Source organism: Serratia sp. Ae19-1, assembly GCF_059801225.1.
This window is the reverse complement of the sequence record NZ_JBCHWD010000004.1, coordinates 287,233-344,903: the sequence shown is the minus strand read 5'-3', so window position 1 is coordinate 344,903 and position 57,671 is coordinate 287,233. Positions and strand designations below refer to the sequence as shown.

The window sequence follows — 57,671 nt, the reverse complement described above, 5'->3', positions numbered from 1 at the left end:
AAAATAAGGAGGTTTTCATGAAGCTATCATCCCTGGCGCTCTCTCTGGCTGCCGTTTTGGCACTGGCAGGTTGTGATAACAGCGCCGTCATTTCGCCAGAGCAACAAATGGGCCCGGATCCGACGTTGCCGGCGGCGCAAAACTTCCTGATCCCGCCGATGCAGGTGCCTAAGGGCGTGGGCTGGCAACAGAACCAGATGCCGAAAGTGGCCGAAGGCTTGAAAATCGAAAAGGTGGCGGACGGTTTACTGCATCCGCGCCAGTTGCTTACCCTGCCCAACGGCGATGTGTTGGTAGTGGAAGCCAACGGGCCGGGCACCGAAGCGGTAAGCACGACCAAGCAACTGATCGCCGGCCTGGTGAAAGGCCAATCCGGTAAAGGCGGCAAAGGCGGCAACCGCATCACCCTGCTGCGCCCCACTGCCGACGGCAGTTGGGAAAAGCATGTTTTCCTCGAGGGGCTCGATTCCCCATTCGGCGTCCAGCTGATTGGCAACACGCTGTACGTGGCCAACACCGGCAACATCATGCAGTACGCCTATCAACCGGGTGAGACGCGCATCAGCGATGCGGGTAAAGAGCTGGCCGACCTGCCGGACACCATCAATCACCACTGGACCAAGGCGCTGTTGGCCAGCGCGGACGGGAAGAAGCTGTATGTCGGGGTGGGTTCCAACAGCAACATCACCGAAAACGGCCTGGCCGTAGAGTACCGGCGCGCCGCCGTGCTGGAAGTCGACACCGCCTCCGGCGCCAGCCGCATTTTTGCCAGCGGCCTGCGCAACCCGACCGGGCTGCAGTGGGAGCCGCACAGCGGCAAGCTGTGGGCTATCGTCAACGAGCGTGACGAGATCGGCGCCGATCTGGTGCCGGACTACCTGACCTCGGTGCAGGACGGCGGCTTCTACGGCTGGCCTTACAGCTACTTTGGTCAGCATGTCGATCGGCGGGTGCAGCCGGCGCGGCCGGATCTTGTGGCGAAAGCCATCAAGCCGGACTACGCGCTCAGCTCGCACGTCGCGCCGCTGGGGCTGCTGTTCTACACCGCGAGCGCTTTGCCGGCCGACTATCGCGGCGGCGCCTTTATCAGCGAACACGGCAGTTGGGATCGATCGCCGCTGAACGGCTACCGGGTCAGCTATGTGGCGTTTGAACAAGGCAAGCCGGTTGGCAAGCTCAAAGCGGTGGTCACCGGCTTTGTCTCCGACGATGAGAAGGAACTCTATGGCGCCCCGGTGGGGTTGGCTGTCGATAAGACCGGCGCTTTGCTGGTTGCGGATGACGTCGGCAATACCGTTTGGCGCGTCAGCGCCAAATAAGGTTAACGGTCGGGTTCAGGCGAACCCGACCGTGACATTGTCACTCATCAACCTGCGCCAGCCACACCGTTCTCCCCCCGCAGGCGGGATCTTCCACGATATGGTCGACCACGCGGAAGCCGTTCTCCTGCAATAAGCGCCTATACTCTTCCGGCGCCAGGCTGGCGTGAAACAACGGCTGGCCTTCGAAGCTGCCGATCGCCACGCCGTCTGCAGGGCCACTGGTGAACATCAGTGCGGCATGCGGATTGGCATGCCGTCTGAACAGCGGAAACATGCGGCGCTGATCGTCGCGCGCCAGATGAAAGAAACTGTCCCAGGCCAGCAGGCCGTCGAACCTGACCGCCAAATCCAGCTGGCGCATATCCGTCTGCCGCCATTCTTGCTGCGGAAAACGTTGCCGGCAGCGCGCAATCATCGCCTGGGAGCTGTCGATGCCGGTCACCCGATACCCTTGATCGATAAAATAGGCGGCGATCGGCGTACCATTGCCGCAGCCGAGATCCAGCAGCCGCGCATTGGCCGGAGCCAGCTGCAAAAAGCGGTCGAGCCACGGCCGTTCAAACAGCGTGGTGGACCTGAGGCGTTCCCAGGCGGCAGCATGTTCGTCATAAAGCGGGATAATGGTGCTCGCCAGTTTTTCCGTCATTAATATTGTCCCCGTCACGTTATTGGCGAAAAAAAATAGCCGCTGGTCAGAATTAAAGCGCTCATTCGATAATATATTCATCAACAGACCGTTGACCAGAAATAAAAGGTTTTAACATTTCGACATAAACCAGTACAATTCCCTACCCTGTGTTAACCCTTTTTTTAGGTTGATTGTGTCGTTAATTCAGCCCCCTGCATCGCGAAATCGGGCCGCCGCCTGGTTAGGGATGTTTGCCATTCTGATGCTGTTCATTGCGCCGGTGGTCTCGCGATCCCTGGAGCATGTGCGCGCCGGAAGTGCTGGAACGACCGTCATGGCGGACTGCGGCATGGAGATGCCGATGCATCACGGGATGCACTCGCCGCCGCCTGAACCTGAAAAAGCCGCGCCGCCGCAGATGCAGCACGGCGGCGGCCACCACAACATGGCGATGATGATGGACGACAGCGCCTGCGGCTACTGCGTGCTGTTGCTGCACGCGCCGCTGCTGGACGTGAGCCACGCCCCGCTGTTCTGGTCCCAATCGCTGGCCTCGCGGCCGCCGCCGATCCACTATCTCGTTCCCCTGTTTGCCCACGTTGTTCACACCGAATTACAGCCGCGCGCGCCCCCCGTCTCTTTCCTCAGATTTTAAAATAAGCCTATTGCCGTTCTCCGTATTAGCCGTTGATCGCTTCAACGCGGCGGAATTAATTCGCCCAATGGTTATGCATCGAGACGACATTATTAGCCCGGTTATTTCCATGTTGATGGAATTAACCCCCGTATTTCCCGATGGTGATTTTCGCCAGGCCGCCCCACGCCTGAATAATCCCTCGGCCAAGCACGGAAAAGAGTTAGCTTAAGGAAAGATGATGTTTAAACCGACGTATAAAAAGAATGCCGTTACCCGCGCTATCACTACCGCCATGCCGCTGTTTCTGCTGGCCGGCCACGCGGCGCAGGCGCACCAACACCCTGCCGAGGTCCAGACTAATGATGCCGATGTGATCACCGTCAGCGCGCCGCTCTACTCACCGCTGACCATCGTCACCTCGCCGAAAACACCGCGCCAGCCGGTGCCGGCCAGCGACGGCTCGGATTACCTGAAAACCATCCCCGGCTTTTCGCAGATCCGCAACGGTGGGACCAACGGCGATCCGGTGTTCCGCGGCATGTTCGGTTCGCGGCTGAAGATCCTCACCGACGGTTCGGAAATGTTGGGCGCCTGCCCGTCGCGGATGGATGCGCCCACCTCTTATATCTCGCCGGAAAGTTTCGATCTGTTGACCATCACCAAAGGGCCGCAGACGGTGCTGTGGGGGCCGGGATCGTCGGCGGGCACGGTGCGTTTCGAGCGTGAACGCCCGCGCTTCGACAAGCCGGGCATCAAGGGCAACGCCAGCGTGCTGACCGGTTCCAACGGCCGCTGGGATGAGAATATCGACGCCAGCCTCGGCGCCGAACAAGGTTATCTGCGGGTGATGGCCAACAAATCCCGTTCCAACGACTATCAGGACGGCACCAATACGCGCGTGCCGTCGCGCTGGGACAAGTGGAACGGCGATCTGGCGCTCGGCTGGACGCCGGACAACGATACGCTGCTGGAAGTGACCATGGGCCGCGGCAACGGCGAAGCGCGCTATGCCGGCCGCAGCATGGACGGTTCGCAGTTCAAGCGCGAAAGCCTGGGCATGCGGGTGGAAAAATCCAACATCGGCGAGGTGCTGGATAAGCTTGAAGCGCAGGTCTACTACAACTACGCCAACCACGTGATGGACAACGTGACCCTGCGCTCGCCGGGCAGCGGCGGCATGGGCGGCCACGGGGGGCATGGCGGCATGAGCATGGGCGGCCACGGCGGGCATATGATGTCTTCCGGCATGACGATGCAGCTCGATCGCCGCACCGTCGGCGGCCGCGTGATGGGTACCTGGCAGTGGCAGGACGTGAAGCTTGAAAGCGGTATGGACACCCAGACCAACACCCATCGCAGCATGAGCCGCGGCAGCTGGGAAAAAGACGCCCAGTTCAACAGCTACGGCGCCTTCAGCGAACTGACCTGGTCCACCAGCGAGCAGGATAAGCTGATCGGCGGCGCGCGTCTTGACCGCACCCTGGTGGAGAACTTCCGCAATGGCAACGATGTGGAGCGTTCAGATACGCTGCCGAGCGGCTTTATGCGCCTTGAGCATACGCTGGCCGATCTGCCGCTGATGCTGTACGCCGGCGTCGGTTATACCGAACGTTTCCCGGATTACTGGGAGCTGTTCTCGCCGAAGCTGGGTCCGAACGGCAGCAAAGATCCGTTCGCCAGCGTCAAGAGCGAGAAAACCACGCAACTCGATATCGGCGCGCAGTACAACGGCAAGCGCTTCAACGGTTGGGTCTCCGCTTACCTGGGCCGGGTCGATGATTTCATCCTGTTCAAATACGATCCGCACAACGCGCGCCTCAGCCAGGCCGATAACGTCAACGCCAACATTATGGGCGGTGAAATGGGCATGGGCTACCAGCTGAGTGAACACTGGAAAGCCGACGCCAGCCTGGCCTACTCCTGGGGTAAAAACACCAGCGACGGCCGCCCGCTGCCGCAGATCCCGCCGCTGGAAGCGCGCCTGGGCCTGACCTACGAGTACGGCGACTGGAGCGGCACCGGCCTGTGGCGTCTGGTCAGCAGCCAGCACCGCGTGGCGATCAACGAAGGCAACGTGGTGGGCAAAGACTTTGCCGATAGCGCCGGCTTCGGCGTGCTGTCCGCCAACGCCGCCTACAAGCTGAATAAGAACGTCAAGCTGAGCGCCGGTCTGGATAACATCCTGAACAAGACCTACAGCGAGCACCTCAACCTGGCGGGCAACAGCGCCTTCGGCTATTCGGCCAACAGCGCGGTGAATGAACCGGGCCGCACTCTGTGGGCCAAGGTTAACGTCACCTTCTAAGCCGTTCACCGGGCGATGGGCAACCGTCGCCCGGTCAAGCGATATGCGATCCGGTTCTTAGGATATGAGTTTTAAGTTTTTCCCATCCGGTTTAGCGGCGATTACTATCACGCTTAGCCTAATCACCGATCCGGAGGGAATATGCAAAAGCTCACTCGTTTTCTGGCCCTGCTCGGCGAGCTGATGATTGAAAAAGCCGAAGATGTCGCGCCACAGGCTGCCCAGCCTGACGATCGCGACGACGCGCTGCCACCACGCCTCGAGCGCGGCGTTCCGTTGGCCGACCGCTTCCTGTTCATGTAATTTCCCGCGCTGTTTTTTGTCCCGCACGTTCCGGTATTTCATTGCCGGACGCCTGCGTCTATCTTCTTTCGATGGTTCCAGCAGATTCATTACGCCTGAAACCCCTGTGGAGGAGATAGCAACGCAATGAAGATCAGAACGATAACCCCGCAAGATGCTGAAGCGCTGACGCAGTTATTGAATGAGGTGATCAGCGCCGGTGGCACGACCGCGATAGAAACGCCCCTCACCCCAGCCGAATTCAGCGAATGGTTCATCAGCGGCATCAATGCGCTGAGTTGCCAGGTCGCGGAGGTGGATGGACTGTTGGTGGGCTTCCAGTCGCTGAGCGTTGACGATGCCCTGCCGTCCGATACCGCAGATATTGCCACCTTCTCTCGCCTGTCGCCGAAGGTGCGTGGCGTCGGCAGCGCGCTGTTTCCCGCAACGTTAGCGGCGGCGAAGTCGCACGGTTTCAAGCACATCAACGCCACCATTCGGGCGGATAACGTCGGCGGCCTCGCCTATTATCAAAAAATGGGCTTTCGCGATTACGATCGTTTGCTGCAGGTGCCGCTCAGCGATGGCACGCCGGTCGACAGAATCAAAAAGCGCTTTTCCGTTTAATCTGTCAAGCCGCTCACACGGAACGCAGGATATGATCCCGCAACCACCGGTGAGCGGGATCTCTATGCGATCGTTCGTGCCACAGCATGGTCATTTCAAAGCCTGGCACCGCCAGCGGCGGCGTGATCTGCTGCAATAGAGGCTGGTTGCGCACCAGCCGCTCCGGCAACATCGCCACCAAATCGGATTGCGTCAGTACGGAGATGACGAACAGAAAATGCGGCACCGAAAGCACCACGCGCCGCGTCAGCCCCACGTCCGCCAGCGCCCGATCGGTCATGCCGTAGAAGCCGCCGCCGTCCGGCGAGACCATCACCTGCTCCAGTTCGCAAAATTGCGCCAGCGTCAGGTTTTCATGCAGCTTGGGGTGGCCGACTCTGCCCACCAGCACATAGCGTTCACTGAACAGCGTGCGCTGACGCAGACCGGGCGGCGCGCCTTCGCGGGTGTGAAACGCCAGATCGATCTCTCCCTGTTCCGCCAGTTTGGCGAGACGTGCCGGCGCGATTTCCAGCACCGCCAGTCGGGTGCCGGGCGCCGCGGTTCGCAAACCCTGCAGCGCCGGCAGCACGATGGTGGATTCGCCATAGTCGAAGGCGGCAACGCGCCAGGTATCGTTCGCCACGGCAGGATCGAAAGGCGTGGCCGGCGTTACCGCCAACTCGAGCGCCGCCAAGGCCTGGCGTAACGGTTCCCGCAGCTGCTCCGCTCTGGCGGTCGGACGCATGCCGCGCGGGCCAGGCAGCAGCAGCGGATCGTCAAAGATCGCCCGCAGTTTGGCGAGATGCACGCTGACCGCCGGTTGGGAGAAATTGAGCCGCTGCGCCGCACGCGTCACGTTGTGCTCCGCCAGCAACGCGTCGAGCGTCACCAGCAGGTTGAGATCCAGTCGCCTTAAATTATTCATAGTTATACCTGGGATAACGGTAATTCATTTCTAATATACCTACTAACGCCCTAACCTGCAGCTCTCACACCAAGGAGAGCTGTTATGAATGTGTTGATTGTTTACGCCCACCCGGAGCCGCAGTCGCTGACTGGCTCACTGAAAAACTTCGCCGTTGAACGCCTGACGCAGGCCGGCCATCAGGTGCAGGTTTCCGATCTGTACGCCATGCGCTGGAAAGCGGCGATCGACGCCGAGGACAGCCAGGAAGGTGCTTCAGGGCCCCGTTTCGATCCTTCGCTGGATTCGAAGCGTGCGTACGCCAGCGGCGTGCAGAGCGCCGACATCGAACGGGAGCAACAAAAGCTGCGCTGGGCGGACGCGGTGCTGCTGCAGTTTCCGCTGTGGTGGTTCTCGATGCCGGCGATCCTGAAAGGTTGGGTCGATCGCGTCTATGCCTATGGTTTTGCCTACGGCGTTGGTGAGCATTCCGATACGCATTGGGGCGACCGTTACGGCGAAGGGATGTTGGCGGGCAAACGAGCCATGCTGATCGTCAGCGCCGGCGGGTGGGAATCCCATTACGCCCCGCGCGGCATCAACGGGCCGATCGACGATATCCTGTTTCCGATCCAGCACGGCATGCTGCATTACCCGGGCTTCGAGGTGTTGCCGCCGTTCGTCACCTACCGCGCCGGAAAGACCGACGAGACGCGCTTCGCCGATCTGTGCGAGCGGCTCGGGCAGCGGCTGGATAATCTGTGGAACGCCGATCCAATCCCATTTCGGCGACAGAATGCCGGGGACTATCTGATCCCGCAGCTGACGTTAAAGGACCCCCTTGCGCCGGGGCAACGCGGCTTTAGCATTCACCTGAAATAGCGCGAGCCGCGCCATTATCGCGGCGCTGACGCGGCACCGCCCCCAAGCAGGAGTTTGGCGCCCAATCCCATCATCACCACGCCCGTAAATCTCTGCTGCCACACCAACCAACGGGGATTACGGGCGAGCCATTGCCCCACAGTGCCGGCGGCCATGGCGACAGAGCCCAGCGAAAGGATCCCGGCCAGTTTCTGAATAGAGCCCAAAACGAGCAATTGCACCCAAACCGGCCCGATTTCAGGGTTAACAAACTGCGGCAGGAAAGCAAACATGAACAGCAGCGATTTAGGGTTGGTCAGGCTGTTAATCGCCCCTTCTTTCACCGCCTGCCGCCCGGTCATCGTCCGGGGTTTCAATACCGCATTGGCAGGCTGACGGCTTACCTTCAGCATTTTTATCCCCAGCCAGACCAAATAGGCGGCTCCGACCCAGCGCAATACGTCCAACGCCAGCGGATAAGTATGCAGCAGCGTGGCGAGACCGAGCACCAGCATGGAAACCTGCACCATGCCGGCGACAAAAACCATGCCGAAAACATTGAGCAGCGCGATGCGGCGGCCTTGGCCGATGCCTCTGGCCAGGGTGAGCATCATGTCCGGTCCGGGTGACAGTTCCAGGAGGGTAAGCGCAATCAGAAAAGCAATGAACGTTTCGGCCGAAGGCATGGGGTTATCACCGGCGAGTCAAAGGATCCGCTAATCATAATCCTCCCCGGACATTCGCAACAGCACTATCAGGCGCATCCGGGGAGTATCGTTAATTCAGGGCGGCGAGAAATGCCTGGTAGCCCTGTGCGCTGCTGTCCAGCTCATGCTGCTGAACCTGTTCTGTCGCCCCGTCCGAAGCCGTCTCTTTGCCGTAAAAGGCGAAGAACGAGGCATAGTCGGCCCGCACGTAACCGGCGGTTACTTCAAACGGCCGAAAGATTTCCTCCAGCGAGTAGCGATAGCGCCCTGCGCGCGCATAATCTTCTGCGCGCACGCCCGCCGTGACCGCCAGCGCCAGCTTCTTGTTTTGCATCTTGTAACCGCTGCGGGAACCGTAGGCCCAGCCGTAGGTGAGCACGTCGTCCAGCCATTTTTTCAGCAGCGGCGGGCTGCTGAACCAGTAAATCGGAAACTGCAGCACGATGTTGTCATGCGCTTCAATCAGTTGCTGTTCCCTGGCGACGTCGATCCGCCAGTCCGGATAGGCCTGATGCAGTTCGTGCACGGTATAGCGCGCCGGATAGCGCCGCAGTTCCTCCAGCCAACGCTTGTTCACCACCGAATTCGCCATATCGGGGTGGGTCACTACCACTAACGTTTTCATACTGATCTCTCCAGACAGGTGTTTCGACGCATCTTAGGGTATGCTGGCAGAATGTAAAATACGCACACTCACGACACATACTTACCCCGGAGAAAGTATAAAATGACCGCCGAATCCCGCTGCAGCCCAACGGGCATCAGCCTTGAAGACACCGGCTATGGCTACACCCTGTCGGTGATCAACGGCAAATACAAAATGATTATTCTTTATTGGCTGGCGCTGTATAAGCCGGTATTGCGCTTCAACGAACTGCAGCGCTGCATCGGCACCATTTCGTACAAAACGCTGAGTTCGACGTTGAAAGAGCTGGAAAAAGACCGCCTGGTGGTGAGAAAGGAGTACCCGCAGATCCCGCCCAAGGTGGAGTACAGCCTGTCCGAGCGCGGGCGTTCGCTGATCCCGGTGATCGACATGATGTGCCAGTGGGGAGAACGGCACCGGCCGGAACAGCCGGCGCCGTGAGGGGTTAGTTGTCCGCCGCCGCTGAGGTTGCCGCAGCGGGCTCATCGTGCTCGACCAACGCGTCCGCCGGCCGGCACTGGCGCAGCGTACGCACGCTGAAGGCCACCAGCACGCCGAGCACTGCGGCGAACGCGCCAAACGACAGCACGCTCATCAACGGAGTGAACACTCTGCCCAGTACGCCGAGCCCTAAGGCGCCGATCGAATCGCCGGTTACGTCCTGGGCGGTGCCGAGGCTGTTGACCCTGCCCAACAGATGATCCGGCGTGTTGCTCTGGATCAGCATGAACTGCAGGAGCGAAGCGATGGCATTGGCGTAGCCGTAACACACCAGTGCCAGCAGCGCCGGCGCCAGGTGGCTGAACAGCCCCAGCGAAGCGATAGCGGTAAACGCGACGATGGCGGCGACCAGAATCAGTACGCCGGGACGAGCGTATCGCCCCACCCAACCGCTGGTCAGCGCGCCCAGCATCGCCCCCAGCGGCACCGCAGAGTACATCAGGCCGATAGAGGACTCGCCGACGTGGTAAGCGTCCTGCGCCAGCGCCGGAAACAGCACCCTGACAGCGCCGACGATGCTCATCAGCATCCCCAGCAACACCACCGAACCGACCACCTTATTGCGCCAGACAAACTGGAAACCGCTGGCGAGCGCGCGCAGCGGGTGTTCCGGTTCCTGATGCTGCGGCAATAACGTCGGCAAGCGCACCAGCGGAACCAGGGTGCCCAGCGTCCCGGCCGCCGCCACGGCGAACGCCAGCCCCACGCCGCCGAACACGATGATAATCCCGCCCAGCGCCGGCGCCAGAATAGCGCCGATGCGCACCGTCACCATGCTCAAGGCCCCCGCCGCCGCCAGGTTCTCACGCCCGACCAGCAGCGGGATCACCGCCATCAGCGCCGTCATGCCGAGCGCGCCGAAGAATCCGTCCCAGGCCGCCAGCAGATAGAGCGCCCACAGCGACGGCGCCGGGGCGAAGGCGTTCAGACTCAGGGCGACAAAGCCCAGCCCGCAGGTGCCGCGTGCAAACAGGATCAGCTTGCGGCGATCGTAGCGATCGGCAAGCACGCCGCCCAGCATCAGGCCGATAAACATGCCTACGCCGTCCAGCGCCACCGCGACCCCCACCTGCAACGTGGAGCCGGTCATGGCCTGGATCTGAATCGGCACCCCCACCGCCAACATGCCGAGGGAAAACACCGACAGCATGCGGGCGCAGAAAATCGCGCGAAAATGCGCATTGCTTCTCAGCAAACTGAAATCAAGAAAAAAAGAAGGTCTGGCCATAATGTCCTGCATTTGATGTTTTAGTACGGGCCGGTACGCACGCGCCCGGCCCGGTTGCGTTATACCAACCCGTAGCGCCGCGTCAGCAACTCATGCAATAGCGGCCCGAGCGTCTCCAGCGAGGCCGGCGACAGGATGTCGGCGTGCTCGCAGCCTTGGTGATGGCAGATCAGACCATCCAGATACGGCGCCCACACGGCGTTGATATCCATCTCTGGCGGCAGCGTCCGGTCGGCGACAAACAGCGTCGCCGTACCGTGGAAACGCCGACTGCGCGCCTGAGACAGAATGCGCACCGCATCGCGGTAGTTGGCGACAATGCTGTCGAACATCGCCGCCTTCTCCGCCATCAGCGCCGGATCGCCATGATCTTCCGCCATAAACTCTGCCTGCTCCTGCGCCACCTCTTTCTGCGCCTCCTCTTCGCTGGGGCCGGTCCAATCCTGACCTTCCGGCGGATAGGTATCCAGCATGCCGAGGAACGCCACCTCTTCGCCCTGCTGCTGCAGACGCGCGGCCATCGAATGCGCCAGCGTGCCGCCAAGCGAATAGCCCAGCAGGTAATACGGCCCCTGCGGCTGCATGCGGCGCAGAGTGGCGAGATGACGATCGACCATCTGCTCGATATCCTCGCAGGTGGCGATGGCACCATCCGGCCTTGGCGACTGCAGGCCGATAATCGGATAGTTCCCCGGCAGATAACGGCTCAGCCCCGAATACTGCCAGGCGAAACCGGAAGCCGGATGCAGACAGAACAGCGCCGGGCCTTGGCCGGTCCGCAGCTGCAGACACTCGCCGACGCCGCGGCTTTCGGCCGAGTTGGCCGCCTGCGCATCATCGAGCAGGTGCGCCATCTTCTCCAGGCTGCGGGCGAACATGATCTGCCCGACGCTCAACGGTCGGGTGACGCGCCGCCGCAGCTCAGCCGCCAGGCGCATCGCCAGCAACGAATGGCCGCCCAGTGCGAAGAAGTCGTCGTCGGCATACACCGTCGCGCGCCCCAGCAGTTCCCCGAACAGCGCCGCCAGCAGGCGCTCGCTGTCGCTGTGCGGCGCGCGACCGCTCTGCGGGGTCAGCTGCGGCCGCGGCAACGCCTTGCGATCCAGCTTGCCGCTGGCGCTGAGCGGGAAACTGTCGGTCATGACATAGCTGACCGGCATCATATGCGCCGGCAAACGCGCCTCCAGCGCCTGATGCAGCACGCCGGTATCCAGCGTCACGCCCGGTTGGGCGATCAGCCAGGCGACCAACTGCCGCATATCGGCGCCGCCGAGCCCCGTCGCGCCCTCGCCCAGTTCGATGGCGTGTACCGCCGCCTGCGCGACACCCGGCTGTGCCAGCAGCGCCTGCTCGATTTCACCCAGCTCGATGCGCTGGCCGCGGATCTTCAGCTGATCGTCGCTGCGGCCCAAATACTCGACGCTGCCGTCTTCCAGCCAGCGGGCGATATCGCCGGTGCGATACATGCGGGCGCCATTGCCGGCGGGATCGGCGACAAACCGCTGCGCCGTCAGCCCCGGCCGATGCAGATAGCCATCGGCCAGCTGAATGCCGCGCAGGTAGAGATCGCCGGCGCAGCCGACGGGCACCGGCCGCAGCATGGCGTCGAGAATGCTCAGTTGAGTGTTCCAGACCGGTTTGCCGATCGGCACGCCGGCGCCGCTCACCGCCGCCAGGGCCGCACCGGACGCCGGTTGGTAAGTGACATCGACCGCCGCCTCCGTCGGACCGTACAGGTTATGCAGCGGCGCGGCGACTAACGCCTGATAGCGGGAAGCCAGTTCACACGACAGCGCCTCGCCGCTGCAGAACACGCGTTCCAGGCTGGCGGCGGCGCGTTGCGGTGCACGTTCGTTCAGCGCCTCCACCCAGATAGCCAACATGGACGGAACGAAATGCAGCGTGGTCACGCCATAGTCGTCGATCAACGTCGTCAGCGCCTGCGGATCGCGGTGCGCCTCCGGCGGCGCCATCACCAGGCGCGCGCCGACCATCAGCGGCCAGAAGAACTCCCAGACGGAAACGTCGAAGCTGCACGGCGTTTTCTGCAATACCACATCCTGCGCATCGAGCGAATACTCATGCTGCATCCAAAACAGACGGTTGACGATCGCCCGGTGGTTCACCACCACGCCTTTCGGCCGTCCGGTAGAGCCGGAGGTATACAGCACGTAGGCAGGATAATCGCCGTTCCCCGCCGGTGGGCGCGGCGCAGGTTCGCGGCCGCTGTCGTCCAGCGCATCGAACAGCAACGTCGGCGCCAGTGCGGCAAAGCGGGCGTCCAACGCGCTTTCGGTGATAATCAGCCGCGGTTTGGCGTCTTCCACCATGTAGGCCAGCCGCTCGTCCGGGTAACCGGTATCCAGCGGCAGCCAGGCGGCGCCGGTCTGCACAATCGCCGTCAGCGCCAGGCTGAGGCGCACCGATCGCGGCAACGCCACCGCGACGATATCGCCCGGCTGAATGCCGGCCGCCGTCAACCGTTCGGCCAACAGTGCGGCCTGGCGCTGCATGTCAAGGTAGCTGAGGCTGTGCCCGGCATCCTGCAGCGCGATGCGTTCCGGCGTGCGCCGCGCCTGATCGGCGATCGCCCGATGCAAGGTGGTGTCCGCCACCGCCTGACCGGTGCGGTTGACCGCGGCAATCAGCGCCTGTTCCTGCGGCGTTTGCAGTTGCCAACGCGGCAGCGGCAGATCCGGCTGCGCTATCCACTGTTGCAGCAGCGCCATCAGCCGCGCGGCGAAGCGTTCAGGCTGCGGCACCGAAGAGCGGCATTCCAGCAGCAGGCGCAAACGCTCGCCCGGCAGTACCAGCAGCGTCAGCGGATAGTGGGTGTAGCCTTTGTTGCGGATGGCGTCGCAGCGCAGCGCACCTGCGCCGCCCAGCAGTTCGTCGTTGTCCGGGTAGTTTTCCACCACCAACAGCGTATCGAACAGCGTACCCGCCCCGGCCAGGTGCTGGATCTCCCCCAGCCCCAAATCGTCGTGCTCCAGCAGTTCAATCTGCCGGTGTTGCAGCTCGATCAGTTGTTCCGTCAACGAACGATCGTGCTGCAGACACACCCGCACCGGCAGCGTATTGCTGAACAGACCGACGTGCTCTTCCACTCCATCGATCTGGCCAAAGCGGCCGGAAACCGGCGAGCCGAACACCACGTCCTGATGGCCGCAAGCGCTGGCCAGCTGCAACGCCCAGATGCCCTGCATCAGGGTATTGAGCGTCAACCCGCGTTCGCGGCACAGGGTCAGCAAACGCCTTTCCTCCGCCGGCGGCAGCGTCATTTCCAGCTCGTGCACACGATCGTCCTGCGCTTCACCGAACAACAATGTCGGCCGCACATCCTGCAGCGTTTCGCGCCAGATGCGGCGCGAGGCGTCGGCATCCCGTGCGGTAAGGCGGCGAACGATATCGGCATAGTTCGAGCGCAGCGGCGGCAGCGCCGATTCCCCCTCGCGCAATGCGAGCATCAGATCGTTGAGCACCACCGGCGTCGACCAGCCGTCGACGATCAGGTGATGCGCATTAAGGAACAGCGTGTAGCGTTCACTGTCGCCGTGTTTGACCAGCCGCGCGTGCAGCATTGCGCCCGGCTGATTAAACAGATCGCGCCGCAGTTCTTCCTGCTCCAGTTCATGCAGCGCCTGCGCCTCTTGTTCGGCGGACAGCGGCGGCAGTGCGTGACTGTATAGCGGCCAATGGGTTGCCCGTTGACTGAGCTGTGGAATCAGCTGCAACGGCTCGCCCTCGCGGTTGAATCGGGCGGCCAGCTGCGGATGGCGGCGAATCACCGCATCCAGCGCCTGCTGAAGGTGATGAGCGTCCAGTTCGCCGCAGAGGCTCAGGCGCGTCAGCGAGTTATAGCTGCCGCCCTGCTGCGCAGTCTGCGCATGGAACAGCAGGCCGTGTTGCAACGGCAACAGCGGCAGCGCGGCGGTCAACGGTCCATATTCGCGCTCCCAGGCGCGCAGCGCCTCATCGTCGACGTTCGGCTGTGCGATCTCGGCCGCCACCAACGTCGCTGCAGCCCGTTCGGGATGCAGCTCGGCAAATTCGCACAGTGCGCGCACCGCTTGCTCGATGCCGTTATGCAATTCCGCAATGTCGCTCTCGCTGAAAATCCCCTCCAGCCAGCTCCAGTTGATCGCCAGGCAGGCGCCGTCGCGCCGCTCTTCGACAAAGATATTCACTTCCAGGCCATACGACAGCGCCTGCTGCGCATCCTGCGCCACGGCGAAGGCATCGCGGAAGCGAGTCTGACTGCGTTGCGGCGTCCAGTGCCCCTCATCCTGGCTGAAGCGCCCGAGGTAGTTGAACAGGATCTCCGGCGCGTTGCGTTGCGCCAGCGCCGCCAGTTCGTCACGCTGCGGATGCAGATAGCGCAGCTGGCCGTAACCGACGCCGCGATCGGCCACCGCTCGCGTCACCCGCTTCACCGCGCGCACGGCCTCGTGGTGCTCGGCGTCATGCAGCTCGATGCACAGCGGATACTCCGCCGTCAGCCAGCCGACGGTGCGCGCCAGATCGAGGCCGTCGTCCAGTTCGGCGCGGCCGTGCGACTCCAAAGAGAAGCGCAGCGAAGCGGCCTGGAAACGACGACGGCAGGCCAGCGCCAGCGCGCACAGCATGATCTCTTCAACCTGAGCGCGGTACCCCTGCGGCAATGCGCCCAGCAGCGCAGCGGTCAACCGGCTGTCGAGCAGCGTGCGTTTTTCCGACACGTCGCCGGTGCGATCGGTCTGCGGATCCAGCGCGCGGCGCCCCAAGCGCGGTGTGCCGTCCGCCAGCATCCGCCGCCAGAACGGCAGCTCGGTTTCCCGGCGTTCAGCGTCGGCCCGTAAACGCGCGGACCATTCATAGAGCGAAGTCTCTTCCGGCGGCAGCATAATCGGCTGCCCCTGCATGGCGCCGTCGGCCACCTGCCTCAGCTCGTCGAGCAGGATGCGCCAGGAAACGCCGTCGACCACCAGGTGGTGAATCGCCAGCACCAGCCCGAGGCTCTCGCCATTCCGTTGCAACAACCTCGCCTGCATCATGGCGCCGGCCGCCGGATCGAGATGGCCAAGCGCGGCATCAAACGCCTGCTCCGCCGCTAGTTCCAGCTCACCGGATACGGTATCAACCTGCATCAGCTCACCGGCGGCGGCGGTTTCAACCACCAACTGGCCATCGCGGATCCGCGCGCCCAGCGCCGGGTGCGCCGCGCGCAGCTGTTCCAACGCATAGCGCAGCTGTTCCGGTTGCAGCTCGGCAGGCACGCGCAGGAAAACGCCGTGCGCGAAGCGGCGATGAAGCTCGCCCGTCTCGGCAAACCAGTGCAGGATCGGCAGCCCGTCGATCGGGCCTTGCTGCACGCTGCGAGGGGCCTGAGAGTCGGCGGCCAGCGGCTGCAGCGCCTGCGCCATGCGTGCCGGGGTGTGCAGCGCGAAGATTTCGCGCGGGCGCAGCAGATAGCCTTTGCGCCGCAGGGCGGTGCCGAGCCCCATCGCCGAAATGCTGTCACCGCCGAGCGCGAAGAAATCGTCGTCGGCGCCGACGCGATCCATGCCCAGCAGCTGCGCCATGGCGTGGCAAATCAGCCTTTCCTGCTCGGTGGCCGGCTCGCGGATGCTTTGCGCCAGCGTCTCCTGCGGTTTGGGTAGCGCCTGACGGTCAATCTTGCCGTTGACGTTGAGCGGCAGCTCTGGCATCACCACCAGGATCGCCGGCACCATATAATCCGGCAGCCGTTGCGCCAACTGCCCCATCAGCTCGCTTTGCAGCGCCGGCGAGGCGCGGCGCGCGTCATCCTGCACCGAACAGTAGCCGATCAGACGATAGGTGGCGCCGATCGGCTCGGCGATCACCACCGCCCGCCCCACGTCCGGCAAGGCGGCCAGTGCGCTTTCCACCTCACCCAGCTCGACGCGGAAACCGCGCACCTTGATTTGGTGATCGGTACGGCCAATGAACACCAGCTGCCCCTCCGCGCTCCAGCGCATCAGATCGCCGCTGCGGTACATCACCTCGCCGTCGACGAACGGGTTGGCGACAAAGCGCGCCGCCGTCAGATCCGGGCGCCGCAGGTAACCGCGCGCGATGCCCTTGCCGGAAATGTACAGCTCGCCCGCCGCGCCGATCGGCACCGGCTGCAGGCGGCTGTCGAGCAGCCAGACGGAGGTATTGGCGAGGGGGCGACCGATCACCGGCTGATCGGCGGCCGTGACCGGCGCGCCGAGGGTATCGACGGTGTATTCGGACGGGCCGTAATAATTGTGGATCTCCACCTCCGGATGCTGTTGCATCAGGTTCCACAGCGTCGGCGTCGCCGCCTCACCGCCAATCATCACGAACGACGGCAGCGGGAACTGCCCCTTCAGCAGACCGCAGTCCACCAACTGCGAGAAGAACGACGGCGTGATGTCCAGCAGATCGATCGGCGTCTTTTGGGTTTGTTCGAGCAGCGCCCAGGGATCGCGGCGCAGCTCCTCATCGAAGATGACCAGTTCGCTGCCCATCATCATGCAGAACAGCGGTTCCCAGGAGGAGTCGAAAGAGAACGAGGCGGTATGGCCGGCGCGCAGACGCCGCGCGTGGCGGATCTCGAATTTTTCAATCGCCGGGCCAAACAGCGAGGCCTGATGCGACAAGAACAGGTTCAGCAGCCCGCGGTGGGTGGACATCACGCCCTTGGGTTTGCCGGTCGAACCGGAGGTGTAAATCATGTAGGCGAGATGCGCTTCATTCAGCGGCGCACGCCGCTCTTCGTCCGTTATCGGCGTGGCTTCGGCGGCCGCGCAGCGCGCCAGGCACGATGCGTCGTCCAGGCACAGCACCTGCGGCAGATCCGGCATGTTTACCTGCGTGGCGCGGTGGGTCAGCAACATCACCGGCCGCGCGTCGTCGCACATCAGCGTCAGGCGTTCACGCGGATAGTCCAGATCGAGCGGCATATAGGCCGCGCCGCTGGCCAGCACGCCGAACAGCGCAACCAGCGTGTCCACCGAACGCGGAATGCCGATGGCCACCACGTCTTCGGCGCCGATGCCGCTTTCGATCAGCACACGCCCCAGTTGCATCACCCGTTCGCAGAGCTGACGGTAGCTGAGTCGCACATCGCCGCAGACCACCGCCAACGCCTCGGGCTGCCGCTCAACCTGACGCTGGAAAGCGTCCATGATCGAGATCATGCCCGCCGGCGGCGTCAGTTCAGCGCCGCGTCCCCAGGCCGCGAGTTGACGCCGTTCCCCTTCGCTGATTAACGCCAGCTGTCCGATCGGTTGCTGCGGTTGCCGCGCCAGCTGCTGCAGCCAATGGCCGATGCGCTCTGCGTGACAGTGTAATGTACGCGGCGAGTATTTGGCCGGGTTGGCCACCAACGACAGCGTCAGCACGCCGTTGCGAAAGCCGATCTCAAACTCCAGATCATCGACCGGCCCCATCGCCAGTGTATGGGTAACGGCCGCCTGACCGTCGAAGGACAAGGCGCTGTGGTAAACCTTGACGTTAATCACCGGGCCGTACAGCTCTTGATGGCCGCCGACCAGGCCGAGGTCGCGTTTGATCTGCTCCGCTTCATAGCGTTGATGGCGGCGCGCCTGTTTGATTTCCGCTGCGGTCGACTGGCAGACCTCCGCCAGCGACATCTCCGGCGTCACGTTCAGCAGCAGCGGCAGCACGTTAACCACTGGGCCGGCCGCCGCCAGCGCTTGTGAACCCATGCGGCGCATGAAAGGAAAACCGACTGAAAAGCGGGTTTCACCGCTCATGCGCGCCAGGTATATCGCCAATGCGGCCGTGACGATATCGGCAGGTTGCAGCGACTGCAGCGCGTCGATGCGCAATGCGGCGTCAAACAGCGACTCAGGCAGCACCAATGCCTGTTTAAGCGGCCGGGCGCCCGGTTCAACCTCGCGGCTTTCCGTCGATAATGACAGCGGCGACGGCAGATCGCGCAGATGCTGTCGCCAGAATTCGGCCGCCCGCTGGCGCGCCGGCGAGGTTTGCCATTGCTGAAACTCTTCCACCACCTGGCCGAACGGCGTAAATGGCGAGGCCGCCGGCGACAGCCCGTGGCGCAGCGCGCGATAGATGTCGGCGATCCGGCGCGTGATGGCCTCGAAGCTGAAGCCGTCCAGGGTCAGGTGATGAAAACGCTGGTACCAGAACCAGCGATCGGCGCTGATACGGATCAGCGCATGGCGATAGAGCGGCCGCTCGCCGTCAGCGGGCAATTCCTGAGCCAGATCGTCGTGCATCAGCGCCAGCGCCGCCTGTTCGGCGTCCGGCCGCGCGCTGAAATCGAACCACTCCGGCGCCTGCACGCGCGCGGGATCCGCACTGAGCGGTAAGCGTTGTGCCGGCTGGCCGTCCTGCGCCTCAAAGAACCGCGCCTGAACCGTATCCGCTTCCGCCAGCCCCTGACGGATCGCGCGTTCCAGCGCCGGACGATCGATATCGCCATGCAGTTCGGTGTAATGCGCCACGGCGAAGCTGTTGCGACGCAGCGCGATTTGATCGGCGATCCAGATCCCCGGTTGTGCCGCAACCAGCGGATAATCCCGGTACTCGACCTGAGTATCCGGCAATGAAAGCGTTTCTGACATGGTGTCTGTCCTTTTCCTCAAACGGAATGTAGCGATGTGGTTGCTGCGCGATTAACGCTGCGCATCCGTCGCTTTCAACGACGCCGGCCGCATGTCCTGCCAGTGCGTTTCGATGTAGTCGATGCATTCACCGCGCGCCGCCGGCCCCATCAGCACGCGCCACCCCGGCGGCGTATCGGCAAACTGCGGCCACAGCGAATACTGCTGCTGCGCATTGATCAATACGGAGAAACGGAGACTTTCGTCATCGAACGGGTTTTGTTGTTCCTGAGTCATTTGCCTTACCTGTCTGTCAACATGTGTGGGTTATTTCATCGCGCAAAGCAGTTGGCGCACGCCGTCCACCAGGCCGCCGCGCCAGCACAGCGCATCGTGGCCGCCGGAAAACACGCGATAATCGGCGCGGTGCCCCGCCGCCGTCAGCGCCTCGTGCATCTGGCGATTGACGAATTCGATGTCCGCCTCGCGATCGCCGGCTTGCTGGAGCACGGTGAGCGTGGGCGCCGCCGCGCGGCGTTGCCGAACCTGGCGTATCAGCCAGCCTTCCTCCAGCTCGTGACGCTTTTCGAACTGGGTAACGAACTGCACCGTGGGCCACCAGAAAGAGCCGGACTGGCTCAGCACGTGGCCGAAGCGTTCTGGCCAGTGCAGGCCGGCGTACAGCGCCGCCAGCCCGCCGTAGCTCTGGCCGGCGACCACGGTGCGCGTGCCCGCCTCGCTGAAGGGTTCGCGCCGCTGCGCCTGCGGCAACAGTTCGTCGATCACCGCCTGCCAGAAAGCGGCGTTGCAAGGCAGTTCGTTTTCCCGGTGTTCGCCATCGATCGCATCGATCAGCAGCCAACATGCCGGCGGCAGCTGCCCTTTTGCGGTCTCGTTCTCGATCACCGGCAACAGCGCGTGCCTCTCGATCCAGTTTTGGCCATCGAGCAGCAGCACCAGCGGACGCTCCGCTTTCACCTCGGCGTCGCCGCTGGCATACAGCCAGACGCGCCGTTGGGTGCCCAGCCGTTCGCTGCGCCACTGCAAGAGCTGCAGCCGCGTCTGTTCCAGCGGCCGATCGGCGGCCTGCCAGGCGCTTTGGTCGTCGGCATCCGGCCCCTGGGCCAGGGAAACCGGGCGCGGGCGATGCGAAGGCCCCAGCGAGAGGCGATTCAGCGGATCGGCGATCGCCAGCGGGAACAGCGAGATCCACCAGGCGCGCTGCTGGCGATCGCGCAGCGTTTCTTCGTCGCTGAATACCGGGGGAAGCTCCCGGTCGGTGATGGGGATCAGGCTGTAGCCGCCGCGCCAGCGGCGATCGATAACGGCCGCGCCGTACCAAACGTCGGTGCCGGGGAGCCGGGTCAGGCTGCTGGGAGACGTGCTGTGGTGATCGGTAATGCCGTTGATATCGGCATAGACGCGACATATCGGCGAGCGCTGCTCATCGCCGGCAGGGTCGCGCCATAGCCAGGTCATTTTGACGTGGCTGTCGTCGTGCGGCTCAACGATGGGCGTGCCGTGAGCGGCAACCTTCTGCCACCACTCGGGTTGCCCCACCGTCTCTTCACGCAGCCATTGCGCCGCCAATCCCTCATGACCGTTGTCTGGCCTCTTTTCCGGCAAAAACTCCATAGCGCCCCTTACATAACATGAGTGATTTTTACAAAACCTGACAATCGTATTGATACTCATTATCATTTTCAATACTATTTGTCGGATTTTTACCGTCGTGCAAACACGACGCTTCCGCGTTGATGAGGCAAAGCACGCTCGTCGGCATTTCGGGGTTTATCAGGGTGGCATGACACACAAAAGCAGGTATTCAGGAGAGATAATGAAGATTAAAAACAAAGGGATGGACAACAAAAATGCCGAGGCGATGTCCGCCAGGCGTTTGTTGCTGGGATCGGCGCTGGCTTTACTGCCCTTCGCGCAAAGCGCGTCGGCCGCGGCGGACGAGACGATTTTGGTGACCGCCGACGCGCAAAACAGCGTGACCGCGCCGGTCAAAGGGATCGTCGCCAAAGAGAGCGCCGCCGGCACCAAAACCGCCGTCCCGCTGCGCAAGACGCCGCAGTCCATCTCCGTGGTCACGCGCGAACAAATGAACGACCAGGAACCGGCGTCGGTCGCCGACGCGCTGAACTACACCAGCGGGGTAATCACCACCTACCGCGGCAACTCCAACCGCAATGACGAAGTGATCAGCCGTGGCTTCCGCTATGCGCCCAAGCTGCTCGACGGCCTGCACTTTGGCCTCTCGAGCCAAAACGGCGGCGCCGGGCAGATCGATCCCTGGCTGCTGGAGCGCGTGGAGATGGTGCACGGCCCGGCCGGCGTGCTGTATGGCCAGGTCAGCCCCGGCGGCGTGGTAGTGATGACCAGCAAGCGCCCTACCGCCCAGAGCATTCACGAAGTGAAATTCAGCACCGGCAACCGCCATCTGGCGGAAACGGCGTTCGATTTCGGCGGCAAGCTCAACGACGACAACACCCTGTTCTACCGCCTGAACGGCATCGCCAGAACCGAACATGAGTTCGTCAAAGACAGCAAGCAGCAACGGGTGGCCATCGCCCCGGCCTTCACCTGGCTGCCGAACGAAGACACCAGCTTTACGCTGCTGACCAGCTACCAGAACGATCCGAAAGCCGGGTCGCGCAACTTCCTGCCGCGTGCCGGCACGCTGTTCCCGACCAGCGCAGGCTACGTGCCTTATGACTTTAACGTCAGCGAGCCCAGCTTCAACAAATCGCGGCGCGAGCAGGCGTCGATCGGTTACAGCCTCGAGCATAACTTCAACGATGCGCTGTCGTTTACCCAGAACCTGCGCTTCACCCACCGCGATGAAGACTATAAATATCTGGTTTATAACGTAAACTCGAAGATCAACGACCACACCGTCACCCGCATGGCGCAGCATGAAACGCAGATGACCAACGAGTTTGGTGTGGATAACCAGCTGAAGGGCCTGTTCGATACCGGCGAGGTGAAACACACCGTGCTGGGCGGGCTGGATTATCGTTACAGCCATATCGATTCGAAGATGTATCGCGATCGCGGCAACGACTACCCGATCGACTGGGCTAACCCGACGCATAGCAGCATTGACGGCAGTGCGCTGACGCTGGCTTCCAGCGACTTGAAAACGCTGAATCAGGTCGGGGTGTATCTGCAGGACCAACTGGAGTGGAATGACTGGAACCTGCTGCTGTCCGGCCGCCAGGACTGGTCGCAGGTCAACACCCGCGATCGCACCGTCGGCGGTAAAGAGCAGACCTACAACGATGCGCAATTTACCGGCCGCGCGGGATTGCTTTACGCCTTCGATAACGGCATTTCGCCGTACGTCAGCTATAGCACCTCGTTCGATCCTAACCTGTATCCGAGCGCGCCGGGCGCCGACCCGCTCAAGCCGACCACCGGCAAGCAAACCGAGGTGGGCGTGAAGTACCAGATCCCGGGCGGCAACACGCTGTTGACCCTCTCCTGGTTCGACATTACCCAACGCAACGTGGCGTCCTATAACCGTCTCACCTCCGCCTACGAGCAGATTGGCGAGGTGAAATCCAAGGGGATCGAGGCGGAAGTGCACGCTCAGCCGACGCCGGAGATCAAGCTGACCGCCGCCTATACCTACACCGACGTGGTGACCAAAGACTCCAATTCGGCGGATGAAATCGGCCACAGCCCGGCGGGCATCCCGCGCCATGCGGCATCCGCCTGGGGCAGCTACAGCTTCCTGAGCGGTGCGCTGAACGGCCTGACCGTCGGCAGCGGCGTGCGCTACATCGGCGATGCGCCGGCCGACGCCACCGGCCAGTACGACGTGCCGCACTACACGCTGTACGACGCCATGGTGAAGTATGACCTCGGTCAGGCCTCGTCGGCGCTGCGCGGCGCGGCGCTCCAGCTCAACGTGCAGAATCTGACGGACAAGAAATACGTTTCATCGTGCAGCGGCGAGTACGCCTGCTTCTACGGCAGCGGCCGCAGCATTATCGCTTCGGTCAACTACCGCTGGTAACGACAAGGGGCGGCCATCGCCGCCCCTTTCCCGCTTTCTCGCCGCCTTTACTCCTGCTTCAATTCCCGCAGATGTTTGTACACCGTGGCGCGCCCCATCGACAGCACGTTGGCGATGTAATCCGCCGCGCTTTTAGCCTTGAACGCCCCCTGATGATAGAGATCGCTGACCAGGCGACGCTTCTGCTCGCGGCTCAGCGCGCCGAGTGCAGCGTTCTCGCGCCGCAGCCAGTCATGCAGGAAGGTGTTGATCTTCTCCTGCCAGTCGTCTTTGAACAGCTGTTGCGGCTGCGGCTGCAATCGCGTGACCGATAAAAACATATCCAGCGCGTTGCGGGCATCCTCGAACATCGCGGTGCTCAGGTTGATGCACAGCAGATAGCTCGGGTTGCCCTGCTCGTCGCGCGCGGCGATGCTCACCGAACGCATCTTTTTGCCGTCCCAGTTCAGCTTTTCATAGGGGCCGGTCACGCTGACGTCGTCGTCGAGCGTGAAGTCCTCCAGCCCGGCGTCATCGCCCGGCTTGCGTTTCGACAGGTTGTTCGCCAGATAGGCTATCTTGTTGGTGGTCAAATCGTGGATCACCACTTCCGCATTCGGGAAAAACAGCGCCGCGATGCCGTCGGCGACCGACCGCAAAAGTTCGAGTTGAGAAGAAGTGTTCGGCACGCTGGGGTGTCTCCGTATAGCCCGGTTTGGTTTGCTGTTCAGCCGCTTAGCATACCGCAGTTGCCGCCGCTTGCCGAGTGGGCCGGCGGCGGCCGCGCCTGCTTCGCCGGTTATTCCGCCTCGGCGCCGTGCTGATAAAACACGTAGCTCTCGCGCGCCAGACTGTCGCGCACCCGATAACGCCAGACCAGGCCAAGCGCGGTAAACCACAGCGGCATGCTGCACAGCGCGATCAGCGTATCGCGATCGAACACCATCAGCACCAGCGTAAAGGCGAAGAATGCCAGCGTCAGCCAGGCCATCACGACCCCGCCCGGCATTTTGAAGTGGGAAGCGGCATGCAGTTCCGGTCGTTTCTGGCGATACACCAGATAAGCGACCAAAATCATGCCCCAGCTGTAAACCACCAGGATCGCCGCCACGGTGGAGACGATGGTGAACAGCGTCATCACGTTCGGCACCAGCACCAGCAGCAAGGTGCCGGCCACCATGCAGAAGCAGGAAAACAGCAGACTGCGGATCGGAATGGCGGTGGTGCGCGACAGAATGCGGAACTGGCCGTGGGCGTGCTTTTCCATCGACAGGCTGTACAGCATGCGGGTGCTGGAATAGACCCCGCTGTTGGCCGAGGACATCGCCGAGGTCAGCACCACAAAGTTGATTATCGCGGCGGCGGCCGGCAGCCCCGCCTGATCGAACAGCATCACGAACGGGCTGCTGTCCGGTGAGATATGGCTCCACGAGGTAACGGCGATAATGGTCAGCATCGAGCACACGTAGAAGACGATGATGCGCGCCGGGATGGCGTTGATCGCCTTCGGCAGCACCTTCTCGGGGTTTTTGGTCTCCGCCGACATCGTGCCCAGCAGTTCGATGCCGGTGCAGGAGAAAATGGCGATCTGGAAACCGGCGAAGAAACCGAAGATGCCGTGCGGCATGAAAATGGCGGGATCGGTGACGTTATGCAGCGAAGCGGTCACGCCGTCCGGCGAGGTCCAGCCGCTGAACACCATCCAGGCGCCGGTGGCGATCAGCGCGACGATCGCCACCACCTTGATCATGGCGAACCAGAATTCGGCCTCGCCGAACATCTTGACCGACAGCATGTTGAACAGACACAGGAACCCCAGCGTCAACAGCGCCGGCAGCCAGGGCGAAACGTTCGGCAGCCAATATTGCACATAGCCGCCGCACACCACCACGTCGGCGATGCAGGTCACCACCCAGCTCAGCCAGTAGGACCAACCGAGAAAAAAGCTGGCGCGCGGCCCCAGGTATTCCGAGACGAAATCGGCGAACGAGCGGTAATCGAGCCGGGTGAGCAGCAGTTCCCCCATCGCTCTCATCACCATAAACATGAAAAAGCCGACGATGGCGTAAGTCAGCACGATGGAGGTGCCCGACAGCGCGATGGTCTTACCGGAGCCCATAAACAGCCCGGTGCCGATGGCGCCGCCGATCGAAATCAGTTGAATGTGGCGCGCACTCAGTCCGCGCTGCAGGGTTTGGGCACAGTGAGGCCCCTCGGCTGAACCTGGGCTCAGCCGATCGCAGTGGTTTTTTGTCATGGTGTTACCTGTCCGTCGTTAAGGCGATTAAGCAACCGATGTGCGGTTGCAGCAGGGATGAAACGCCCGAGGGCGCTCTAACCGGCAAAAAAATTCAGACCAAACGCTGCCCGCCCCGTTGTGACAGGGAGGAAATAATAATGGATGCCTGGAAAATGCTCGCGTGAGCCGTCGTATCGCCCACGTTTGGCGTACAAAGCCCGAGCGTGGTGGGTAAACTCTAAAATATCAAATGGTTATGCTTTCCCTTGTGCAACAAAAAAACGACGCCGGAGCCGTTTTAACATTAATTTAACTCTGGCGAGGGGAAATGCCATTGTCAACATGGCAGTTAAATAAAATGAAACTTTTTGATCACATTCAAGCTTCTGAAAAATAGATAAAAAGGCTTTTTATGCGTTTTATATGCATAAAGTATGCATGTTCGCGCCCACTACCGAATAAAAGTAATTAACTATTCATTTACGCTCGGCAGGCGGCGAAAAACCGTCCGCTGGCCCGATGAGCGAGGGGCTAACAACCGGCATAATTAGTGGTAAATTAAGCGTCGCAAAGTGTTATGCGCTTGCTAATCCACGGTTAAACGAAATAAATACCTCTAATATATAAAGGTTGGTTATGGAAAAGCTATCCTACGCTTCAGACAGCAGCACCACCGCTTGGGCTACATATCTGCAACAAATCGATCGCGTCGCCCCTTACCTCGGCGAGCTGTCACGCTGGGTTGATACGCTGCGTCACCCTAAGCGCGCTTTGATTGTCGATATCCCGCTGCAGATGGACGATGGCACCATCCGCCACTTCGAAGGCTTCCGCGTACAGCACAACCTGTCGCGCGGGCCGGGTAAAGGCGGTATCCGCTTCCACCCTGACGTCGATCTGAACGAAGTGATGGCCCTGTCCGCCTGGATGACCATCAAGTGTGCCGCAGTCAACCTGCCGTACGGCGGCGCCAAGGGCGGCATCCGCGTCGACCCGTTCAAACTGTCTGAAGGTGAACTGGAGCGACTGACCCGCCGCTACACCAGCGAAATCGGCTTCATCATTGGGCCACAGAAAGACATTCCTGCGCCGGACGTCGGCACCAACGCCAAAGTGATGGCCTGGATGATGGACACCTACTCCATGAACCACGGCACCACCATCACCGGCGTGGTCACCGGCAAGCCAATCCACCTTGGCGGCTCTCTGGGCCGTGAGAAAGCGACCGGCCGCGGCGTGTTCGTCACCGGCAGCGAAGTGGCCAAGCGTCTGGGCGTGCAGATCGAAGGCGCCAAAGTGGCGGTACAAGGCTTCGGTAACGTGGGCAGCGAAGCGGCGCGCCTGTTCGTCGGCGTCGGCGCTCGCGTCGTCACCATCCAGGACCACTCCGCTACCCTGTTCAACGCCAACGGCATCGACCTGACCGCGCTGACCGAATACCAGGCCAAGCACAAGCAGATCGCCGGTTTCCCTGGCGCCAGCGAGATCGAAAGCGAAGCGTTCTGGTCGGTTGACATGGACATCCTGATCCCGGCTGCGTTGGAAGGCCAAATCACCCGCCAGCGCGCCGAAATCCTCAGCGCCAAGCTGGTGCTGGAAGGTGCTAACGGCCCGACCTTCCCGGATGCGGACGACATTCTGCGCTCCCGCAACATCACCGTGGTGCCTGACGTTATCTGTAACGCCGGCGGCGTAACGGTCAGTTACTTCGAGTGGGTGCAGGACATGGCGAGCTACTTCTGGAGCGAGTCCGAAATCAACGAGCGCATGGACAAGATCATGACCGACGCGATGGTTCATGTCTGGAACAAGGCTGAAGAGAAAGAGTGCAGCCTGCGCACCGCCGCTTACATCGTGGCTTGTGAGCGCATCCTGACCGCACGTAAAGAGCGCGGCATCTACCCTGGTTGATGCCCGTTTCCCGGCCTGCTTCGGCAGGCCGGATTTTCCTCAACGCAAACAGCGCTTCAATACCTTACCGGTACTGGTCATCGGCAAACGTTCGACGAATTCAATGATGCGCGGATATTTGTACGCCGCCAGCCTCTCCTTGCTCCAGGCGATCAGCGTCTCCTCCTCGACCGGCTCCTCGCTCTCCTTCAGCACCACCACCGCTTTGATCTCTTCGCCCAGCGACGGATGCTCTACGCCGATCACCGCCACCAACGACACCGCCGGATGGCGAATCAAAGCCTCTTCAATCTCGCGCGGATAGACGTTGAAGCCGCCGCGAATGATCATGTCCTTGGCCCGATCGACGATAAAATAGAAGCCGTCGGCGTCGCGGCGCGCCAGATCGCCGGTGCGGAACCAGCCGTTCTCCAGCACTTCCGCCGTCGCCTCCGGTCGATTCAGATACCCCTTCATGATGTTATGGCCACGCACGGCGATCTCCCCCACCTGGTCGACACCGTCGATCGGCCGCCCGACGGCGTCCAGCAAACGCACCTCCACGCCCCAGATCGGCTGGCCGATGGAGCCGGGCTTGGTCACCCGATGCGGATGGTTGAAGGTGGCGACCGGGCTGGTTTCCGATAGCCCGTAGCCTTCGTGAATATCGATGCCGAAACGGCGCGAAAAATCCTCCAGAATTTGCACCGGCAGACTGGCGCCGCCGGACACCGCCATGCGCAGCGTGCTGCGCAGGCGTTCGATATCCGTATGCTCGTCGAGCGCATTCAGCAGCGCCCAGTACATGGTCGGCACGCCGGCGAAGAACGTAATCCCGTGCCGCTGCATCAGCGCGATGGCCTGCGCGGCGTCGAAACGCTCGACCAGCACCAGCGTGGCAGCGGAGGCGAAACCGGCGTTCATCTGCACCGACGAACCGAAGGTATGAAACAGCGGCAGCGTGACCAGATGGCGATCGGGGCGCGTTTCCGAACCGTCAAACAGCCGCACCGATCCCAGCGCATTGAACACCAGGTTGGCGTGGGTCAGCTCCGCCCCTTTGGCGCGACCGGTGGTGCCGCTGGTGTACAGCACCACCGCCGTGTCGTTTTCCGCCGTCGCCGCCGAAGCGAACTCGCTGGCCTGCGGGGCTATCGCCGCACTGAAACGTTCCCCCTCGAGCGGCAGTCGATCGCCGATGATAAACACCTCGCGGCAGGCCTTCGCCTGCGCCGCGGCATGCAGCGCCTCTTCCCCCAGCGGCAGTCCGCTGTGGCCTTCAAAGCAAAACAGCGCCACGGCGGCGGAATCCGCCAGGTAATAATCGAATTCGGCGCTTTTGAGCAAAATATTGAGCGGCACCACTACCGCGCCGCTTTTGAGAATGCCGTAATAGATCGCCGCAAACTCCGGGCGGTTACTGCAGGCCAACGCCACCCGTTCACCGGGCTGCACGCCGCGCGCGACCAGCAGATTCGCCACGCGGTTAGCCATCTCGTTCAGCGCCCGATAGCTGAGCGGGATATCGTCCTGAATCACCGCCGGCCGTTCCGGCCAGGTGCGCGCACTCTCTTCAAGCAAGGTTGCCAAATTCAGCATCGGGGTTCCTCCCTGGGGTAATGGCGGCGGTTAAAAATGCCGCAGTATCACGAGTATAGATAGGCGTTTCGCGGTTCGCATTCCCAGGGGCGCTGGGCTATACCTTAGGCAATCCCCATCCTGCAGGAGTTGTGATCATGAGCAAGAAAAAGATCCTGATGCTGGTCGGCGACTACGCCGAAGATTATGAAACCATGGTGCCGTTTCAGGCGCTGCAGATGATCGGCCATCAGGTGGATGCCGTGTGTCCCGGCAAAGCCGTCGGTGATTACATCCAGACGGCGATCCACGACTTCGATGGCGCGCAAACCTACAGCGAAAAACCCGGCCATCGCTTTACCCTCAATGCCGACTTTGCCGCCGCTAAAGAAGAACGCTACGACGCACTGCTGATCCCCGGCGGCCGGGCGCCGGAGTACCTGCGTTTGAATCCCGAGGTGATCGCGTTGGTGCAGGCGTTTGACGCCGCGAAAAAACCGATCGCCGCCGTTTGCCATGGCCCGCAGCTGCTGGCCGCGGCCGGCGTGTTGAAAGGCCGCACCTGCAGCGCCTATCCGGCCTGCGCGCCGGAGGTGCGGCTTGGCGGCGGCCATTATGCCGAGATCGGTATCGATCAGGCGCACGTCGACGGCAACCTGGTCACCGCCCCGGCCTGGCCGGCGCATCCGCAGTGGTTGGCGAAGTTTGCCGAGCTGCTGCAACAGTGACGCAGCGCTAGCGGAGCTGCTCGATAAGGAAATGGATATCGTACAGCCAGCGTTTGGCGCGCGCGGAACGCACCAGCATAGACACGCACAGCGGCCGAGTGTGTTCTTTGCAGGCGGAGGGCGAGAACCAGCGCCCGGTATTGCTCGGCGGCTGGAAATAAAGCTCGTGGTTATAGTTGCTGCTGTCGACGCCGAAGGTGTCGAAGTAGCGGCGCATCAGCGTGTTGGAATCGCTGAACGACAGGTGGAGCGCGGTGTTGATCTCGGTTTCCGGGGTGATTGTCACGCCTTTCTTCAGCCGCCCTGGCGCGTTGAATGCGGCGATTAGCGTGATGACCTGTTGCTGAATGTCTTCTGTCATGACGACCTCGAGCCGGTGTTAATAGGGGTAAATGCGTTCATCTGTCTGACTCTGCCCGCCGCGGCGAGTTCGGGACGCCGGGCGGGTTTTCTGTTTCTTTACGTTTTCCGGCAGTAAAACGCACGCCGAGGGCTAGCGGCTGAGCGTGGTCTTGTCGGCGATGACGCCGTCCCCCTGCCGTTCGGCGGCGATGCCGCCGCCCAGAACTTTATACAGGGTGGCCTGATTGTCGTACGCGGTCTGCTGTGCGGCGATCAGCGACTGCTGCGCGGTATACAGCGTGCGCTGCGCGTCCAACAAGGTCAGATAGCTGTCCACGCCCTGACGGTAGCGCAGTTCGGCGAGACGATAATATTGCTGCGCTGCCGTGACATAGCCGGTTTGCGCCGCCAGCTGTTCCTGCAGCGTCGCCTTGCGCGCCAACGCATCGGCGGTTTCCTGAAACGCCGTCTGCACCGCTTTCTCATAGGTGGCGATATACAGATCTCTCTGCGCTTTGCTGTAGTTCAGCTGCGAAGTGTTGTAGCCGCCGCTGAAGATCGGCAGGCTGATGCTCGGCGCAAACGACCAGACGCCCGCCCCGTGGCTGAACAGCGACGAGAGCTCACCGCTGCCCACGCCGCCGCTGGCGGTCAGGCTGATCGAGGGGAAGAACGCCGCGCGGGCCGAACCGATATTGGCGTTGGCGGACTTCAGGTTGTGCTCGGCCTGCAGTACGTCCGGCCGCTGCAGCAATACCTGCGAAGAGATGCCGGACGGCAGATCGCGCATGATCCCGCCCAGCGCGTCGATGCCGCCCGGCAGCAGGTTTTCCGGCACGCTTTGCCCCACCGCCAGATCCAGGGCGTTTTTCGCCTGTGCGGCGCTGGTGGCGTAACTGGCAGCGTCGGCGCGCGCCTGTTGATAGACGGTCTCCGCCGACGCCACGTCGACCAGCGACGAGATGCCGTGCTGTTGGTTCTTGCGCGTCACCTCCAGCGATCGTTTGGCGCTTTCCATCGTCTGCTGCACCACCGCCAGATTGCTGCGCTCGGCCGCCACCGCCACCCAGTCGGTGACGATATCGGCGATCAGCGTCAGGCGGGTGCTTTTCGCCGCTTCGGAGTTAGCCAGATAGGTTTCGAACGCCGCCCGCGACAGGCTGGCGTTTTTGCCGAACAGATCCAGTTCAAAGGCGCTGACGCCGGCCTGCGCTTCGTAACTCTGGCTGATGGTCGTGGCATTGCCGTTGCCGGTCAGCGAACGCCCGCGGCTGCCGTCGGCGGTGGCGTTGATCGTCGGCAACAGCGCCGCCCGCTGCTCGCCGTACAGCGCACGCGCCGACGCGATATTGGCGATCGCCTCACGCAGATCGCGGCTGCTGTTCAGCCCCATCGCCACCACCTGCCGCAGCCTGGCGTCCTGCACATACTCGCGCCAGGCGACGTCCGGGTAGCTCAGCGCCTGTTTGCCGGCGGCCTCGCCCTGCGGCAGCGTGGCCGCTATCGGCGCCGTCGGCCGCTGATAATCAGGATCCAGCGAAATACAGCCTGCCAACAGCAGCGGTAAAGTTAACATCATGACTCGTTGCAACACGTTATTCTCCTGCCTGTGGCGGCCGGCTGGCGGCGCGGCGGCTAAACACGCGGCGCACCAGCACATAAAACAGCGGGACGAAAAAGATGGCCAATAGGGTCGCGGTAATGGTGCCGCCGATAATGCCGGTACCGATGGCGATGCGGCTGTTGGCCCCGGCACCGCTGGATACCGCCAGCGGCAGCACCCCGGCGGTAAACGCCAGCGAGGTCATCAGGATCGGCCGCAGACGCATGCGCGCCGCGTGGATCGCCGCGCCAATCAGCGTTTCACCGCGCTGGTGCATCTCTTCGGCGAACTCGACGATCAAAATGGCGTTTTTCGCCGACAAACCGACGATGGTGAGCAGCGCCACCTGGAAGTAGATATCGTTTTCCAGCCCGCGCAGCGTGATCGCCAGCAGCGAACCGACGATGCCCATCGGCACCACCAACATCACCGCAAACGGAATCGACCAGCTCTCATACAGCGCCGCCAGGCACAGGAACACCACGATGAGCGAAATGGCGTACAGCGACGACGCCTGGCCGCTGGTCAGCCGCTCCTGATAGGAGAGCCCGCTCCAGGAATAGCTGCTGCCGGCGGAGAATTTCGCCGCCAGTTTTTCCATCTCGCTCATCGCCGTGCCGGAGCTGACGCCGGCGGCGCCCTGTCCGGTGATCTCGAACGACGACAGCCCGTTATAGCGCGACAGGTTTTCCGGGCCGTAGATCCAGTGTGAGGAAGCAAAAGCGGAGAACGGCGTCATGCTGCTGTCGCCCGCCGCGTTGGTGCCGCGCACAAACCATTTGTCGAGATCTTCCGGCTTGGCGCGATACGCTACGTCGCCCTGCATATAGACCTTTTTCACCCGGTTGCGATCGATAAAGTCGTTGACGTAGGTGCTGCCGAACGCGCTGCTAAGCGTGCTGTTGACGTCGCCGGCGCTCAGGCCGAGCGCCTGCAGTTTGCCGCTGTCGATCTCCACCTGCAGCTGCGGCGTGTCCGGCAAGGTGTTGGCGCGCACCGCCAACAGCGACGGATTGCCGGCGGCGGCGGCGACGATCTGATCGCGCATCGCCTGCAGCTCGGCGCGGGTGGTCGCCCCTTTGGCCTGCAGCTCGAAGGTAAAGCCGTCGGACTGGCCGAAGCCGTCGATCGCCGGCGGGCTCATGGAGAACACCTGGGCGTCGCGCAGCGAGGCGAAATGCGCCATGGCGCGTTTGGCGATGGCGTCGGCGGTGTTTTCGCTGCCGCCGCGTTGGCTCCAGTCTTTGAGGCTGACAAACGCCATGCCGGCGTTTTGCCCGCTGCCGCTGAAACCGAAGCCGTTGATGGTGAAAATGGTGCTGACGTTGGCCTTTTCCTGTTCGAGGAAATAGGCGGTGACCGCCTCGCTCACCGCCGAGGTGCGGGCGTTGGTCGCGCCGGCCGGCAAGGTGTACTGCACCATGACCGAACCCTGATCCTCATTGGGCAGAAAGCCGGTCGGCAGGCGCAGGTACATCACGGCGGCGGCGATCAGCAGCAGGCCGTACAGCAGCAGGTAGCGCGTCGGCCGGTGGATCACCCTGCCGACCTTGTCGGCGTACTTCTCCTGCAGCCGGTTATAGCCGCGGTTGAATTTACCCAGCAGCCCTTTGTCGGTCTGTTCTTCATGCGACGCTTTCAGCAACGTGGCGCACAGCGCCGGCGCCAGCGTCAACGCCAGCACGACCGACAGCACCATCGAGGAGACGACGGTGATCGAGAACTGACGGTAGATCACCCCGGTTGAACCGCCGAAGAACGCCATCGGCAGGAACACCGCCGACAGCACCAGCGCGATGCCGACCAGCGCGCCGGTGATCTCGCGCATCGATTTCTCCGTCGCCTCGCGCGGCGGCAGCTTGTCTTCGCGCATCACGCGTTCGACGTTTTCCACCACCACGATGGCGTCGTCCACCAACAGCCCGATCGCCAACACCATGCCGAACAGCGTCAGGGTATTGATCGAGTAGCCGAACGCCGCCAGCACGCCGAAGGTGCCCAGCAACACCACCGGCACGGTGATGGTTGGGATCAGCGTGGTGCGCAGGTTTTGCAGGAACACGAACATCACCACCACCACCAGGACCACCGCCTCGAACAGCGTTTTCACCACCTCCTCGATCGAGATGTTGATGAAGTCGGTGCTGTCTTTCGGGTAGGCCACCTTATAACCATGCGGCATCGCGCTTTGGTATTCCGCCACTTTGGCCTTCACCAGTTTGGCGGTATTGAGCGCGTTGGCGCCCGCCGCCAGCTTGACCGCGATCCCCGCGGCCGGGTGACCGTTGAGGTGCGCGCTGGCTGAATAGTCTTCATTGCCGAGCTCAACCCGCGCCACGTCGCCCAAGCGCACCAGCGCGCCGCTGCTGTCGCTTTTCAGGATGATATTGCGGAACTGTTCCGGCGTTTGCAGCCGCGACTGCGCCTTCACCGTGGCGGTCAACTGCTGATCGGCGGCGGCCGGCAGATCGCCGATTTTACCGGCGGATACCTGGGTGTTTTGCGCCTCGATCGCCGTCTGCACGTCGGACGGCATCAGCGCATAGGCCGCCAGCCTGGTCGGATCCAGCCAGATGCGCATCGCATATTCCGAGCCGAACACCTGCACGTCCCCCACGCCCTCGATGCGCGACAGCGGATCCTGCAGGTTGCTGACCAGGTAGTCGGAAATGTCGGCCATCGTCGCCTTGTCGCTCTCGTCATACAGCCCGACGATCAGCAGGAAGCTGCTCTGGGATTTCTTGACCGTCACGCCCTGGGCGGTGACCGCGCTCGGCAGGCGGCTCTCCGCCTGCTGCACCTTGTTTTGCACCTGCACCTGCGCGATATCCGGATCGGTACCCTGATCAAAGGTGACGTTGATGCTGACCGAGCCGCTGGAGCTGCTGGTCGATGAAAAATACAGCAGACCGTCCAGGCCGGTGAGCTGCTGCTCTATCACCTGGGTGACACTGTTTTCCAGCGTTTCCGCGTCCGCCCCCGGATAGGTGGCGGAGATGGAGATCTGCGGCGGTGACACGTCCGGGTACTGCGAGATGGGCAACGAATTGATCGACATCAGGCCGCACAGCATGATGATGATGGCGATCACCCAGGCGAACACCGGGCGGCGGATAAAGAACTGCGCCATATTACTGCTCCCCGCTTTGGGCTTTGTCGACCGAGACGGCGACCGGTTTCACCGCCGCGCCGATCGTCACCTTGCTGGTGCCTTCGACGATCAGGCGATCGCCCTCGTTCAGCCCGCTGCCGATCAGCCAGTTGCTGCCCACCACCCGCTCGGCGACAACGGTGCGCTGCGCCACTTTGTTTTGCTCGTCCACCACCAACGCGGTGGCTTCGCCCTTGGCGTTACGGGTGATACCCTGCTGCGGCGCCAGAATGGCTTTGGGGTCGACGCCGTTGTCCACCGTGGCGTGCACATACATGCCCGGCAGCAGCTCATGCTCGGGGTTGGGGAACACGGCGCGCAGCGTGACCGAGCCGGTGGCCTCATCCACTGCCACCTCGGTCAGCTCCAGCTTGCCGGCATGGGCATAAGGCGAGCCGTCCTCCAGTTTGATGGCGACCGGCGTCACCGCCCCGCGTTGCAGAGCGGCCTGCTGGCGACGCAGTTTGAGCAACTGGGCGCTGGACTGGGTAAGATCGACATAGATCGGATCCAGCGCGCGGATGGTGGTCAACGCATCGCTTTGGCCGGCGGTCACCAACGCGCCCGGCGTCACCGACGAAATGCCGATGCGCCCGGCGATGGGCGCACGCACCTGGGTATAGCCGAGATTGATGCGCGCCGTTTCCAGCGCCGCCTGATACTGCGCCACCGACGCCACGGCCTGCAGATACGCGGCTTTGGCGTCGTCCGCGTCCTGTTTGGAAACCCCGTTTTCTTTCACCAGCGCCGCATAGCGCTGCGATTTGAGCCGGGTGGATTGCACCGTCGCCTGGGCGTTTTTCAGCTGGGCGGCGGCCTGATCGTAGCTGGCCTGATAGCTGGCGGGGTCAATTTGATACAACACTTGCCCGGCCTTCACCTCCGCCCCCTCGGTGAACAACCGCTGTTTGATGATGCCGTCAACCTGCGGCCGCACGTCGGAGGTCATGGTGGCGTTGACTCGGCCGGTCAGCTCGCTGCTCAGGGTCACTGGCTGGCCGCGCAGCGTGACGACGCCGACCTCCTGCTCACCGCCCGCTCCCGCCGGCGCGCCGGCGTTTTGTCCGTCGCAGGCGGCCAGCAGCAGCGACAGCCCGAGCACCAAAAGCATTTTCCTCTGCATGGCAATACGATCCTATTGAGAATGATTATTCTCAATATATCGAATGCCGGAATTCGCTTCTGAAAGGGTTGCGTAAGGATAGCGTAAAATCTTTTCGGGCTGAAAAACGCGCAGCGTGGTTGATTTACCCTAATCTGCGCGCCAGCGTCAGCGCCAAAACCGTGGCGATGCTGATACCTGCCGCCCCCAGGAAAACGGCGGATGAGCTGCCGGGAATGAACGCCATAAAGGATGACAAGAACTGGCCGGAGAATATCGCCATCGATAAATAGGCCAGATTTCGCCCCCGGGTGCGGGGGTAACTTCGTTCTACGGTCATATGATTAACCAACGGCACCGAGAAGCCGAACCCGCATCCCATCAGAATACCGCCGGCAACAAATGCCGCAGTCCCGTGCGCAGAGGCGAAGATCAGATGCGCTGCGGCATAGCAGACAAACGCCGCGCCAAGCGCGCCATTTTCTCTGATTAAAGCCACCAGCCTGGGCATCAGCGCGGCGGCGAAAACGGCGATAAGCGAGATAAACGACAGGAAGTATCCCGTTTGCGCCGCCCCGATATTCATGTGGTGGAAATGCTGCGGGATGACAATGATCCCGGTGAAGAAGCAGATCATGGAAAGCACTGCGGAAAAATAGACCGTTGTTAAGCTGCCGGCGCCGGTGGAACTGGCATCACCGCGCTGAACGCTGTCTGATTCGCCCACATCAGGCTGGGGTTTGGGCACATACAGCCACTGCATCGCCAGCAACACCCAGGCGACAAGATACAACAGGAAGGGCCAGCGCCAGCCGAGCGTCGCCAAGAGCCCGCCGATAAACAGAAAGATGACGCCGCCCAGCTCGATCGACATGCCTTGCGAAGCGATCATTTTCAAACGCGCCTGCCCGCTGTAAAAAGCAGAAATCAGACCGGTGCCGGCTGACATCACGATCGCCGTTGCGCCGCCAAGCAGCAGGCGGTCGAGCATCACCGGCCAAAAGCCGCGAAGCAACAGCCCCCCCGCCCCAAGCAGGCCATACAACAACAGTCCCCAGCTGAGCGCCGCGTAAGCGCCCGCCTTGTCAATAAAACGCCCGGCGAAGGGGCCAAATATCACCACGCCCAATGACGGCACGGTGACCAACCAACTGGCCGCTGAAGGCGTGCCCAACTGATTCGCGATTTCCGTCAAACCAGGAACGATCACGCAACCGACCATGATCGTCAGACAGGCCACGGCCAAGAGCGTAAACGCCGCCATTTTTCTTAATTCACGCATAAAGCGCCTCACTGTAATATCCATTAAATGGATGATTTATCCAATATGCGGACGATATTCTTGAGGCTTCCGTTCAACATGTCAACGCGCAAACTGTAAACCGAATGTCAATCCCGCCCTGGCAACGCTCGGTGAACCCCCTGCGATTGCGGATAGATCGCTGCAATGATTGGCAGGCGCTTTTTGGCAATCCATGCGCTTTGCCATTCAATGAGCGTTGACATCGCCCACATCCGGCAACACAATAATGACCATTATTCGGATATTAAGTCCATTATTCGGATATTCAAAAATCGATATCAACCGCACTCCATCCCGCCGTTTCTAAGTCGGCGACAATCTAAGTGAGACGCTCATGAGTAAAGAAATTTCACGTCGTAATATCATCAAGCGCATTCCGCTGTTGGCTGGCGGCGCCTTGCTTTCTCAATCCCTGTTGTCTTCCGCTATCGCGGCACCATCATCCGCCCTACCGGCGGCGGCGCGGAAAGGCACGTTTACTGATGCGGGCGCTTCGCTCGATAAATCATTGATTTCCTATTATCAGGTGCCGATGCAGAAACGTCTGAAAATCAATGAGAAAGGCATTCAGGGCAAGCCCTACGCCGAGTTCTTCGACAGCAATCTGGATGCGCCCGTAGAGATGATCCGCGCGCTGGAACAGGGGCCGTTGGCAAAAGAACACATTCTTCAACCCACGAAAGCGGGCCTGAAAACCCTATTGGAACGTTTTGACGAGTTTCCGGTATCGGGTTACGCCGTCGTTGAGGAGGGTGGCCCCTGCGCCTATGCGCAAAGCCGCCATATTTTTCCGGGCGTGACCACGGAGATGTTCAAGTGGTGGTTCTGCTGGCACCCGATCGAGAGCGAACGCTACTATCTGTGGTTCCCTCATGCTCATATCCACAACTCGGTTGTCGATCCCAAGCGTCTGGCGGATACCCGTCTGTCCTACGCTGAGCGGCTGTACGGCAACCCGAACCACATTACCGAGTACATTGGCGATAACTATCTGGACGGCGTTATCCATTTCAATGCGCCGGAAAGCTTCGGCGTCGAGAGCGAGTTACTCAAAAAGCATCGCTTTACCTTTAACGCCAGCGGCATCATCACGCCTTATGATGCGCAATCAACGCCGCTGGTGCTGATGATTCATCTGGGACGCGACACGCCGCAAGGGATGGAAATGGTCAACCGTTACTGGATCGGCACGCATGAATCCTGGGATAGATTCGACAAGTTCCCTGACGGCGGAAAACGCTCGCGTGAATACATCGCAAAAGCGGGGATGACGAAAGCGTCGCTGGAAGGCTTTGCCTATGAAATGGCCGTCCACGATATGACGGAGTTCTCTTCGCTCGGCCGTTTTCTGCCTGAGATTTATGCCCGGTTCGGCAACAGCTGACCGCCGCCTTCCCTCGCCAACGCAGCGCCGGGAGCGAGGCATGCTGGCCCCGGCGTTCAGCACCTGCCAGGCCAAACGCCCCGGCTTGTTATGCCAGCATCGCTTCGATTTCCGCTTTGCACTGCATCAGCGAACCGAGCAGATGGTCAAACTTTTCCTCGAAACGCATGGCTGGAACCGCAATGGATATGGCGTAAAGCTCGTTGACGCCGATATTGAGGTAAACGCCGACGCCGCAGACGCCGCGAGCGTGCTCTTCGCGATCGATGGCGTAACGACGGATCCTGGTCTCCCGAATGTCCTCCAGTATGGATGAGACGGTTCTGAGGGTGTTATCCGTTCTGACATCCGGCTGGCCGCCGAGCAGATCCGCAATTTTTGCGTCAGGCAGCTCGGCCAGAATGGCTTTGCCATGCGCCGTGCAGTGGCACGGAAAGGCGGTGCCAACGGCTGATACGACGCGAAGTTCCTGATCGGAAACAAACTGGCCCACCGATACCGCGTGGCTGCCGCGGTAGACACACAAATCGACGGTTTCACGGGTGCGACGGCCCAGCGTTTCCATCGCCGGTCTTGCCAGGGTGATCACATCCGTATGCGCGGAGGCCGCCAGACGGGCGAGCGCCGGCCCTAATTGAACGCCGCCGCTGCCGGTGATGAGCAGCTGTTGCGATTCAAGCGAGGTGACCAAACGGTGTACGGTGGTGCGCGGCAACCCCGTTTCCCGGGATAATTGAGAGATGGTCATGCCCTTCGGTTGAATTTCCAGCGCCCGTAACAGGGTGGCGGCCCGGGCAATTACCTGTGAGCCGCTGTTATCCGCGTCATTACTCATCGCAATGTTCCGAATTGAATGGAGTCAGGCCGAGAGAATACCACAGGATGTCCGCATGTTGGATAGGTTGAACGGGACGCCGGGGCACTCCCTCCCGGCGACCGTGTCAATCAACGCCCTATCACGCGTCGTGTTTCGGCAACTGGCTGGTCACACAGTGAATGCCGCCCCCGCCGGCGGCGATGGCGTCGATCTCCAGCTGCACCACTTTGCGCTGCGGATAGAGCGCCGTCAGCAGCTCAAACGCCGCTTTATCCGCCTGCGGATCGCCAAACTCAGGGGCGATCACCGCGCCGTTGATGACGAAGTAATTGATGTAGCCCGCCGCAAAATCGGGATTGTTGCGGCTGAAACGACTGTCGCGCGGCGCCAGCGGCGGCGAAAGCGTATGCACCTGCAGCTTGCGGCCGTCGGCGTCGGTCGCCTGCTTGAGGATCGCCAGATGCGCCTGGGTGACCGCATGATCATAAGAATCCGGATCGGTATCCAGGTTGGCCACCACCACGCCCGGCCGCACGAAGCGAGCGTAAAAATCGACGTGGGCGTCGGTAATGTCCCGGCCTTTGATCCCCGGCAACCAGATAATTTTACGCAGGCCGAGCATCGCCTTCAGCTCCTGCTCTACCCGATCGCGGTTCCAGCCTGGATTACGGTTTGCATTCACCCAACTGCTCTCGGTCATGATGCCGGTGCCGCGCCCATCCACCTCAATACCGCCGCCTTCGCCCACCAGCGCGCTGCGGCGCGGTTGAGCGACGCCGTATTTTTTGGCGGCGAACGCCGCCAGACGCGCATCCTTGGCATGCCGCTGTTTATTGCCCCAACCGTTGAAGTTGAAATCCACCGCGCCCAGCGCACCGGCGTCGTTAACGACGAAATTGGCGCCAATGTCACGCATCCAGATGTCATCCAGCTCGGTGACGACATAGCTGACGTTCTGGCTGCCGCAGGTGGCCTCCGCCAGCTGCCGTTCGTGCGCGCGGCAAAATACCGTCAGCGGCTGAAACTCGGCAATGGCACGGGCGATGCGCCCCTGCGCCGCCTGTACATCCGCCGTGAATCCGCCCCAGATGGCCTTCTGGGCGCCGAAGGCGAGAAACGCCCGCAGCTGAGGTTCCCCTTCGTCGGGCATCCGCCAGGCCGGATTAAGCGCAGCTTGTGCGTGACCGCGTAATGGAAAGCCCAACGATGCCGTCAAGCCGACGCCGGCCACTGCCGAAAGCTGCTTGATGAAGGTGCGACGCGATGACATAAACAACCTCTTTTAATTAATTTAAATTCAAACAGTTAACCGGTAATCTCACTCTCCGGCAATTGAATCTCATGCTAGTCTTCCCAGGCTGCCGCAACAAACGATATATTTAGTGGATATCTGATTAGACAGGCTTATCGATAATGTTAAAACACTGGCCCCCTCTGAACGCCCTGCGCGGTTTTGAAGCGGCGGCGCGTCTGGGCAGTTTTCATCAGGCCGCCGAAGAGCTGCACCTTACCCAGTCGGCGATCAGCCAGCAAATCCGCAGCCTTGAGGCATTTTTGGAACAGCCGCTGTTCTTTCGCACCGGCCGCAGCGTAACGCTGACCGACGCCGGCCAGGATCTGTTCAGCACCGCGCAGGTGATGCTGCAACAGCTGGCCGTCGGTATTCGCCGTCTGGATCAGTACCGCAAACCCAATCAGCTGATCGTCAACACTACCCCGGCCTTTGCCCGTCACTGGCTGACGCCGCGGCTGGGCGAGTTCAATCAGCGGCATCCGCAGGTCGATCTGTGGCTGTTCACCAGCTTCGAACCGCCGGATATGGCGACGGACAGCGTCGATCTGGCGATCCGCGACGATCTCAGCGCGCAGGCGGACTGCACCTTTAAGGTTCTCTGCACCGACCGGCTTTATCCCGCCTGCCACCCCAGCCTATTGACGCTGACGGCGGAGCAGCGCGTCACCCTGCACGGCGAACGCGAGATGGACTGGAGCCACTGGACGGTGGCGGGCGGCGCGCACGTCGGTCAGCGCGATAGCGGGCTGAACTTCTCCGATCCCGGCCTGCTGCTGGACGCCGCTTGCCAGGGATTGGGCATCGCATTGGTCAGCCAGCTGCTGGCGCAGCACGCGCGCGACGCCGGGCTGCTGCAACCGTTAACCCAACAGCGGGTGCGCGGCGCCAACTGGGCGTGGCTGCTGCACCGCGACAGCGAACACAACCCGCTCGCCCGCCAGTTCTGCCAGTGGCTGTTGTCGGCCCTGCCTGCCGGCGCATAACGCGCCACGTCACGATTCGCTATTCCGGTCAGGCGCCGCCGCCTGACCGCTGCTACCTTCAATAAAGCGCCGCAACAGTCTAAAGAATACGCGCTAACCTGCTGTTTCAGAAATAATTAGCTGAATTCACCTGATAACTGAACATCGCTAAAAGGATTGCCTATGTCTGCCGGTTTATTGAAAACGATAGCTCTGAGCGTGACCCTTGTTTGCTCTCTTCCCGCCGCCTTTGCCGCCGATCTGACCGCCGGCGCGGTCGCCGCTCCGGATCAGTATGGCGCAAAAGTCGCCGCGCAAATTCTGCAGGCCGGCGGCAACGCGGTCGATGCGGCGGTCGCCACCGCCTTTACCCTCGCGGTGACCTACCCTGAAGCCGGCAATATCGGCGGCGGCGGCTTTATGACGCTGTACGTCGACGGCAAGCCCTATTTTCTCGACTACCGCGAAGTGGCGCCCAAGGCCGCCAGCAAGACCATGTATCTGAAAGAGAAAGGAGAAGTGATCGAAAATCTCAGCCTGGTGGGCAGCCGCGCCGCCGGCGTGCCGGGCACCGTGCTGGGGTTGTGGGAAGCCCATAAACGCTTCGGCAAACTGCCCTGGGCCGAGCTGCTGACGCCGGCGATCGGTTACGCCAGGCAAGGTTTTCAGGTGGCGGATCAGCAGTATCAGTACCGTGAAGACGCCAACAAGCTGTTCGCCGGTAAAACCAACTTCGGCGACTATTTCGGCGCCATGAAACCCGGCACGGTGTTCAAACAGCCGGAGCTGGCTGCCACTCTCGAGCGCATCGCCAAATCGGGCGCCGACGATTTTTATCGCGGCGAAACTGCCCGCCTGCTGGTGGCGCAAATGCAGCGCGACAACGGGCTGATCGGCGCGGCGGATCTGGCCGATTATCGAGTGAAATGGCGTGAACCGATGCGCATCAGCTGGCGCGGCAACACCGTGTATACCGCCCCGCTGCCCAGCTCCGGCGGCATTGCGCTGGCGCAACTGCTGGGGATAAAAGAAGATCGCGCCGCTGACTTCAAGGGCGTGCCGCTGAACTCGGCGCGCTATATCCACCTGCTGGCGGAGATCGAAAAACGCGTGTTCGCCGATCGCGCCGACTACCTCGGCGATCCGGATTTCACTAAAGTGCCGGAAGCGCAGCTGATCGCCCCCGACTACCTGCAAAAACGCGCCGCCGAGATCAACCCGACGGCGATCTCGCCGACCGAGCAGGTGCGGCCGGGGCTGGAAACCCACCAAACCACCCATTTCTCGATCGTCGATGCCGCCGGCAACGCCGTCAGCAACACCTATACGCTCAACTCCCACCAAACCACCCATTTCTCGATCGTCGATGCCGCCGGCAACGCCGTCAGCAACACCTATACGCTCAACTGGGACTTCGGCAGCGGCGTGGTGGTCAAAGGCGCCGGCTTCCTGCTCAACGACGAGATGGATGACTTCAGCGCCAAACCGGGCGTCGCCAATGCCTTTGGCGTGGTGGGCAGCGACGCCAACGCCATCGAGCCGGGCAAACGCATGCTCTCCTCGATGAGCCCGACCATCATCACGCGCGACGGCGACGTCAGCCTGGTGATCGGCACCCCGGGCGGTTCGCGCATCTTCACTTCGATCTTCCAGGTGATCAATAATCTCTACGATTACCACCTGCCGCTGGCGCAGGCGGTCGCCGCCCAGCGCGTGCACCATCAGTTGCTGCCGAAGGACACCCTGTACTACGACAGCTTCGCGCCGCTGACCGGCAAACCGGCGGACGAACTGAAAGCCATGGGCTACACCCTGGAAGATCAGGGCTGGAACATGGGCGATATTCAGGTCATCCGCATCGATGGCCGCACGCCGGAAACCGCCTCAGATCCGCGCGGCCGCAGCGTGGGCCTGGTGGTGAAAAAGTAACGCGTCCGGCGGCCCGCCTCAGGCACAACGGGCCGCCACTCCCCCGCACAGACTGCCGCTGCGCCCTTTTTCACTCATCTATACTGAAGCGACAGGCCCGCGTTTAAACACGCAGGCGCCTGCGTTCCGTCTTGGACGATAAGAATAATACTTATAGTAAATCAATCACCTGCATTTATCGTAAGCGGTATCGGAGGCAATCGACAATGGCGAAAAGACGAGCAGTACCCGGTGTTCATCCCTACGATGGGCCCGCCGGCGGTTGGGGCGCGCTGAAAGCGACGGCCATCGCCGTGCGCACGCAGATGGATACCTTCGAGGCGCCGGTGACGCTGATGCGCACCAATCAACCCGACGGATTTGATTGCCCGGGATGCGCATGGCCGGATAAAGAACATCGCTCCACCTTCCAGTTTTGCGAAAACGGCGCCAAAGCCGTGACCTGGGAAGCGACCAGCAAACGGGTGACGCCCGAGTTTCTGGCGCAAAATACCGTGACGTCACTGCTGCAGAAAACCGATTACCAGTTGGAAGACTATGGCCGGCTGACCACGCCCCTGTTTTATGACGCCGGGACGGATACCCTGCGTCCGCTGGCCTGGGACGAGGCGTTCCAACGCATCGCCGCCGTCTTGCAGACGCTGCCGCCGCAACAGGTGGAATTTTATACCTCCGGCCGGGCGTCCAATGAGGCGGCCTACCTGTTCCAGCTGTTTGCGCGCGAATTTGGCAGCAATAACTTTCCCGACTGCTCCAACATGTGCCATGAACCGACCAGCGTTGGCCTGCCGCAGTCGATCGGCATCGGCAAAGGCACCGTCTCGCTGGACGACTTTGACAGCGCGGAGCTGGTTATCTCCATCGGCCACAATCCGGGCACCAATCACCCGCGCATGATGGGCACGCTGCATGAGCTGGCGCGTAAAAAGGTGCCGATCATCGTGTTTAATCCGCTGCGTGAGCGGGCGCTCGAGCGCTTCACCGATCCGCAAAACGTTATCGAAATGGCGACCTACAGTTCGACGCCTATCGCGTCAACCTACTATCAGGTTAAAGCCGGCGGCGACGCCGCGGCGCTCAAAGGCATCGCCAAAGCGCTACTGCAGCTGGATGAAACACAAGGCAATGCCGTGGATCACGCTTTCATCGCCCAGCACACGGAAGGGTTTGCGGCTTTCGCCGCCGATCTGGCGGCCACCCGCTGGGAAGCCATCGAGGCGGAGAGCGGCCTGGCGCGCCAGGATCTGGAACAGGTGGCCGCCGCCTACGCAAAATCCAACGCCACCATTGTCACCTACGGCATGGGCATTACGCAGCACAATAAAGGGACGGCCAACGTGCGCCTGATCGCCGACCTGCTGCTGCTGCGCGGCAACATCGGCAAACCGGGCGCCGGTATTTGCCCGCTGCGCGGCCACTCTAACGTGCAGGGCAACCGCACCGTCGGCATCACCGAAAAACCCTCAGCCGAATTTTTGGCGAAGCTGGAAACGGTGTTTGGCTTCACGCCGCCCAAAGCCCACGGTCACGACGCCGTGAAGTGCATGCAGGCGATGATCGACGGCGCTTCGAAGGCGTTAATCTGTCTGGGCGGCAACTTCGCCGTGGCGCTGCCGGACCCCGAACAGAGCTTCCCGGCGATGAAGGCGCTGGAGTTAAGCGTGCATATCGGCACCAAACTCAATCGCAGCCATCTGTTGGTGGCGAAAGAAACCCTCATTCTGCCCTGCCTGGGCCGTACCGAGCTGGACCTGCAGGCCGGCGGACGGCAATCGGTGACGGTGGAGGATTCGATGTCGATGGTGCACGCGTCGTCCGGCAAATTAAAACCGGCGTCGGAATGGCTGCGTTCGGAACCCGCCATCGTGGCCGGCATGGCCAAAGCGGTGATGCCCGCCAGCAAGGTGCCCTGGGATGAGCTGATCGAAGATTACGACGTGATACGCGATCTGATCGAAAAAACCATACCGGGCTTCGACGATTACAACGCGCGCATTCGCCAACCGGGCGGTTTCCGCATGCCGTTGCCACCGACCGAGCGCCAGTGGCCGACGGCGACGGGCAAAGCGATGTTTTCGGTGTTCAGCGGGCTGCACGAAGACCAGATTGCGGCGGAACAAGATACGCTGCGGCTGATCACCCTGCGCAGCCACGATCAGTACAACACCACCATCTATGCCCTGGACGATCGCTACCGCGGGGTTTTCGGCCGGCGCGACGTGCTGTTCATGAATGACAGCGATCTGCAACGTTTGGGGTTGGAACATGGCGACGTGGTCGACCTGGAAACGGCGTTGCCCGGCTGCACTCAACGCCTGGAAGGCATCACGGTGATCGCCTACAACATCTCGGCCGGATCGGTCGGCGCCTATTATCCGGAGGCCAACGTGCTGGTGCCGTTGCATTACATCGATGAGGAAAGCGGCACGCCTTCGTACAAATCGGTGCCAATCCGGGTGAAATTGAGATCCAAAGAGGTGCGCGCGGTCGATATCGCCTGACGGAAGCGGTTTGAGCCTTTCTCCACATGGAGAAAGGCTTCTCCCCTTTATACCTGCGCCACCAACACATTGACGTTGGCGGGGAAAACCAGCCCTTCGAGCGCATTGCCGCTGTCGGAAGTGACCAGGTAATCGATCTCTGGCCATTTGGCCACCAGCGTCATCGCATGGCCGCGCAGCTTGTTTTCATCCGCCAGCACGATGCATTTGCGGCTCTGCGCAATCATTTTGCGCGCGATGGCCGCCTCATTGACGTTTTGATCCATCACCCCGGTCTGCACATTAACCGCACCGGCGCCGATAATGGCGTAATCGGCGAAAAACGCTTCGATATTATTCAATGCGATCGCCCCGAGGCACTCCATTTTGGAGCCGATGAACTGCCCGCCGATCAGCACCACGTCGATGGAGTCATTTTCCAGACAGACGTTAGCGATCAGCGGCGAGTTGGTGATGACCGTCAACTGATCCACCGTCGCCAACTGCCGAGCGAACTCCAGCGTGGTGGAGCCGAAATCCACGAACACCGTATCGCCCGGTTGGATCAGCGTCACCGCTTTCTCCGCGATGGCGCGCTTCTCAGCCTCGGCGATTTTGGCCCGTTCATTGAATTCATGCTCGAACTTGAACTGGCTGCTGACTGCGCCGCCGTGGATCTTCTTGATCAGCCGATAGTCTTCCAGCTTGTTCAGATCGCGCCGAATGGTTTCCTGCGAAACCTGGAATTTATCCGCCAGCTCATTCACGTAAACCCGGCCATTGGCCTGGATCAGCGCCAGTATTTCATTGCGCCTTTCCACGGAATTAGAGATATCCATTCACATTACACTCGCTGCCTTAAGTAAGAGTGACCGCTTCCGCCGAGACTCGCGGCGTTAACTGACGGAATACTACGGGTTTCATGGCGTTAGACGCAAGCCGTTACCGCCGTTCATCCGGCGGGTTCGATGCTGATGTGCAGCACGTCACGCTCGCCGTCGGCCGGCAAGGCGATATTGCGCAGCAAGATCCGCCGTTCAGGCAGGCAGCGATGCGTTTTGCGATACAGCACGTTCTCCCCCAGCCGCACTACGATCGAACCGGACACCGGCTGTTCCACGCGCATATTGATCGTGACCGTGGCGGGTTTGCCGATCAGCGCCACGTTGGCAGGCGCGGTCAGGCGAATGCGCTCGTCATACCGCACCGGGAGGATTTGCCTCGCCGGCGGCAGCGTACGCTGCAGCGAACGGGCAACGGCTTCGCCGACGCGCAGCCCTTCCTGATAACACTGGTCGCCCATGTCTGCCGGATGCAGCATGTTACCGACGGCGAAATAGGCGGCGTCGGAACAGCGGCCGAACTGATCGGTCAGCGGGCAGCCGTTGTCCGGCCGCTGCGCCAGGTGGCTCTGGCGGATCAGCGTATACTCCCCGGTGAAGCGGCCGGTGAAGATCAGGCTGTCGCAGGCGATGCGCCGTTTCTCTCCCTGGCGGTTCTCCACCTCGATGGATTCGACCCGATCGCGGCCGGCAATGTCGGTCACCCGCGAATAATAATGAATCGGCACCCCCATCAGGCGCGCATAGAGCGCGCTAAGACGCCAGGCGACGGGCCTGCCGCCGCTTTCAATCATGGCGACGGCGCGCACGCCGGCATTGCGCAGCGTCCACAGCGCGGAGAAACTGACCAGCTCGGTGCCGACCACCACCGGCGCCTTGCCCGGCTGCAGCCCGCGCAAATAGACGAACTGCTGCAGCGCGCCGGCGGTCAGCACGCCCTGCGGCCGCAGGCCGCTCACCAGGCGAGCATGACGCGGCGTCTCGCGCACGCCGGTCGCCAGGATCACCCGCTGCGCTTTCAAGGTGCTGACGCCACGACGATCCGTGATGGTCAGCTCACCGTCCGGTTTGATGGCGAGCACCGTCACGCCGGTGCGGATCTCTACTCGTCCGGCGCGCGCCAGTATCTTATCGACATAGGTGGACCCTAGCATCGGCCGGTAAAAAGTCTGCAGCCCGAAGGTGGGATGCCGGCAGTGCCTGGGCACGCCGCCCGCCTGCTGTTCCCGTTCCAGGATCACCACATCCTCGATGCCCGCCTGCCGCAGCGCGGTCGCCGCCGCGATCCCCGCCGGCCCGGCGCCGACAATCGCCACCTGATACTCAGTTTTCATCAATGCTCCCTACGGCCAGCGTTTGGCCAAAACGATCGCCCACCATTTCCGCCACCCGGCTGCTGCAATAGAAACCGTTGCAGCGCCCCATCATCACGCGCGTGCGGCGCCGCAGCCCGCCGATGCATTCCGGCGGCACGGCGGAATCGAACGCCGCCTCTATCTCCCGCTGGGTCACCAGCTCGCAATGGCAAACGATGCCGCCGTTGTCCGGGCGCGCATAATCGCGCAGCGCATAGTCGGCAAGCATCGGCATCTGCGGCCAATGCACGGTCTCTGACGCGGTTGGCGTGAAGCACGGCGTAAAATGGTCGCGATAAAGCTGCTCCACGTATTGCGCGATGCCGAGCGCCGCCGTCAGGCCGGTAGAGCGAATGCCCGCCACGCAGATCCACTGCCGGTCGGGGTAGTGCTGGATGCGGTAGTGTTTCTGTTCGGTCGCCGGCCGCAATCCGGCATAGCTGGCGGTCACGCTGTAATTCGCCAGCGTGGGCAACAGCCGCGTTCCCTGTTCGATCAGTTCGCGCATTTTGGTTTCGTCCACCGTCGCCGTCTCGCGATCCTGCTGCTCTTCGGCGGTCGGCCCCAGCAGCAAATTGCCGAAGATGGTTTTCGACAGCAGCACCCCTTTGGTGATCGCCGTCGGCACCGGCAAGATAATGGCGTTGACCTGCCCGGCGGCGGCCTTGTCGAACACCAGGAACTGGCCTTTGCGCGGGCGAATTTCAAACTCGGGCTGATGGCAGAAACGTTCCACCCGGTCACCCTGATTACCGGCGCAGTTGATGACGATTTTGCCGTGAAATACGCCCCGGTTGCTGGTTAACCGCCAGCCGGTCGACAAGCGCTCGGCGCCGGTCACCTCGGTATTGAAGCGATAGTCGCCGCCGTGCTTGACGCCTTGCGTCAGATACGCAAGCGGCGTGCTCCAGGGATCGATCACGCTTTCTCCCGGCACCTCTACCGCCGCCAACGCGCCGGGCGCCAACTGCGGCTCACGGCGATACAGCTCGGCGGCGTCGATCTGCGCCACATCCAGCACGCCGTTGTCGTGCGCCTGCTGCACGATCGCGGGCAGCGCCGCCAACTGCTGCTCGTCCCACGCCACCACCAACGCGCCGGTGGGCAACAGCGGCAAATTCATCCGTTCACGGATGGCGATAAACTCCCGGTAACCGGCCTGCATGCAGCGCAGTTCCAGGCTGCCGCTGGGCGCATCGAAGCCGGTATGCAGCAGCGCGCTGTTGGCTTTGCTGGCGCCGGACAGGATATCGCCCCCCTTTTCCAACAGCAGCGTACGGGCGCCCATCAGGCAGAATTTGCGGAATACCGCACACCCGACCACACCGCCGCCAATCACGACAATGTCCCAACCCGTTTGTTCTTCCATCATGCTGATGTCCCGTTTTAATGTGATAACCACAATAAAACCACACAATAACCCCATTTGAAATGACAAAAACAACACAAACCCCAAAAAAAAGCGGCAGGACGCGGTGATAAGCAAAAAGTATGAGGTCGATCACGCGGGGTTATTTTATCTTGTGATTTATGTTGCTTTAATGTGTGAAATTGAAGATAGATTATTAAAACGGTCACACAACCAACATCAGGCGCAATAAAAAAACAAAACCTATAAGAGAGCGAAGCAATGATGAATCAACGTTATGCCGCGATTGATCAGGGAACCACCGGCACCCGGGTCGTGGTGTTCGGCGAAGACGGCAGGCACCATTCGCCGGCCAGCATGCCGCACAAGCAGATCACCCCCAATCCGGGCTGGGTGGAACATGACGCCCTGGAGATATTGGCGAATATCCGTCGCTGTCTCAGCCAGTGCGACATGGTGGACGCCATCGGTTTAGGGCATCAGGGCGAAAGCCTGCTGGCCTGGGACGCCGACAGCGGTCTGCCGCTGTACAACGCCATCGTTTGGCAGGATCAGCGCACCGAGCCGGAGATTCAGCGGCTGAAACGCGAAGGCGTTGAGCCGCTGGTGATGGCGAAAACCGGCCTGCCGCTCGACACCTACTTCTCCGCCAGCAAAATGGGCTGGCTGATGAACAACGCACCGGGGGCCAGGCAGCTGGCGCAACGCGGCCGCCTGCGGCTCGGCACCATGGACGCGTTCTTCCTGTTCCACCTGTGTGGCCGGCATCTTACCGACTATAACTCGGCGTCGCGCACCTCGTTGTTCAACATTCATACCCTGCAGTGGGATGAAGAGCTGTGCCGGTTGTTCGGCGTGCCGATCGACAGCCTGCCCGAGGTCAGAGACAACATCGGCCACTTCGGCGACGTCGTGCTCAACGGCAAGCCGGTGCCGCTGACGGCCTGCATCGTCGACCAGTTTGCCGGCACTTACGGCCACGGCTGCCATCGACCGGGACAGATGAAGATCACCTTCGGCACCGGCGCCTTTTTACAGGCGATCACCGGGCCGCGTCCGGTCGACGCCGGCGAATCCGGTCTGCTGCCCACGCTATGCTGGAAGCTGCCCGGCGCCGAGCCGGTATACGGTCTGGATGGCGGCGTCTATAACGCCGCCTCCGCCATCAACTGGGCAAGAAAAATAGGCCTGTTCAACGGCTTCGATGAATTCGGCGATTTCCCGGCCCAGCCGGCCATCGCGCGCGGCCTGGCTTTTGTGCCCGCGCTTTCCGGATTGGCCTGCCCTTACTGGGACCGCTCCGCCGCCGGCGTGTGGGCCGGGCTGTCGCTGGAAACCGAACGCAAGGATCTGCTGCAGTCGATCCTCGAAGGTATCGCCATGCGTTCCGCCGAGGTGATCAATGCCATGGATAAAGTAAAGCCGATCGGCGACAGCATTTCGGTGGACGGCGGTCTGTCCGCCAACCGTTACTTCACGCAGTTTCTCGCCAACCTGATCCAAAAACGCATCGTCTCTCCCGCCAATAAGGAGATCACCGCCCTGGGCGTGGCGCTGTTGGCGCGTAAAGGATTGGGGATGGAACATCCGCTCAAGGTGCTCAACCGTTATGAAGTGACGGAACCCGCCGAGGTCGATATGACGGTCTGGTTTACCCGCTATCAGGAAATCATCGCGCGCTCGCGCGGCTTACGTTCACCGCAGGAGGAACACCATGGCTGAGTTCGGTAATTTCATCATCTATATCATCATGGCCGGCACCCTGATCGGTGCGTTGGCGTCTATCGTTAAACCGGAAGGTGAACTGGGGCGTGAGTTCGTCAACGGCATTCATGCCATCGGCCCGGTGTTTCTCGCTCAGGCGGGCATCATGGCCGCGATCCCGATCATCTCTTACCTGATCATGTACAGCATCGGCCCCTTCTTCTCGGCGCTCGGCTCAGACGCCTCGATCGCGGCGCTGGCGGTGATCGCCGTGGACATGGGCGGTTACCAGTTGGCCGACGCCATCGCCGCCAACCGCGATATGTGGATCGTCGCCATGCTGGTGGGTTACACCTCCGGCGCCAGCATCGTATACCTGATCCCGGTCGGGCTTATCATGCTGAACCGCGATGACCATAAGTATCTGGCGTTAGGGGCCATGGCGGGTTTGATCAGCATTCCGTTCGCCGTGCTGATCGCCCTGGTGACCATCACCTTCAACAACCTGCCGGTCAGGGAGATTATCTCTACCACTTCGCCCGCCGCGCACTATCTGCAGCTGGACCTGCTGCAGGCGCTGCGGCTGCTGTCGCCGCTGTTCGCCCTGTGCTTCCTGCTGGCGTTGGGGCTGAAACTGCGGCCGGCGGCGATGGTGAAAGGGTTCCTGATCTTCGGCAAGGCGGCGGATGCCTTTATCAAGCTGGTGCTGGCGTTATGCATCATCGAACATTTCACCGGCGTATTTAAAAAGGTGTTCGGCGGTTGGGTATTCGATCCGTTATTCGCCGACAAAGACGAATTATTCCGCGCTATCGAAATTGCCGGCTATATCGGCATTATGTTGGCGGGCACATTCCCCATTTGTTATTTGTTCCAGCGCTATTGCCGCAAACCGATGCATTTCATCGGCAAAAAACTCGGTCTGTCGGATACCGGCGCACTGGGCTTTATCATGGTGTTGGCCAATATCATCGCCGTATATCACCTGTTCAAAGGCATGCGGGCGCGCGATAAGGTGCTTTGCGTGGCCTTTGGCATCTGCGCGCAGGCCACGCTGGGCGATCACCTGGCGTTTACCGCCAACTTCCAACCTTCGCTGGTGCTGCCAATCATGATGGGCAAGTTCCTCGGCGGCATGATCGCCGTGCTGATCGCCATCAAAATCTCGGTGCCGGAAGCTGAATTGCTGGAAAAACAACAGACGCAAAGGCCATCGACGGCGATTGCCGCCGCCGCTCGCTGAATTTATCCCTGAACCATAAGAAATAAACGGGGCGCCGCCTCACGGGGAAGCTGCGCCCTTTTTTCACCCCAAACATCATTTATTGAGAGAGCCAACGGTAATGAGAAAGATATTTTTAGCCTGCCCTTACAGCCACGCCGATGCCAACGTCGTGCAACAACGCTTTATCGCCTGCAACGACGTCGCCGCCGCCATCGTGCGCGCCGGCAGCGCCGTTTTTAGCCAGGTTAGCATGTCGCACCCGATCAACGGGTGTTTGCAAGATCTCGATAAAACCGCCATCGGTAATCTGTGGGCGCCGATCGACGCGCTGTTCATGGCGGCGATGGATGAGCTGATCGTGCTCGATCTACCGGGTTGGCAGGAGAGCGGCGGCATCAAACGCGAGATGGACTACTTCGCCGCGCGCGGCTGCCGCGTCAGCCTGTGGTCCGACGTCGCGGCCGAGTTCAGCTGAGGCGTGCGCCCCGCCGCCGAACGCGACGGGGCGGCAGCTTATTTGCCGTTGGCCAACTCGCCGTACACCACCTGGCCGCGAAAACCGCGCCGCACCTGCTGGAACAGCTCGCGGAACGCCGGGTAATCCTGCGCCTGGCACAGCGCTTCCTTGCCGCGAATGGCGTTTACCTGCAGGCGGTGATTGACGATCACCTGCTGCCCGTCGCGGCGCCACTCGACGCGATAGTCGCCCGCCGCATTGCGGAACTGCCTGTCTTGCGGAATGGCGATGATCGGCACGTTGGCCGGCAGCTGCAGGCGGTAGGTTTCGTCGTAGCGCTGCGCGCTGCAGTAGAACGGGGTTTCGTTGCCCGGCGCCGCCGTGGTGGTATACAGCGTGCGGAACGATTTGCCGCCGGGCGGATTGGGCAAGGTCATGCCGCCCACCACGCCGAAATCGACGTAGTCGTCCGCCTTGAAGCGGAAGCGGTAACCGAACTGTTTCTTGAGATCCAGCGGATCGCTGTTCATCGCCACCTCGCCGCTGCCGTCGATGCCGGATGCGGACATGATTGACGCTTCGGCCTGCGCCCGGTTCTGCCGGTTGATCTGCGAGAAGTAGCCCCGCAGGTCAATCTCTTCCACTTCGCTTAGCCGACGCTCGGTCTCCCCCTGCAGGTTGCCGGCCTTGTCGAACACGAAATCGACGCTCAACGCGCTCTTGACCGGTTGCTCGTCGCTGCCCGGCGTGCGCGCCAGTTTGGCGTCGCGCGTCAGCAGCACCGGTGCGCCCAGGTCGCCTTCCGGCAGCTGGCCGAACCGCGCCCAAGGGTTGGTGGAGTCCAGGTACAGTTTGAACTCGGGCACGTAGGTGATGGCGTGATTAAAGCGGCTGAGCAGCGGCACTTTAGGCAGTATCGGGCCTTCGTCCATGCCGATCAGCACCGGCGAGCTTTCGATGCCCTTGGCGGCGAGCAACGCTTCCAGGATCACCACGTGATCCTTACAGTCGCCGTAGTGGTTATCGAGAATGCTCTGCGCCGAATTCGGCTCCAGCCCACCGTTGCCCAGATACACCGCCACATAGCGAATGTTTTGCGCCACCCAGCGATAGAGCGCCTCCGCCTGCTCGCGCCGATCGCTGATGCCGGCGGTGATGTTGTCCGCCAGCGCCTGAATGCCCGGCGTCACCTTCGCCGCAGCGCCGGCCTTCAGCTGGTAGGCCTTGGCCAGCTGCGGCCAATCGCGGTAGGTGCTGGCCATGATGGTCGGGCTGAAGGTCCAGCTGTCCGCCGCCCAGTTTTGCGCCTTCATCGGCGCGCTGCGCGAATAATGCCAGCGCCAGTGCGCCTGTCCGCCGCGGATCTGCGGCTGGTCGCCGCCGGTCACGCCGCGGGTGAAAATATGCATCGGCAGCTTGGCCGGCGCCTGCAGGGTCACTTCGGCGTCGTCGAACTGATCGAAGACGCTGAACGTTTCCCACAGGCCGAAATAGTCGGGGAAATACGGCGTGTTTTGCGTGCGGCGCAGCTCATACACCACGCGCGAGCCCGGCGCCAGGTTGGAAAACACGATGACGCGCACCTTGCGATCGGCGTACAGCGGCGCCGTGGCGCTGGAGTAGCTCTCCTGGGTATAGATGCGATCGGGCGCCACATCGTGACGTTGGCCGTCGGCGGTCAGCGTATAGGCGGCGACCACCTCGAGCGTTTCCATTTTTTCGCTGTAGCTCAGGCGAATCTGGCTGAATTTCTCGATCGCCGCCTTGGTCTTCAGCAGCACCTCGTAGCTTTCCGTTTTCACGTTGGTGGCGTTGGCGTTGACGCGGTAATCCGCGCGATAGCGCACGAAGCTGAAATCATTGTTGGCCGTGTCGTTCTGGCCTTGCTCTGCCGCCGCAGGCGCGGCAACCGCCAACACGGTGGCCGGGTGCGTCGCCGTCAAACCGGCGAGTAACAGTATGGAAGGAATAGCGATTTTCATCTTCGGTCCTTGAAGGGCAATAAACGGCGACGTCGGGCTACCCGCTCGTCCCGGCGTCAAAACAGGCGGGCACACTAATATAATTGAGAATCATTTTCAATAAACGGACCTTCAACGCCCGGGTTAGCCCTGTTCGATCAGCATCACGGCGGTGGTCTCCGGCTCCAGCGCTTCGAATACATGTTCGCGATCGGCCGAGTAGCTGATGTAATCGCCGGCGCTCAGCTCCAGCGGCTGATCCGCCGGCCCCAGGCGCGCGCGCCCGCTGCTGATGATCACATGCTCAACGGTGCCGGGGGGATGCGGCCGGGAGAGTTTCACTTCGCCGGGCTGTACCCGCAGCCGATAAATATCGCGTTGCGCCCCCGGTGGGCAGGTCGCCAACAGCGTGGCGGCGTAGTTGCCCTGCTCCGACAGCGCCGGCGTTCCCTCATGGGCGCGGATCACCTGCACCTGCCTGCTCGGCTGCGAAATCAACCGGCTGACCGGCACGTCCAGCGCCATCGCCAGCGCCCACAGCGTTTCCAGGCTGGGGTTGCCGCTGCCGGCTTCGAGCTGCGACAGCGTGGACTTGGCGATGCCCGCGCGTTTCGCCAGTTCGGTCACCGACAGATTTAACCGCTCCCGCTCGCGGCGGATCGCCGCCGACAGCAGGCCGATAGGCGTAATGTTCTGCATCTGATTGTCACTCACCGTTCGTTATATAAAACGTTTGTTCAACTTGACGAACAAGCGCATCCATGTTCATCATAATGTTCGATTGTTCATTTTAATGATTAACCCGTTTCACCGCAAGCGCGGTCAGGCGACGAGGGAAACCCCATGAAAGCGAAAACGCGCGGCGCGGCACAAATGATCCTCGCCATGATGATTTCTGGCACCGTCGGTTGGCCGGTGCTGGTGTTAGGGCAGCCGCCCGCCACGGTGGTATTTTGGCGCTGCGCGTTTGGCGCGATGGCGATGCTGGCCACCTGCGCCGCGCTCGGCCAGTTAAAACAGGGTGCGATCAACCGGCGACAGCTGGCCTTCGCCATCCTGGGCGGCATCGCGCTGGTGCTCAATTGGACGCTGCTGTTTGCCGCCTATGCGCATGCTTCGATCGCGGTCGCCACCGTCACCTACCATGTGCAACCGTTCATGTTGGTGGCGCTGGGGGCGTTGCTGTTCGGCGAAAAGCTGACGATCAATCAGTTGGGCTGGCTTGTGCTGGCGTTTGCGGGGATGGTGCTGATGGTCACCGGCCGGCAAAGCGGCGGCGACAGCGGTGATTACCTGCTCGGCGTGGCGCTGGCGCTGGGCGCGGCCCTGATGTACGCCATTGCGGCGGCGATCGTCAAACAGCTGGCCGCGCTGCCGCCGCAACTGATCGTGTTGATTCAGTTGACCGTTGGCGCCTTGGCGATGGCGCCGTTCGCCGGTCTGGCCCACCTTCCCGCAGAACCGACCGATTGGCTGCTGCTGGCGACCATCGGACTGGTGCATACCGGGGTTATGTCCACGTTGCTCTACGGCGCTATCCAGAAAATCCCCACCTCTCTGGTCGGCACCCTGTCGTTTATCTACCCGGCGGTGGCGATCGTGGTGGACTGGGCGGTGTTCGGCCATCGCCTCAGCCTGCTGCAGCTGCTGGGTACGCTGGCCATTCTCGGCGCGGCGGCGGGCATGATGTTCAATAAACGTCCATTCACCCACAGACCTGGCCCCCTCATTAACGGCAGCCGAACCCGTCATCGTGACGCAGAAAATAAGTGAACATAAACGAATGCCAACGGCGATTTTTGTCTAACCTTATTATCGATGCCGCCATTCAGTATATTTAATCCATGCTAATTATTAATCTTGCCAATAATTAGATTATTTATCTTGCGTGTGGAGAAATATCAATATGAGCAATACCGGTGAAACATTAATTAATGCCATTGTCAGCAATCGTTTTCTGATGGCAATAAACAATTGCCCGGGCGTTCCCGCCCAAATGAGCCGGGCCGTTTATGGTAAAACGCAAGACGACAGCGGAGCCGGAACCACGATCGAAAATAACCGTGATATGCAAAAGAATATCAATATCGCGCTGGGCTTTGCTGGGGCGAACTCGGAAACCGCCGTTTGGCATTTTATGATTGGCCCTCCCGTACACCATTTTGTGGTGATCCCCTGGTACCAGCATACGGCGCCGCACGGACGGGTCTACACCGTATTTATGGCCTACGAGAACCGGTATTCGGTTGGCGACTATGTTCAGCATACGCCGCCGGCACCTTCTGCGGTGAAAGGCTACCGTACCCTGTGGAGCGTCACCGACCTGGGGCAGATGTTTACCGATTTGTTGACCAGCGGCACGGCGTGGCAAGCCTATTTCGGTGCGGTGGGTGCAGCGCAGGCCAATAAAATAACCTATTGGAAATATAAGGTAACGTCGTTAGATTCCGCCGTGGCCAACGTCAACAAATATCGCTAATCCCGCTCGCCGGGCAAGCTATGCACAATAAGGCATTCGCCTTGTGCCAGGCGCGGTGTTATTTATTTACACCGTGTAGGGTAGAAGGAGTGTTCTATGTGGCATCACCGCCTGCAACGGCGCATTCGTTTCAGCTATTGGAACGAACTGTGCGTCACAAAAAATAAGGGAAGGCTTGCGCCTTCCCTTTTGCCATTTAGCGCTCAGATCAGAAGCGGTCGGTTTTCACCACCTCGTCGAACGGCAGCTTGCCGATGCGCGGATAAGGTTGCCCCGCCGC

At 61.6% G+C, this 57,671-nt stretch carries 44 protein-coding genes (2 of these 44 only partly in view); 20 read left to right on the top strand and 24 right to left on the bottom strand.

All coding sequences use genetic code 11. From position 1 onward, the window contains the following. Positions 1-7 carry the 3' end of a DUF2231 domain-containing protein gene (locus AAIE04_RS14280; protein ID WP_498577181.1) on the top strand. 419 nt of this gene lie to the left of the window's left edge, so 7 of the gene's 426 nt are visible here — the last part of the coding sequence; the start codon falls outside the window, past its left edge; the stop codon is at positions 5-7. 10 nt (positions 8-17) lie between these two features. Then, complete coding sequence (locus tag AAIE04_RS14275) at positions 18-1,319, top strand: PQQ-dependent sugar dehydrogenase (protein WP_498577180.1); 1,302 nt, start codon at positions 18-20, stop codon at positions 1,317-1,319. Between the two features lie 40 nt (positions 1,320-1,359). On the opposite strand, the gene AAIE04_RS14270 is transcribed toward AAIE04_RS14275, so the two are convergent. After that, the gene (locus tag AAIE04_RS14270; protein WP_019455368.1) at positions 1,360-1,968 is read right to left on the bottom strand and encodes a class I SAM-dependent DNA methyltransferase; all 609 of its coding nucleotides are present in this window, start codon (positions 1,966-1,968) and stop codon (positions 1,360-1,362) included. Between the two features lie 229 nt (positions 1,969-2,197). On the opposite strand from AAIE04_RS14270, the gene AAIE04_RS14265 reads away from it, so the two are divergent. The 4 genes from AAIE04_RS14265 (at position 2,198) to AAIE04_RS14250 (ending at position 5,801) form a co-directional block, all read left to right on the top strand. After that, the gene (locus AAIE04_RS14265; protein ID WP_071532857.1) at positions 2,198-2,605 is read left to right on the top strand and encodes a DUF2946 domain-containing protein; all 408 of its coding nucleotides are present in this window, start codon (positions 2,198-2,200) and stop codon (positions 2,603-2,605) included. 220 nt (positions 2,606-2,825) lie between these two features. Continuing rightward, the gene (locus AAIE04_RS14260) at positions 2,826-4,892 is read left to right on the top strand and encodes a TonB-dependent copper receptor (RefSeq protein ID WP_498577179.1); all 2,067 of its coding nucleotides are present in this window, start codon (positions 2,826-2,828) and stop codon (positions 4,890-4,892) included. A 141-nt stretch (positions 4,893-5,033) separates the two neighbouring features. Beyond that, entirely contained in the window at positions 5,034-5,195 is a 162-nt protein-coding gene (locus AAIE04_RS14255; protein WP_019455371.1) for a hypothetical protein, read from the top strand. A gap of 126 nt (positions 5,196-5,321) precedes the next feature. Then, positions 5,322-5,801 (top strand): GNAT family N-acetyltransferase, encoded by a 480-nt coding sequence (locus tag AAIE04_RS14250; RefSeq protein WP_063919479.1) that lies wholly within the window; start codon positions 5,322-5,324, stop codon positions 5,799-5,801. A 13-nt stretch (positions 5,802-5,814) separates the two neighbouring features. On the opposite strand, the gene AAIE04_RS14245 is transcribed toward AAIE04_RS14250, so the two are convergent. Next, a complete protein-coding gene (locus AAIE04_RS14245; protein WP_498577178.1) occupies positions 5,815-6,708 on the bottom strand; it encodes a LysR family transcriptional regulator in 894 nt (297 codons plus the stop codon). Between the two features lie 84 nt (positions 6,709-6,792). On the opposite strand from AAIE04_RS14245, the gene AAIE04_RS14240 reads away from it, so the two are divergent. Then, positions 6,793-7,569, top strand: coding sequence for an NAD(P)H-dependent oxidoreductase (locus AAIE04_RS14240; protein WP_019455374.1), 777 nt, complete (start codon positions 6,793-6,795; stop codon positions 7,567-7,569). A gap of 14 nt (positions 7,570-7,583) precedes the next feature. Here the strand turns inward: AAIE04_RS14240 and AAIE04_RS14235 are convergent, their stop codons facing one another. Both AAIE04_RS14235 and AAIE04_RS14230 read right to left on the bottom strand, forming a co-directional pair. Continuing rightward, on the bottom strand, positions 7,584-8,234 hold the full coding sequence (locus AAIE04_RS14235) for a LysE family translocator (RefSeq protein ID WP_498577177.1): 651 nt from the start codon (positions 8,232-8,234) through the stop codon (positions 7,584-7,586). A gap of 91 nt (positions 8,235-8,325) precedes the next feature. After that, entirely contained in the window at positions 8,326-8,880 is a 555-nt protein-coding gene (locus AAIE04_RS14230; protein WP_019455376.1) for an NAD(P)H-dependent oxidoreductase, read from the bottom strand. 102 nt (positions 8,881-8,982) lie between these two features. Between AAIE04_RS14230 and AAIE04_RS14225 the strand changes: the two genes are divergently transcribed. Continuing rightward, complete coding sequence (locus AAIE04_RS14225; protein ID WP_019455377.1) at positions 8,983-9,342, top strand: winged helix-turn-helix transcriptional regulator; 360 nt, start codon at positions 8,983-8,985, stop codon at positions 9,340-9,342. Positions 9,343-9,346: 4 nt separating this feature from the next. Here the strand turns inward: AAIE04_RS14225 and entS are convergent, their stop codons facing one another. Genes entS through fes form a run of 4 tightly spaced genes read right to left on the bottom strand, consistent with a single transcriptional unit; the run spans position 9,347 to position 20,826 of the window. After that, a complete protein-coding gene (gene entS, locus AAIE04_RS14220) occupies positions 9,347-10,630 on the bottom strand; it encodes an enterobactin transporter EntS (RefSeq protein WP_498577176.1) in 1,284 nt (427 codons plus the stop codon). 59 nt (positions 10,631-10,689) lie between these two features. Beyond that, the gene (locus AAIE04_RS14215; RefSeq protein ID WP_498577175.1) at positions 10,690-19,212 is read right to left on the bottom strand and encodes an amino acid adenylation domain-containing protein; all 8,523 of its coding nucleotides are present in this window, start codon (positions 19,210-19,212) and stop codon (positions 10,690-10,692) included. A gap of 51 nt (positions 19,213-19,263) precedes the next feature. Then, a complete protein-coding gene (locus AAIE04_RS14210; RefSeq protein WP_019455380.1) occupies positions 19,264-19,488 on the bottom strand; it encodes an MbtH family protein in 225 nt (74 codons plus the stop codon). Positions 19,489-19,518: 30 nt separating this feature from the next. Then, on the bottom strand, positions 19,519-20,826 hold the full coding sequence (fes, locus tag AAIE04_RS14205) for an enterochelin esterase (RefSeq protein ID WP_498577174.1): 1,308 nt from the start codon (positions 20,824-20,826) through the stop codon (positions 19,519-19,521). 202 nt (positions 20,827-21,028) lie between these two features. Between fes and AAIE04_RS14200 the strand changes: the two genes are divergently transcribed. Further along, a complete protein-coding gene (locus AAIE04_RS14200; RefSeq protein ID WP_498577173.1) occupies positions 21,029-23,218 on the top strand; it encodes a TonB-dependent siderophore receptor in 2,190 nt (729 codons plus the stop codon). A 47-nt stretch (positions 23,219-23,265) separates the two neighbouring features. On the opposite strand, the gene AAIE04_RS14195 is transcribed toward AAIE04_RS14200, so the two are convergent. Both AAIE04_RS14195 and AAIE04_RS14190 read right to left on the bottom strand, forming a co-directional pair. After that, the gene (locus AAIE04_RS14195) at positions 23,266-23,886 is read right to left on the bottom strand and encodes a helix-turn-helix transcriptional regulator (RefSeq protein WP_309531241.1); all 621 of its coding nucleotides are present in this window, start codon (positions 23,884-23,886) and stop codon (positions 23,266-23,268) included. Between the two features lie 110 nt (positions 23,887-23,996). Beyond that, the gene (locus tag AAIE04_RS14190; protein WP_019455384.1) at positions 23,997-25,454 is read right to left on the bottom strand and encodes an amino acid permease; all 1,458 of its coding nucleotides are present in this window, start codon (positions 25,452-25,454) and stop codon (positions 23,997-23,999) included. 618 nt (positions 25,455-26,072) lie between these two features. Here AAIE04_RS14190 and AAIE04_RS14185 point away from each other — a divergent pair. Next, positions 26,073-27,347, top strand: a complete 1,275-nt coding sequence (locus AAIE04_RS14185) for a Glu/Leu/Phe/Val family dehydrogenase (protein WP_019455385.1) — start codon at positions 26,073-26,075, stop codon at positions 27,345-27,347. A gap of 39 nt (positions 27,348-27,386) precedes the next feature. Here AAIE04_RS14185 and AAIE04_RS14180 read toward each other — a convergent pair whose 3' ends face one another. Further along, complete coding sequence (locus AAIE04_RS14180) at positions 27,387-28,925, bottom strand: long-chain-fatty-acid--CoA ligase (protein ID WP_198635928.1); 1,539 nt, start codon at positions 28,923-28,925, stop codon at positions 27,387-27,389. A gap of 137 nt (positions 28,926-29,062) precedes the next feature. Here AAIE04_RS14180 and AAIE04_RS14175 point away from each other — a divergent pair, with 137 nt between their 5' ends. Next, on the top strand, positions 29,063-29,632 hold the full coding sequence (locus tag AAIE04_RS14175; protein WP_063919486.1) for a DJ-1/PfpI family protein: 570 nt from the start codon (positions 29,063-29,065) through the stop codon (positions 29,630-29,632). Between the two features lie 7 nt (positions 29,633-29,639). Here the strand turns inward: AAIE04_RS14175 and AAIE04_RS14170 are convergent, their stop codons facing one another. From AAIE04_RS14170 to AAIE04_RS14150, 5 genes are all read right to left on the bottom strand, one after another. After that, positions 29,640-29,993, bottom strand: a complete 354-nt coding sequence (locus tag AAIE04_RS14170; RefSeq protein ID WP_019455388.1) for a DUF1493 family protein — start codon at positions 29,991-29,993, stop codon at positions 29,640-29,642. A 132-nt stretch (positions 29,994-30,125) separates the two neighbouring features. Then, positions 30,126-31,568, bottom strand: coding sequence for an efflux transporter outer membrane subunit (locus AAIE04_RS14165; RefSeq protein WP_498577172.1), 1,443 nt, complete (start codon positions 31,566-31,568; stop codon positions 30,126-30,128). Between the two features lies 1 nt (position 31,569). After that, entirely contained in the window at positions 31,570-34,707 is a 3,138-nt protein-coding gene (locus AAIE04_RS14160) for an efflux RND transporter permease subunit (RefSeq protein WP_019455390.1), read from the bottom strand. 1 nt (position 34,708) lies between these two features. After that, positions 34,709-35,851, bottom strand: coding sequence for an efflux RND transporter periplasmic adaptor subunit (locus tag AAIE04_RS14155; RefSeq protein WP_498056096.1), 1,143 nt, complete (start codon positions 35,849-35,851; stop codon positions 34,709-34,711). Positions 35,852-35,975: 124 nt separating this feature from the next. After that, the gene (locus AAIE04_RS14150) at positions 35,976-37,094 is read right to left on the bottom strand and encodes an MFS transporter (RefSeq protein WP_498577265.1); all 1,119 of its coding nucleotides are present in this window, start codon (positions 37,092-37,094) and stop codon (positions 35,976-35,978) included. Positions 37,095-37,467: 373 nt separating this feature from the next. On the opposite strand from AAIE04_RS14150, the gene AAIE04_RS14145 reads away from it, so the two are divergent. Then, positions 37,468-38,517 (top strand): DAPG hydrolase family protein, encoded by a 1,050-nt coding sequence (locus AAIE04_RS14145; RefSeq protein ID WP_435980998.1) that lies wholly within the window; start codon positions 37,468-37,470, stop codon positions 38,515-38,517. An 88-nt stretch (positions 38,518-38,605) separates the two neighbouring features. On the opposite strand, the gene AAIE04_RS14140 is transcribed toward AAIE04_RS14145, so the two are convergent. Both AAIE04_RS14140 and AAIE04_RS14135 read right to left on the bottom strand, forming a co-directional pair. Beyond that, on the bottom strand, positions 38,606-39,352 hold the full coding sequence (locus AAIE04_RS14140) for an IclR family transcriptional regulator (RefSeq protein ID WP_019455394.1): 747 nt from the start codon (positions 39,350-39,352) through the stop codon (positions 38,606-38,608). A 121-nt stretch (positions 39,353-39,473) separates the two neighbouring features. After that, positions 39,474-40,604, bottom strand: coding sequence for an agmatine deiminase family protein (locus AAIE04_RS14135; RefSeq protein WP_154746225.1), 1,131 nt, complete (start codon positions 40,602-40,604; stop codon positions 39,474-39,476). A 143-nt stretch (positions 40,605-40,747) separates the two neighbouring features. Here AAIE04_RS14135 and AAIE04_RS14130 point away from each other — a divergent pair, with 143 nt between their 5' ends. The 3 genes from AAIE04_RS14130 (at position 40,748) to AAIE04_RS14120 (ending at position 46,020) form a co-directional block, all read left to right on the top strand. Then, on the top strand, positions 40,748-41,611 hold the full coding sequence (locus tag AAIE04_RS14130) for a LysR substrate-binding domain-containing protein (protein WP_498577171.1): 864 nt from the start codon (positions 40,748-40,750) through the stop codon (positions 41,609-41,611). 162 nt (positions 41,612-41,773) lie between these two features. Then, positions 41,774-43,519 carry a gamma-glutamyltransferase family protein gene (locus AAIE04_RS14125; protein ID WP_498577170.1) on the top strand — a complete coding sequence of 582 codons (1,746 nt, stop codon included), beginning with the start codon at positions 41,774-41,776 and terminating at the stop codon, positions 43,517-43,519. A 206-nt stretch (positions 43,520-43,725) separates the two neighbouring features. Further along, positions 43,726-46,020: an FdhF/YdeP family oxidoreductase gene (locus tag AAIE04_RS14120; protein ID WP_498577169.1), complete on the top strand. Its 2,295-nt coding sequence runs from the start codon at positions 43,726-43,728 to the stop codon at positions 46,018-46,020. A 47-nt stretch (positions 46,021-46,067) separates the two neighbouring features. Here the strand turns inward: AAIE04_RS14120 and AAIE04_RS14115 are convergent, their stop codons facing one another. The 3 genes from AAIE04_RS14115 to AAIE04_RS14105 all read right to left on the bottom strand — a co-directional run bounded on the left by AAIE04_RS14115 (position 46,068) and on the right by AAIE04_RS14105 (position 49,568). Continuing rightward, positions 46,068-46,838: a DeoR/GlpR family DNA-binding transcription regulator gene (locus AAIE04_RS14115; RefSeq protein WP_498056100.1), complete on the bottom strand. Its 771-nt coding sequence runs from the start codon at positions 46,836-46,838 to the stop codon at positions 46,068-46,070. Between the two features lie 113 nt (positions 46,839-46,951). Further along, a complete protein-coding gene (locus AAIE04_RS14110) occupies positions 46,952-48,175 on the bottom strand; it encodes an FAD-dependent oxidoreductase (RefSeq protein ID WP_498577168.1) in 1,224 nt (407 codons plus the stop codon). Further along, positions 48,165-49,568, bottom strand: coding sequence for an NAD(P)/FAD-dependent oxidoreductase (locus AAIE04_RS14105; protein ID WP_498577167.1), 1,404 nt, complete (start codon positions 49,566-49,568; stop codon positions 48,165-48,167). The genes AAIE04_RS14110 and AAIE04_RS14105 overlap by 11 nt, the downstream gene beginning before the upstream one ends. 258 nt (positions 49,569-49,826) lie before the next feature. On the opposite strand from AAIE04_RS14105, the gene AAIE04_RS14100 reads away from it, so the two are divergent. The 3 genes from AAIE04_RS14100 (at position 49,827) to AAIE04_RS14090 (ending at position 52,969) form a co-directional block, all read left to right on the top strand. Next, positions 49,827-51,287 carry an FGGY-family carbohydrate kinase gene (locus AAIE04_RS14100; protein WP_498577166.1) on the top strand — a complete coding sequence of 487 codons (1,461 nt, stop codon included), beginning with the start codon at positions 49,827-49,829 and terminating at the stop codon, positions 51,285-51,287. Then, positions 51,280-52,512 (top strand): ethanolamine utilization protein EutH, encoded by a 1,233-nt coding sequence (gene eutH, locus AAIE04_RS14095; protein ID WP_498577165.1) that lies wholly within the window; start codon positions 51,280-51,282, stop codon positions 52,510-52,512. Before AAIE04_RS14100 ends, eutH begins: the two co-directional genes overlap by 8 nt. Positions 52,513-52,612: 100 nt before the next feature. Further along, the gene (locus tag AAIE04_RS14090; RefSeq protein ID WP_498056105.1) at positions 52,613-52,969 is read left to right on the top strand and encodes a DUF1937 family protein; all 357 of its coding nucleotides are present in this window, start codon (positions 52,613-52,615) and stop codon (positions 52,967-52,969) included. A gap of 38 nt (positions 52,970-53,007) precedes the next feature. On the opposite strand, the gene AAIE04_RS14085 is transcribed toward AAIE04_RS14090, so the two are convergent. Further along, on the bottom strand, positions 53,008-54,933 hold the full coding sequence (locus tag AAIE04_RS14085; RefSeq protein WP_498577164.1) for a DUF3857 domain-containing protein: 1,926 nt from the start codon (positions 54,931-54,933) through the stop codon (positions 53,008-53,010). A 123-nt stretch (positions 54,934-55,056) separates the two neighbouring features. Continuing rightward, positions 55,057-55,611, bottom strand: a complete 555-nt coding sequence (locus AAIE04_RS14080; protein WP_141972936.1) for a helix-turn-helix domain-containing protein — start codon at positions 55,609-55,611, stop codon at positions 55,057-55,059. Positions 55,612-55,755: 144 nt separating this feature from the next. Here AAIE04_RS14080 and AAIE04_RS14075 point away from each other — a divergent pair, with 144 nt between their 5' ends. Together AAIE04_RS14075 and AAIE04_RS14070 are read left to right on the top strand one after the other, a co-directional pair. Beyond that, on the top strand, positions 55,756-56,685 hold the full coding sequence (locus AAIE04_RS14075; RefSeq protein ID WP_019455401.1) for a DMT family transporter: 930 nt from the start codon (positions 55,756-55,758) through the stop codon (positions 56,683-56,685). Between the two features lie 133 nt (positions 56,686-56,818). Beyond that, a complete protein-coding gene (locus tag AAIE04_RS14070; protein ID WP_025159761.1) occupies positions 56,819-57,391 on the top strand; it encodes a hypothetical protein in 573 nt (190 codons plus the stop codon). 208 nt (positions 57,392-57,599) lie between these two features. On the opposite strand, the gene AAIE04_RS14065 is transcribed toward AAIE04_RS14070, so the two are convergent. Beyond that, a protein-coding gene (locus AAIE04_RS14065; RefSeq protein ID WP_063919498.1) for a nitroreductase family protein crosses the window boundary here: on the bottom strand, positions 57,600-57,671 show its 3' end. Its footprint extends 534 nt past the window's final position; only the last 72 of its 606 coding nucleotides appear in the window; its start codon lies beyond the right edge, outside the window — the gene reads right to left on this strand; it ends in the stop codon at positions 57,600-57,602.

Bases quoted from the DNA above. Each gene is read 5' to 3' on its own strand.
- AAIE04_RS14130 (WP_498577171.1), top strand. From the start codon at position 40,748: ATGTTAAAACACTGGCCCCCTCTGAACGCCCTGCGCGGTTTTGAAGCG.
- AAIE04_RS14275 (WP_498577180.1), top strand. From the start codon at position 18: ATGAAGCTATCATCCCTGGCGCTCTCTCTGGCTGCCGTTTTGGCACTG.
- AAIE04_RS14115 (WP_498056100.1), bottom strand. From the start codon at position 46,838: ATGGATATCTCTAATTCCGTGGAAAGGCGCAATGAAATACTGGCGCTG.
- AAIE04_RS14175 (WP_063919486.1), top strand. From the start codon at position 29,063: ATGAGCAAGAAAAAGATCCTGATGCTGGTCGGCGACTACGCCGAAGAT.
- AAIE04_RS14210 (WP_019455380.1), bottom strand. From the start codon at position 19,488: ATGACTCAGGAACAACAAAACCCGTTCGATGACGAAAGTCTCCGTTTC.
- AAIE04_RS14260 (WP_498577179.1), top strand. From the start codon at position 2,826: ATGTTTAAACCGACGTATAAAAAGAATGCCGTTACCCGCGCTATCACT.
- AAIE04_RS14230 (WP_019455376.1), bottom strand. From the start codon at position 8,880: ATGAAAACGTTAGTGGTAGTGACCCACCCCGATATGGCGAATTCGGTG.
- AAIE04_RS14235 (WP_498577177.1), bottom strand. From the start codon at position 8,234: ATGCCTTCGGCCGAAACGTTCATTGCTTTTCTGATTGCGCTTACCCTC.
- AAIE04_RS14085 (WP_498577164.1), bottom strand. From the start codon at position 54,933: ATGAAAATCGCTATTCCTTCCATACTGTTACTCGCCGGTTTGACGGCG.
- AAIE04_RS14255 (WP_019455371.1), top strand. From the start codon at position 5,034: ATGCAAAAGCTCACTCGTTTTCTGGCCCTGCTCGGCGAGCTGATGATT.
- AAIE04_RS14150 (WP_498577265.1), bottom strand. From the start codon at position 37,094: ATGGCGGCGTTTACGCTCTTGGCCGTGGCCTGTCTGACGATCATGGTC.
- AAIE04_RS14245 (WP_498577178.1), bottom strand. From the start codon at position 6,708: ATGAATAATTTAAGGCGACTGGATCTCAACCTGCTGGTGACGCTCGAC.
- AAIE04_RS14100 (WP_498577166.1), top strand. From the start codon at position 49,827: ATGATGAATCAACGTTATGCCGCGATTGATCAGGGAACCACCGGCACC.
- AAIE04_RS14090 (WP_498056105.1), top strand. From the start codon at position 52,613: ATGAGAAAGATATTTTTAGCCTGCCCTTACAGCCACGCCGATGCCAAC.
- AAIE04_RS14250 (WP_063919479.1), top strand. From the start codon at position 5,322: ATGAAGATCAGAACGATAACCCCGCAAGATGCTGAAGCGCTGACGCAG.
- AAIE04_RS14140 (WP_019455394.1), bottom strand. From the start codon at position 39,352: ATGAGTAATGACGCGGATAACAGCGGCTCACAGGTAATTGCCCGGGCC.
- AAIE04_RS14155 (WP_498056096.1), bottom strand. From the start codon at position 35,851: ATGCAGAGGAAAATGCTTTTGGTGCTCGGGCTGTCGCTGCTGCTGGCC.
- entS (WP_498577176.1), bottom strand. From the start codon at position 10,630: ATGGCCAGACCTTCTTTTTTTCTTGATTTCAGTTTGCTGAGAAGCAAT.
- AAIE04_RS14145 (WP_435980998.1), top strand. From the start codon at position 37,468: ATGAGTAAAGAAATTTCACGTCGTAATATCATCAAGCGCATTCCGCTG.
- AAIE04_RS14180 (WP_198635928.1), bottom strand. From the start codon at position 28,925: ATGCTGAATTTGGCAACCTTGCTTGAAGAGAGTGCGCGCACCTGGCCG.
- AAIE04_RS14105 (WP_498577167.1), bottom strand. From the start codon at position 49,568: ATGATGGAAGAACAAACGGGTTGGGACATTGTCGTGATTGGCGGCGGT.
- AAIE04_RS14075 (WP_019455401.1), top strand. From the start codon at position 55,756: ATGAAAGCGAAAACGCGCGGCGCGGCACAAATGATCCTCGCCATGATG.
- AAIE04_RS14070 (WP_025159761.1), top strand. From the start codon at position 56,819: ATGAGCAATACCGGTGAAACATTAATTAATGCCATTGTCAGCAATCGT.
- fes (WP_498577174.1), bottom strand. From the start codon at position 20,826: ATGGAGTTTTTGCCGGAAAAGAGGCCAGACAACGGTCATGAGGGATTG.
- AAIE04_RS14185 (WP_019455385.1), top strand. From the start codon at position 26,073: ATGGAAAAGCTATCCTACGCTTCAGACAGCAGCACCACCGCTTGGGCT.
- AAIE04_RS14135 (WP_154746225.1), bottom strand. From the start codon at position 40,604: ATGTCATCGCGTCGCACCTTCATCAAGCAGCTTTCGGCAGTGGCCGGC.
- AAIE04_RS14190 (WP_019455384.1), bottom strand. From the start codon at position 25,454: ATGACAAAAAACCACTGCGATCGGCTGAGCCCAGGTTCAGCCGAGGGG.
- AAIE04_RS14110 (WP_498577168.1), bottom strand. From the start codon at position 48,175: ATGAAAACTGAGTATCAGGTGGCGATTGTCGGCGCCGGGCCGGCGGGG.
- AAIE04_RS14200 (WP_498577173.1), top strand. From the start codon at position 21,029: ATGAAGATTAAAAACAAAGGGATGGACAACAAAAATGCCGAGGCGATG.
- AAIE04_RS14240 (WP_019455374.1), top strand. From the start codon at position 6,793: ATGAATGTGTTGATTGTTTACGCCCACCCGGAGCCGCAGTCGCTGACT.
- AAIE04_RS14080 (WP_141972936.1), bottom strand. From the start codon at position 55,611: ATGCAGAACATTACGCCTATCGGCCTGCTGTCGGCGGCGATCCGCCGC.
- AAIE04_RS14160 (WP_019455390.1), bottom strand. From the start codon at position 34,707: ATGGCGCAGTTCTTTATCCGCCGCCCGGTGTTCGCCTGGGTGATCGCC.
- AAIE04_RS14170 (WP_019455388.1), bottom strand. From the start codon at position 29,993: ATGACAGAAGACATTCAGCAACAGGTCATCACGCTAATCGCCGCATTC.
- AAIE04_RS14125 (WP_498577170.1), top strand. From the start codon at position 41,774: ATGTCTGCCGGTTTATTGAAAACGATAGCTCTGAGCGTGACCCTTGTT.
- eutH (WP_498577165.1), top strand. From the start codon at position 51,280: ATGGCTGAGTTCGGTAATTTCATCATCTATATCATCATGGCCGGCACC.
- AAIE04_RS14120 (WP_498577169.1), top strand. From the start codon at position 43,726: ATGGCGAAAAGACGAGCAGTACCCGGTGTTCATCCCTACGATGGGCCC.
- AAIE04_RS14270 (WP_019455368.1), bottom strand. From the start codon at position 1,968: ATGACGGAAAAACTGGCGAGCACCATTATCCCGCTTTATGACGAACAT.
- AAIE04_RS14215 (WP_498577175.1), bottom strand. From the start codon at position 19,212: ATGTCAGAAACGCTTTCATTGCCGGATACTCAGGTCGAGTACCGGGAT.
- AAIE04_RS14265 (WP_071532857.1), top strand. From the start codon at position 2,198: ATGTTTGCCATTCTGATGCTGTTCATTGCGCCGGTGGTCTCGCGATCC.
- AAIE04_RS14225 (WP_019455377.1), top strand. From the start codon at position 8,983: ATGACCGCCGAATCCCGCTGCAGCCCAACGGGCATCAGCCTTGAAGAC.